50 protein-coding genes, 1 tRNA gene and 2 pseudogenes (2 of these 53 running past the window's edge) are annotated in these 56,984 nt (G+C 61.0%); 31 read left to right on the top strand and 22 right to left on the bottom strand.

Going from position 1 to position 56,984, the window contains the following annotated elements:
- Together NKI22_RS15680 and NKI22_RS15675 are read left to right on the top strand one after the other, a co-directional pair.
- Positions 1-1,427: the 3' portion of an ABC transporter ATP-binding protein gene (locus tag NKI22_RS15680; protein WP_352705418.1), read on the top strand. It extends 442 nt beyond the left edge of the window; the window shows 1,427 of its 1,869 coding nt (coding positions 443-1,869); the start codon falls outside the window, past its left edge; it ends in the stop codon at positions 1,425-1,427.
- Positions 1,427-3,322, top strand: a complete 1,896-nt coding sequence (locus NKI22_RS15675) for an ABC transporter ATP-binding protein (protein ID WP_352937923.1) — start codon at positions 1,427-1,429, stop codon at positions 3,320-3,322. Before NKI22_RS15680 ends, NKI22_RS15675 begins: the two co-directional genes overlap by 1 nt.
- A gap of 600 nt (positions 3,323-3,922) precedes the next feature.
- On the opposite strand, the gene NKI22_RS15670 is transcribed toward NKI22_RS15675, so the two are convergent.
- The 3 genes from NKI22_RS15670 to nifA all read right to left on the bottom strand — a co-directional run bounded on the left by NKI22_RS15670 (position 3,923) and on the right by nifA (position 8,202).
- Complete coding sequence (locus NKI22_RS15670) at positions 3,923-4,963, bottom strand: LLM class flavin-dependent oxidoreductase (RefSeq protein ID WP_352937921.1); 1,041 nt, start codon at positions 4,961-4,963, stop codon at positions 3,923-3,925.
- Positions 4,964-5,054: 91 nt separating this feature from the next.
- Positions 5,055-6,194 carry a histidinol-phosphate transaminase gene (gene hisC / locus NKI22_RS15665; RefSeq protein WP_352705412.1) on the bottom strand — a complete coding sequence of 380 codons (1,140 nt, stop codon included), beginning with the start codon at positions 6,192-6,194 and terminating at the stop codon, positions 5,055-5,057.
- Between the two features lie 235 nt (positions 6,195-6,429).
- A complete protein-coding gene (gene nifA, locus NKI22_RS15660; RefSeq protein WP_352811380.1) occupies positions 6,430-8,202 on the bottom strand; it encodes a nif-specific transcriptional activator NifA in 1,773 nt (590 codons plus the stop codon).
- 964 nt (positions 8,203-9,166) lie between these two features.
- Between nifA and NKI22_RS15655 the strand changes: the two genes are divergently transcribed.
- Together NKI22_RS15655 and NKI22_RS15650 are read left to right on the top strand one after the other, a co-directional pair.
- On the top strand, positions 9,167-10,495 hold the full coding sequence (locus NKI22_RS15655; protein ID WP_352715594.1) for a dicarboxylate/amino acid:cation symporter: 1,329 nt from the start codon (positions 9,167-9,169) through the stop codon (positions 10,493-10,495).
- 302 nt (positions 10,496-10,797) lie between these two features.
- Complete coding sequence (locus NKI22_RS15650) at positions 10,798-11,829, top strand: LacI family DNA-binding transcriptional regulator (protein WP_352937915.1); 1,032 nt, start codon at positions 10,798-10,800, stop codon at positions 11,827-11,829.
- A gap of 582 nt (positions 11,830-12,411) precedes the next feature.
- Here NKI22_RS15650 and NKI22_RS15645 read toward each other — a convergent pair.
- On the bottom strand, positions 12,412-13,341 hold the full coding sequence (locus NKI22_RS15645) for a LysR family transcriptional regulator (RefSeq protein WP_352958564.1): 930 nt from the start codon (positions 13,339-13,341) through the stop codon (positions 12,412-12,414).
- 269 nt (positions 13,342-13,610) lie between these two features.
- Here NKI22_RS15645 and NKI22_RS15640 point away from each other — a divergent pair, with 269 nt between their 5' ends.
- The 13 genes and pseudogenes from NKI22_RS15640 (at position 13,611) to NKI22_RS15580 (ending at position 27,227) form a co-directional block, all read left to right on the top strand.
- Positions 13,611-14,204, top strand: coding sequence for a NodA family N-acyltransferase (locus tag NKI22_RS15640; protein ID WP_023719307.1), 594 nt, complete (start codon positions 13,611-13,613; stop codon positions 14,202-14,204).
- A complete protein-coding gene (nodB, locus tag NKI22_RS15635) occupies positions 14,201-14,860 on the top strand; it encodes a chitooligosaccharide deacetylase NodB (protein ID WP_352457035.1) in 660 nt (219 codons plus the stop codon). The genes NKI22_RS15640 and nodB overlap by 4 nt, the downstream gene beginning before the upstream one ends.
- Positions 14,861-14,874: 14 nt before the next feature.
- Complete coding sequence (gene nodC, locus NKI22_RS15630; RefSeq protein ID WP_352494955.1) at positions 14,875-16,200, top strand: chitooligosaccharide synthase NodC; 1,326 nt, start codon at positions 14,875-14,877, stop codon at positions 16,198-16,200.
- A gap of 80 nt (positions 16,201-16,280) precedes the next feature.
- The gene (gene nodS / locus NKI22_RS15625; RefSeq protein WP_031194123.1) at positions 16,281-16,877 is read left to right on the top strand and encodes a nodulation methyltransferase NodS; all 597 of its coding nucleotides are present in this window, start codon (positions 16,281-16,283) and stop codon (positions 16,875-16,877) included.
- Between the two features lie 35 nt (positions 16,878-16,912).
- Positions 16,913-17,158 (top strand): annotated as a pseudogene (locus tag NKI22_RS15620) (carbamoyltransferase N-terminal domain-containing protein); the annotation flags it as partial.
- A 43-nt stretch (positions 17,159-17,201) separates the two neighbouring features.
- On the top strand, positions 17,202-18,113 hold the full coding sequence (gene nodI / locus NKI22_RS15615; RefSeq protein ID WP_023719311.1) for a nodulation factor ABC transporter ATP-binding protein NodI: 912 nt from the start codon (positions 17,202-17,204) through the stop codon (positions 18,111-18,113).
- A gap of 3 nt (positions 18,114-18,116) precedes the next feature.
- Positions 18,117-18,905, top strand: coding sequence for an ABC transporter permease (locus NKI22_RS15610; protein WP_352494954.1), 789 nt, complete (start codon positions 18,117-18,119; stop codon positions 18,903-18,905).
- 67 nt (positions 18,906-18,972) lie between these two features.
- The gene (locus tag NKI22_RS15605; RefSeq protein WP_352684127.1) at positions 18,973-19,935 is read left to right on the top strand and encodes a LysR family transcriptional regulator; all 963 of its coding nucleotides are present in this window, start codon (positions 18,973-18,975) and stop codon (positions 19,933-19,935) included.
- 8 nt (positions 19,936-19,943) lie between these two features.
- Positions 19,944-20,206 (top strand): annotated as a pseudogene (locus NKI22_RS15600) (hypothetical protein); the annotation flags it as partial.
- A gap of 891 nt (positions 20,207-21,097) precedes the next feature.
- Positions 21,098-21,889 (top strand): calcium-binding protein, encoded by a 792-nt coding sequence (locus tag NKI22_RS15595; protein WP_352483785.1) that lies wholly within the window; start codon positions 21,098-21,100, stop codon positions 21,887-21,889.
- 386 nt (positions 21,890-22,275) lie between these two features.
- Positions 22,276-24,048, top strand: coding sequence for a type I secretion system permease/ATPase (locus NKI22_RS15590; RefSeq protein WP_352822034.1), 1,773 nt, complete (start codon positions 22,276-22,278; stop codon positions 24,046-24,048).
- Positions 24,026-25,339 (top strand): HlyD family type I secretion periplasmic adaptor subunit, encoded by a 1,314-nt coding sequence (locus NKI22_RS15585; RefSeq protein WP_023719317.1) that lies wholly within the window; start codon positions 24,026-24,028, stop codon positions 25,337-25,339. Before NKI22_RS15590 ends, NKI22_RS15585 begins: the two co-directional genes overlap by 23 nt.
- 670 nt (positions 25,340-26,009) lie before the next feature.
- A complete protein-coding gene (locus NKI22_RS15580; protein WP_245278594.1) occupies positions 26,010-27,227 on the top strand; it encodes a tyrosine-type recombinase/integrase in 1,218 nt (405 codons plus the stop codon).
- Between the two features lie 21 nt (positions 27,228-27,248).
- Here NKI22_RS15580 and NKI22_RS15575 read toward each other — a convergent pair.
- Positions 27,249-27,324, bottom strand: a tRNA-Ile gene (locus NKI22_RS15575).
- A 171-nt stretch (positions 27,325-27,495) separates the two neighbouring features.
- On the opposite strand from NKI22_RS15575, the gene NKI22_RS15570 reads away from it, so the two are divergent.
- Positions 27,496-28,206 (top strand): SIMPL domain-containing protein, encoded by a 711-nt coding sequence (locus NKI22_RS15570; protein WP_023719319.1) that lies wholly within the window; start codon positions 27,496-27,498, stop codon positions 28,204-28,206.
- Between the two features lie 135 nt (positions 28,207-28,341).
- Here NKI22_RS15570 and NKI22_RS15565 read toward each other — a convergent pair whose 3' ends face one another.
- Both NKI22_RS15565 and NKI22_RS15560 read right to left on the bottom strand, forming a co-directional pair.
- The gene (locus NKI22_RS15565; RefSeq protein ID WP_023719320.1) at positions 28,342-28,701 is read right to left on the bottom strand and encodes a hypothetical protein; all 360 of its coding nucleotides are present in this window, start codon (positions 28,699-28,701) and stop codon (positions 28,342-28,344) included.
- Between the two features lie 247 nt (positions 28,702-28,948).
- The gene (locus tag NKI22_RS15560; protein ID WP_023719321.1) at positions 28,949-29,395 is read right to left on the bottom strand and encodes a YcgN family cysteine cluster protein; all 447 of its coding nucleotides are present in this window, start codon (positions 29,393-29,395) and stop codon (positions 28,949-28,951) included.
- A 224-nt stretch (positions 29,396-29,619) separates the two neighbouring features.
- Here NKI22_RS15560 and NKI22_RS31460 point away from each other — a divergent pair, with 224 nt between their 5' ends.
- Entirely contained in the window at positions 29,620-31,818 is a 2,199-nt protein-coding gene (locus NKI22_RS31460) for an OmpA family protein (RefSeq protein WP_502895938.1), read from the top strand.
- Positions 31,819-32,055: 237 nt separating this feature from the next.
- The gene (locus NKI22_RS15545) at positions 32,056-32,571 is read left to right on the top strand and encodes a TIGR00645 family protein (RefSeq protein WP_023719323.1); all 516 of its coding nucleotides are present in this window, start codon (positions 32,056-32,058) and stop codon (positions 32,569-32,571) included.
- A 54-nt stretch (positions 32,572-32,625) separates the two neighbouring features.
- On the opposite strand, the gene NKI22_RS15540 is transcribed toward NKI22_RS15545, so the two are convergent.
- The gene (locus NKI22_RS15540; protein WP_352494950.1) at positions 32,626-33,492 is read right to left on the bottom strand and encodes an SDR family oxidoreductase; all 867 of its coding nucleotides are present in this window, start codon (positions 33,490-33,492) and stop codon (positions 32,626-32,628) included.
- Positions 33,493-33,690: 198 nt separating this feature from the next.
- On the opposite strand from NKI22_RS15540, the gene NKI22_RS15535 reads away from it, so the two are divergent.
- Positions 33,691-33,957, top strand: coding sequence for a type II toxin-antitoxin system VapB family antitoxin (locus tag NKI22_RS15535; RefSeq protein ID WP_023719325.1), 267 nt, complete (start codon positions 33,691-33,693; stop codon positions 33,955-33,957).
- On the top strand, positions 33,954-34,343 hold the full coding sequence (locus NKI22_RS15530) for a type II toxin-antitoxin system VapC family toxin (RefSeq protein WP_023719326.1): 390 nt from the start codon (positions 33,954-33,956) through the stop codon (positions 34,341-34,343). Before NKI22_RS15535 ends, NKI22_RS15530 begins: the two co-directional genes overlap by 4 nt.
- Positions 34,344-34,350: 7 nt before the next feature.
- Here the strand turns inward: NKI22_RS15530 and NKI22_RS15525 are convergent, their stop codons facing one another.
- Both NKI22_RS15525 and NKI22_RS15520 read right to left on the bottom strand, forming a co-directional pair.
- On the bottom strand, positions 34,351-34,983 hold the full coding sequence (locus NKI22_RS15525) for a helix-turn-helix transcriptional regulator (RefSeq protein ID WP_352483191.1): 633 nt from the start codon (positions 34,981-34,983) through the stop codon (positions 34,351-34,353).
- Positions 34,984-34,990: 7 nt separating this feature from the next.
- Positions 34,991-35,863, bottom strand: coding sequence for a S1C family serine protease (locus NKI22_RS15520; protein ID WP_023719328.1), 873 nt, complete (start codon positions 35,861-35,863; stop codon positions 34,991-34,993).
- Positions 35,864-36,038: 175 nt separating this feature from the next.
- On the opposite strand from NKI22_RS15520, the gene NKI22_RS15515 reads away from it, so the two are divergent.
- Positions 36,039-36,989 (top strand): S1C family serine protease, encoded by a 951-nt coding sequence (locus NKI22_RS15515; protein ID WP_352639932.1) that lies wholly within the window; start codon positions 36,039-36,041, stop codon positions 36,987-36,989.
- Here NKI22_RS15515 and NKI22_RS15510 read toward each other — a convergent pair.
- On the bottom strand, positions 36,958-37,410 hold the full coding sequence (locus NKI22_RS15510; RefSeq protein ID WP_352639933.1) for a VOC family protein: 453 nt from the start codon (positions 37,408-37,410) through the stop codon (positions 36,958-36,960). The genes NKI22_RS15515 and NKI22_RS15510 overlap by 32 nt on opposite strands.
- 66 nt (positions 37,411-37,476) lie before the next feature.
- Between NKI22_RS15510 and NKI22_RS15505 the strand changes: the two genes are divergently transcribed.
- Complete coding sequence (locus NKI22_RS15505) at positions 37,477-38,076, top strand: TetR/AcrR family transcriptional regulator (RefSeq protein WP_023719331.1); 600 nt, start codon at positions 37,477-37,479, stop codon at positions 38,074-38,076.
- Here the strand turns inward: NKI22_RS15505 and NKI22_RS15500 are convergent.
- Positions 38,036-38,992 carry a LysR family transcriptional regulator gene (locus tag NKI22_RS15500; protein ID WP_352639934.1) on the bottom strand — a complete coding sequence of 319 codons (957 nt, stop codon included), beginning with the start codon at positions 38,990-38,992 and terminating at the stop codon, positions 38,036-38,038. The genes NKI22_RS15505 and NKI22_RS15500 overlap by 41 nt on opposite strands.
- A gap of 109 nt (positions 38,993-39,101) precedes the next feature.
- Here NKI22_RS15500 and NKI22_RS15495 point away from each other — a divergent pair, with 109 nt between their 5' ends.
- From NKI22_RS15495 to NKI22_RS15485, 3 genes are read left to right on the top strand one after another with little or no spacing between them, the layout of a single operon-like run.
- Positions 39,102-39,746 (top strand): FMN-dependent NADH-azoreductase, encoded by a 645-nt coding sequence (locus NKI22_RS15495; RefSeq protein WP_352815516.1) that lies wholly within the window; start codon positions 39,102-39,104, stop codon positions 39,744-39,746.
- A 48-nt stretch (positions 39,747-39,794) separates the two neighbouring features.
- Positions 39,795-41,258, top strand: coding sequence for a 3' terminal RNA ribose 2'-O-methyltransferase Hen1 (locus NKI22_RS15490; RefSeq protein ID WP_352639935.1), 1,464 nt, complete (start codon positions 39,795-39,797; stop codon positions 41,256-41,258).
- A complete protein-coding gene (locus tag NKI22_RS15485) occupies positions 41,255-43,831 on the top strand; it encodes a polynucleotide kinase-phosphatase (protein ID WP_352937877.1) in 2,577 nt (858 codons plus the stop codon). The genes NKI22_RS15490 and NKI22_RS15485 overlap by 4 nt, the downstream gene beginning before the upstream one ends.
- An 8-nt stretch (positions 43,832-43,839) precedes the next feature.
- Here the strand turns inward: NKI22_RS15485 and NKI22_RS15480 are convergent, their stop codons facing one another.
- Both NKI22_RS15480 and NKI22_RS15475 read right to left on the bottom strand, forming a co-directional pair.
- Positions 43,840-44,130: an HlyU family transcriptional regulator gene (locus NKI22_RS15480; RefSeq protein WP_023719334.1), complete on the bottom strand. Its 291-nt coding sequence runs from the start codon at positions 44,128-44,130 to the stop codon at positions 43,840-43,842.
- A 112-nt stretch (positions 44,131-44,242) separates the two neighbouring features.
- Positions 44,243-44,926 (bottom strand): PadR family transcriptional regulator, encoded by a 684-nt coding sequence (locus tag NKI22_RS15475; protein WP_352491496.1) that lies wholly within the window; start codon positions 44,924-44,926, stop codon positions 44,243-44,245.
- Between the two features lie 270 nt (positions 44,927-45,196).
- On the opposite strand from NKI22_RS15475, the gene NKI22_RS15470 reads away from it, so the two are divergent.
- A complete protein-coding gene (locus NKI22_RS15470; protein ID WP_352815512.1) occupies positions 45,197-45,454 on the top strand; it encodes a DUF2798 domain-containing protein in 258 nt (85 codons plus the stop codon).
- A gap of 62 nt (positions 45,455-45,516) precedes the next feature.
- Here NKI22_RS15470 and NKI22_RS15465 read toward each other — a convergent pair whose 3' ends face one another.
- The 6 genes from NKI22_RS15465 to NKI22_RS15440 all read right to left on the bottom strand — a co-directional run bounded on the left by NKI22_RS15465 (position 45,517) and on the right by NKI22_RS15440 (position 52,141).
- On the bottom strand, positions 45,517-45,897 hold the full coding sequence (locus tag NKI22_RS15465) for a thiol-disulfide oxidoreductase DCC family protein (protein WP_352494943.1): 381 nt from the start codon (positions 45,895-45,897) through the stop codon (positions 45,517-45,519).
- A gap of 210 nt (positions 45,898-46,107) precedes the next feature.
- Positions 46,108-46,401 carry a GYD domain-containing protein gene (locus NKI22_RS15460; protein ID WP_292658752.1) on the bottom strand — a complete coding sequence of 98 codons (294 nt, stop codon included), beginning with the start codon at positions 46,399-46,401 and terminating at the stop codon, positions 46,108-46,110.
- A gap of 234 nt (positions 46,402-46,635) precedes the next feature.
- Positions 46,636-47,211, bottom strand: a complete 576-nt coding sequence (locus NKI22_RS15455) for a hypothetical protein (protein WP_352815511.1) — start codon at positions 47,209-47,211, stop codon at positions 46,636-46,638.
- 10 nt (positions 47,212-47,221) lie between these two features.
- On the bottom strand, positions 47,222-49,243 hold the full coding sequence (rpoD, locus tag NKI22_RS15450; protein WP_023719339.1) for an RNA polymerase sigma factor RpoD: 2,022 nt from the start codon (positions 49,241-49,243) through the stop codon (positions 47,222-47,224).
- Positions 49,244-49,616: 373 nt separating this feature from the next.
- On the bottom strand, positions 49,617-51,593 hold the full coding sequence (dnaG, locus tag NKI22_RS15445) for a DNA primase (RefSeq protein WP_352850680.1): 1,977 nt from the start codon (positions 51,591-51,593) through the stop codon (positions 49,617-49,619).
- A 158-nt stretch (positions 51,594-51,751) separates the two neighbouring features.
- Entirely contained in the window at positions 51,752-52,141 is a 390-nt protein-coding gene (locus NKI22_RS15440; protein ID WP_352639937.1) for an RcnB family protein, read from the bottom strand.
- A gap of 377 nt (positions 52,142-52,518) precedes the next feature.
- On the opposite strand from NKI22_RS15440, the gene NKI22_RS15435 reads away from it, so the two are divergent.
- The 3 genes from NKI22_RS15435 (at position 52,519) to NKI22_RS15425 (ending at position 55,826) form a co-directional block, all read left to right on the top strand.
- On the top strand, positions 52,519-54,183 hold the full coding sequence (locus tag NKI22_RS15435; protein ID WP_023719342.1) for a Na/Pi cotransporter family protein: 1,665 nt from the start codon (positions 52,519-52,521) through the stop codon (positions 54,181-54,183).
- A gap of 123 nt (positions 54,184-54,306) precedes the next feature.
- A complete protein-coding gene (locus NKI22_RS15430; protein ID WP_023678301.1) occupies positions 54,307-54,516 on the top strand; it encodes a DUF2061 domain-containing protein in 210 nt (69 codons plus the stop codon).
- 128 nt (positions 54,517-54,644) lie between these two features.
- Complete coding sequence (locus tag NKI22_RS15425) at positions 54,645-55,826, top strand: MFS transporter (protein ID WP_352639938.1); 1,182 nt, start codon at positions 54,645-54,647, stop codon at positions 55,824-55,826.
- Positions 55,827-55,828: 2 nt separating this feature from the next.
- On the opposite strand, the gene NKI22_RS15420 is transcribed toward NKI22_RS15425, so the two are convergent.
- Positions 55,829-56,386, bottom strand: coding sequence for a GNAT family N-acetyltransferase (locus NKI22_RS15420; RefSeq protein ID WP_352639939.1), 558 nt, complete (start codon positions 56,384-56,386; stop codon positions 55,829-55,831).
- A 206-nt stretch (positions 56,387-56,592) separates the two neighbouring features.
- Positions 56,593-56,984, bottom strand: the final stretch of a protein-coding gene (locus tag NKI22_RS15415) for an arginase family protein (RefSeq protein WP_352715555.1). It continues 691 nt past the right edge of the window; the window shows 392 of its 1,083 coding nt (coding positions 692-1,083); the start codon falls outside the window, past its right edge; it ends in the stop codon at positions 56,593-56,595.

The raw sequence follows: 56,984 nt of genomic DNA, 5'->3' as shown, positions 1-56,984 counted from the left end.
GCGATCTGATCACCATCGGAATGCTCGATCTCCAAGGCGTGCGGATGTATTTTTCCACCGCGCTCGTTCGCGTGGTCCTGCTCACCATGCTGATCGGGATCGGCGCCTACATGATGATCTCGACCGATCCCATGCTCGGCCTGGTCGCGCTGAGCTTCGTGCCTTTTGTCGCCTGGCGCTCATCGACCACACAGCTTAGGCTGCGCGCCACCTGGCTCGACCTGCATGAGCGGCTTTCGGTACTAAGCCGCGTGATGGAGGAAAATCTCGCAGGCATCCGCGTGGTCCGCGCTTTTGCGGCTCAAGCCTATGAGATGCTGAAGTTCGACGGCGCTTCCAAGAACGCGCTCGACCTCGCCAACGACCGCGTCGACATTTACGTGCCCAGCACGTCGGCGATGACCTTGTCCTTCTTTTTCGCAATGGGATTGGTGCTCTGGATCGGTGGCAGCAAGCTCGTCGCTGGCGAGATCAGCGTCGGAACGGTGGCGACCTTCCTGACCTTCATGACAATCCTGCAAATGCCAGTCCGCCAGATCGGCCTCATGGTCAATGCCTTTGCCCGCGCTTCTAGCTGCGGTTCGCGGCTTTTCGGTCTCCTCGATCAGGAGATCACAATCAGGGATGCTCTCGAGGCCAGACCGCTTGAGATAAGCGACGGCACTCTGCGCTTCCACAATGTCTCGTTTGCGTACCCCAGCGCCGAAAACCGCGCCATTCTGAAGAACCTCAGCTTTGAGGCCTGTAGAGGCGAGACGATCGCGATCGTCGGTCCGCCGGGTTCCGGCAAATCGACGATGGCTCATCTGGTCCCCCGCTTTTACGACGTGACCGGTGGCGCCATCACGCTGGACGGCCAGGACATACGCAATGTCACCCTCGCGACGCTTCGCAAGGCGGTCGCCGTCGTACAGCAGGATGCATTCCTATTCACCACCACGATCGAGAACAACATCGCTTATGGCGATCCCTGGGCGAAGAGAGAGCGAATAGAACGCGCTGGCGAATTCGCCCAGCTCCACAACTACGTACTCGGGCTCCCAGCAGGCTACGAGACGGTCGTGGGCGAACGCGGCGTCTCTCTCTCTGGCGGCCAGCGCCAGCGTCTCACGATTGCTCGCACCATGATGCTGCGCCCCTCCGTCGTCGTTTTCGACGACTCAACGGCCGCGATCGATGCCGGCACCGAGCAGCGCATCCGCGCGGCGATGCGGCGCTTCGCCAAGGATCGGGTGACGATCATCATCGCGCACCGGCTGAGTGCGCTTATGCACGCCGACCAGATCCTTTTTGTCGATAAGGGCGAAATAGTAGAACGCGGGACGCATCAAGAGCTTTTGGCGAAGCGGGGACGCTACAGGGCCCTTTACGATCTCCAGACGCGCCCGGGTGATGACATCATGACCCAGTATGGGGGTGCCCGCTGATGGCCCAGGGCCGCGCCGGCGAACTCGAAGCCGAACGTGACGACGGCAGACGCCCTCCGCGCGCGGTTGTCGGCTCGCACCGTATCGAGGAGGAGATGTTCGGCCGGGCTTTCGACAAGAGCATCCTCCGGCGCATCTGGGCCTTCGTCCGTCCCTATCGTGCCAGGGTAGTCATCACGATTGCCGCAATGCTGATCTTCACCGGGACGCAGCTTCTCGTCCCGTTGATCATCCGCTCCGCGATCGACCAGGGCATGAACCCGGCAAGGACCGATCGCTCAGCCCAGCTTGCGGCCGTCGGCGCGTTCGTTTTGGCGATTTTGGTCAATTTCACCGCCGGCTACATACAGGAGACGGTGGTTGGGAAAGTGGCCGAAACTGTCCTGTTCGACATCCGCCGCGCCATGTTCGGCCATCTGCAGAAGGTTTCGCTCTCCTTCATGGACAAGACCGAGGTCGGACGCCTGATGTCGCGCCTGCAAGGCGACGTCAACTCCATACAGGAATTCCTCGAAACCTCGGTATATTCCGTAGGCGATGTTGCGCTTCTCTTCGGCATCGTTTTCGTAATGCTGTGGCTCGACTTCCGCCTCGGCCTCCTGACGCTCTCGGGCCTGCCGGTCCTGGTGATCGTCCGCATTGTCTGGCTGCCGCGTGCCCGCGACGCCTTCATGGCTGCACACGAGACTAATTCCGTGGTCAACGGCGCGCTGGCCGAAGCCATTCACGGCGTGCGCACCGTCCAGTCCATGGACCGCCAGCAGGTGAATTCCATTCTTTTTGACGACAAGGCCCATGCCAACCTCAGGACCCACCTGATCGCTGCCAAATATGCACTGGTCATGGTGCCTATCGTCGATGGCCTCACCGGCCTCGCCATGGCCGCCGTTATTGTGGTCGGCGGCTCGATGGTCATGAATGGCCGCATAGATGTGGGCATATTGGTTGCCTTCCTATTTTACATCCAGCGCTTCTTTGACCCGATCCGCTCACTCTCCCTGCAATATTCGGTCATGCAGCGCGCCATGGCCTCAGGCAAGCGCCTGACCGATGTGCTCGACGTCAAGATCGATGTTCAGGACAAACCCAATGCCGAGGTGCTTTCGCCCGAAATGGACGGCTCGGTCGAGTTCAGGGACGTCACCTTCGGCTACAATCCGAACCGTTCGGTGCTGAAAAATGTTTCCTTCCGGGTCAATCCCGGCGAGACGGTCGCACTGGTCGGGCCGAGCGGTTCTGGCAAATCGAGTGCGATGGCCCTGGTCCACCGCTTCTATGATGTTCAGCAGGGCCAAGTGCTGGTCGGCGGACATGATGTGCGCGATCTCACCCAGGAATCGCTCGGCCGCCAGGTCGCCATGGTGCTGCAGGAGCCGTTCCTGTTCACCGGGACGGTCTTCGAGAACATTCGATACCACAAGACAGAGGCCACGCGCGACAAGGTGATCGAGGCGGCCAAGGCGGTCGGCGCCCACGACTTCATCATGAGCCTCGCCGACGGGTATGAGACCCAACTTGGCGAACGCGGCGACAACTTATCTCTCGGACAGCGCCAGCTTATCAGTTTCGCCCGCGCCCTCGTCGCCGACGCCAAGATCCTCGTGCTCGACGAAGCTACCGCCAACATCGACAGCTACACGGAAATGCAGATTCAGAAGGCTCTGATAAAGCTGCTTGAAGGGCGCACTGGCCTCGTCATCGCCCACCGTCTTGCCACGATCCGGGGTGCCGACCGCATCATCGTGCTTCAGAATGGCCAAGTTGTTGCGACTGGCAACCACGATCAGCTAATAGCCGTGGGGGGCCTGTATTCCAAACTCTACAATCTCAACTACGCCTCCTTCGACGATATTCCCGAACACGATACGACCGTACAAGCCGGCTCCGAGACCTGACGTCTTGGCGGCCTTGTGGTACTGGCATTGACTTCGGGCGTGCCGGCGGACACTCAGGCCGCCGAAGACGAGGAAGCAGGCAGCATTCATGCAAAGCACTCGCGCAGATCGTGAAGACCGGCTGCGAACGATTTCCTTCAGCATCGTTATCCCGACCGCGGTGCACCCCGCGGCATCGGGCGAACTCGCTCCAGGTGGTGTCCCTCGGCGTAGCAAACCCGCTCGCGAGCGCGCCCTCAACAGCGCCGTAGCGAGTGACGGCTTTGCTACCGCCGAGCCGCTGATGAAGCTGGATCTGGGCGCCGCACCGGCGCCGCCCCGGGCGAGAAGAACCTCTGCGGCGGGCTATGTGCAACGACTAGCGCGAGCGCGACGAGCAGACGCGTGCCGGCACCGTGACGCGCTCGGCCATCATCTCCTTAGGATCGTGCAGGCTCACACGGAGCCTAGACGCCAGCCAACGCACAAACACGGCAATCTGTGCTGCCGCTCGTGCGTCAGTTTGGCCTCCGTCCCGATCTTGCCGTCTCCACCACGTGCACGCTCGAGCACGTGGATGCCAGGGAGCGCTGCTATTTTTACCTTCCGAAAATTGCCTGGTCAGCCAACTCGAGCCATGATTTCGGATTGAATGGTCGTCGCGGTGTATAGGGAAGCGTCTAGCGGCAGATTCCCAAATGCCAGTTGACAAAGAAGGTAGTTGGCACCTGCCTCTTCCAACTGACCAAGCAGAGCTTCTCGCACAGACGCTGCTGATCCTACCACGCACAATTCACTCTCGACTGCCGCATCGAAGGTCAGCGGCAGGTTTGGTGGAGTGGGGATAGCGTTAAGCTCGTAAAGGAATTGGAAGCTCTTGAGCCATCGTTCGTAAGCAGGTGCCGCGAGCGAATAGGCATGTGTGTCACAACGCCCAACCACGACCATGCGGAGCAATCCAATAAATGGCGCTCGATCGCCGGTGTCAGTGTTGTCCTCTCGATAGGCGCGGAACGCATCAGTAGTTTTGCGAACAGAAGAGGAAGGTCCTACACACGCGATATTTGCTCCATTCGCAGCGGCCCAGGCTGCGGACTCGGGTCGATTGGCGGCGACCCATGTCGGCGGATGTGGACGCTGATGAGGTCTTAGCGTCAAAGGAACGTCATTGAGCTCAAAATGGCGGCCTTGATAGCACAGCGTGCCAACCTTCATGGCATTAACAAGTATTTCAACAAGAATTTCGCTGGCTTCCGCATAGCGGCCCGGCACCGCGTCCGCACCAATCCCGAAGTAACCCAATTCGATCGGGAGAGCACCGCGCCCTATGCCCAGTTCGAGCCTGCCACCGCTCAACTGGTCCAGCATACAGATCTCTTCGAACGCACGCAGCGGATGATAAAGCGCAAGCAGCATCACCAAGGGTCCGAGACGCAGGCGCCGGGTGCGCTGGGCGACGCTCGATAAGAACAGATTCGGCGATGGACCTCTCCCATGGGGGGTACAGTGGTGCTCTGCGAGATGATAGGCATAGAACCCTAGCTGATCGCACGCCTCTGCTAATATCAGGCGATCTTCGTACTGCCGGGCGATATCGCGGCCGTCCTCGTCCAGATGATCGAAGATGCCGAAGGCTAGGTTTGAAGGAAAGACGTTTGTCACTCGATATTGTCCCCGATTTTAAGGCAGGCTGTTCTCTTGCTGGGATGACCAAGCAAGTCGAAAGATAGCAGTGTGTGATCTCGGATTAGCGTCAGCGTACCGAACACGCAGAGCCTGACGCTCCCCTGCCCGTAGTGCTTGGTATGTTTAAGCTTCCAACTATATCGCGAGCGGCAGCAAGAAATGCATCCAATTGCTCTTTTGTGCCGATGCTGACGCGGATGCAATGTTCCAAACCATTGTCCGGAAAGTAGGCAACGAGTATCTTTTGCCTTTCCAAGGCTGCTTGCCACCATGAGCCGTCCTGTCCCGCTGGCACACGGGCTAGCAAGAAATTTGCGTGGGAGGGCGTTACGGAAAATCCAAGTTGCGACAGTGCGGCTGTCACTCGCTGTCGTTCATGTCTGATGTGCTTGTGGTTCTCTGCGTAGGCGCCGCGATGCGCAAGCACGCTGATACCAACCGCATGCCCGATCACGTTCATGTTGAAGACGTTCTGGATGTTGCGCAGCCTGCCAATAATCTCAGGGTGACCGAGACCGAAACCGACGCGAATGCCGGCGGCGGCATAGCTCTTCGAAAATGTTCTCAAGATCAGAAGGTTCGAATAACGGTTGATGAGGCGCAGCCCGTGATCGGGTGCAAAGTCGACGTAGGCCTCATCAAGGACGACCAGGCGATCCGATTGTGACACGAGGCGTTCGATATTGCTTATCGAGAGGAATGTTCCGGTCGGATTGTTTGGATTGGCCACTAGAATGAACTTGGCGTCTTTTGCCGGACCGGAGAGCAATTGCTCCATTGGCAGCGAATGAGTTTGACATCCGATCTCGAGAAACTCAGCACCATGCAACATGGCAAGTTTGCGGTTGAACGAAAACCCTGGCGATATCATCGCCACCTTGTCGCCAGGGGCGAGGAAAGCTCTGTAGATGAGTCCGAGCAGTTCAGACGACCCGTTGCCTGCGATGACCTGATCCGTGGATACGCCATAGGTATTGGACGCTGCTTCCCTCAAGCTGATGTTATCGTCGTCCGGATACAGATACTGGCGATTGAGGGCCGCCACTGCACTTTGCATTATGATTGGCGGCAACGGAAACGGGTTCTCATTCGTATTCAGCTTGACAAAACTTCTGTCCGGCGCTGGTCCGTTGGACGGCAGAGCATCTAACTGTCGCGTCCCTTGCGGAAGAGACGAAAGCACAGCTTGCAGTTTTGCATCGGACATATTTTATCTCCGTTTCAGTCGCACAGGTTCATCCGTATGAGCTCGCAACGAGAGCAACATGGCGGACGGATTGACGATGGCAGCGTCGCCTTTCACAAGATGGTCGCAACGCCGGCTGCCACGGGAATTCGGCCAGGCTGTCCTCGGTCGGATCGACTTGACGCGGACGCGGACCTGCATCCCTGCGCGGGCCAAGCCGCTAAGCGGTCTCAGCTAATCCGCCTGAATCATGCTTTCACAGACGCTTGACCTCGATGCCGTATTTCCTCAGCACGTAGCCAATCTGGCGCGGGGTCAGTCCAAGCAGGCGCGCCGCCTTTGCCTGCACCCAGCCACATCTTTCCATGGCAGCAATGACGCGCTCGGCGTCGGTGGTCCTCGCGCCCAATGAGTGGGTTGCTCCGGCAGGCGGGACTGTGGTGGCGGCCGAACGAGCGGCCGCATCCGGAGGCGTGGCCGGATTCACTGCCTCTGGCAGGATTGGCGCTGGTTGCAGCGCGGCCTTGCCCGATCTGCTCTTCCGCAGCGCCTCGGCAAAGCACTGGTCGTGGGAGCACGCAAAGTCGTTTCTCCCGATTGATAGTCCCTCCGCCAGGATCGCTGTCCGGTGCACGCAATTTTCAAGCTCGCGAATGTTGCCGGGAAATTCACATTTCATCAGTACTTCAATCGCACGCGGATCGAAGGTCAGCGTACGGCCGTTCTCATCGTTGAAATTCTTGAGAAACTCAGCTGCGAGGAGCGGAATATCGCTGCGCCTTTGGCGTAACGCCGGCACCAGCAAGGGAACCACGTTGATGCGATAATATAGGTCGGCGCGGAACTCATTCCTTGCAACCGCCTCTTCAAGGTTCCTGTTCGTGGCGGCAATCACGCGAACGTCGACCTTGATGGTCTGGTTGCTGCCGACGCGCTCAAACTCCTGCTCCTGCAGGACGCGCAGTAGCTTTGCCTGGAAGGAGGCCGAGATCTCGCCGATCTCATCCAGAAACAACGTCCCCTTGTCGGCGAGCTCAAAGCGGCCCTTGCGGGAATTGAACGCGCTTGTGAAGGCACCCTTCTCATGACCGAACAATTCGGATTCCAGGACTGTCTCTGGCAGCGCTGCACAATTGAGTTTGATGAAGGGCCGCTTGGCGCGCGGCGACAACTCGTGAATTGCCTTGGCGACCAGCTCCTTCCCGGTACCGGATTCGCCTCGCAACAGAACCGTGGTCTTTGCCTTAGCTACCACTGCGATCTTCTCGAGCAGCGCGCTTAGCGCCGGACTATCGCCAATCATTCCCTTGACGTGAACCTTCTTGCGCTGCGGTGCAGGGTGCTTGACATCAGAGAATTGCGTTTGCAGCCGATCTTCCACCTCCGTCGGTCGTTCGCGGTCGCCCGCGGAGAAGCGGTGCAACTTGACTGTCTGTCCCACCATGTTGGCTATCATGGTGAGCAGCCGGACATCATAATCGAGCCGATACGTTGACCTGCTGTCCAAGGCGCGGTCGATAGTCAGCGTGCCTACGGCGTTCCCATCAATACGAATGGGAACGCCGATGAAGGACACGGTGTCGGAGGCCCCAAGCACCTCTACGTCAGCGGCAGTGAAGGCCGAATGCACCGCTATGTTCTCGGCGACGAGCGGCGTGTCCGTCGTCACAATCAGATCGATTGCCTTGCGCGGCAGGCGCATCCGGGAGCGCTCATCGCTGTTCTCGTCGCAGCCGGTGACTACGGTGATGTCCAGTACGCCCTCAGCGTCGAAGAGAGCGATGATGCCGTGCCGCATCTGCACAAACGAGGGCAGGAGATCGACGACCTTGGCCAACGTGACTTCGAGCCGGGCGGGGTCGGTGAGTACTTTCGATATTTCGAAGATGCCGGTAAGCGCGTGCTCATGCGATGGCACAAAAGGGACCGCGGTGTTCATCTCGGACTTTGGGTAAGCCCTTTTCGCATCCGGAAGCGAAATGCGGCACTCGCTGGCATTTTGTTCTGATTTGGGAATGTTGTGGTGCATATGATCCTCGATCTCGCGCCATGAAATGCATGCCGGCGGCATGTGCGCCCGCGACGTCGCGGGCAAGCGCGAAAATGCTCTGACGTGAACTCGTGCCACCGCCGTGTGGTCGAGTGCAAAGCGGGTCGACCCCTGACGCATCGCTTGGCTCTCCCTCCACGAAGCTTGGCCACGTTCTCGGCTTGCACGGGGGCAACCACACGTTGATTTTCAAAAGACTGGAGCGAGGCGGGATAGTCAATCCAGCTTTCTTTCATTCGTGAAAGGAAACCTCGCGGCCTATGATAGAATTCATCAGTTCTAATTTTTGTCGGCGATGTTGAACGACAGAAATACGGCGCCGGCGATGCGGTGCCCGAGCGGCTGACCGCGCCGAGTATAAATTGCCGGGCCGTGCCATTCACCAGCGCCTGCGAACCAGGGGCGGGAGCGATAATCGCCATTTCCTCGATATTGATGACGCAGATAAGGCGGCGGCGTCGCGTGTGAAGGCGCGAAGCTGGCGGTCGAGCGCGGCTTTCTCGGCGGTGCTCGGAACTTCTGAACCGCATCGTCGCGGTCAGCACCAGCGGCGTCAATCCCTACGTCTCGACGTCGCTTTCAAGCTGTCGCTGCAGCGGGAGCGCGGCAAAGAACACGGCAATTCTCCGCTCTGGTGCCAGCGATGCGGCCCTTCCCAAAGTCGGCAAACCGAGGAGCCCACCACGATGTGCAGCAAAACCGCAAGCCAGGGAGATCGACCGGCAATCTGCCGGAGAACATCAAGCGCGTGCTGGACGGCGGCCTTGTCATTCCCGTCTTGTGCCACCGCATCCGATCATTGGCGAGCCCAACGTCAGTTCAGGTCATGCGGATCCATTTGGCATGGGTATTGCGGCGGCGTTGGTGCAGCGTTCGACCGGAGCGCCGCGATAGGGAGAAGCCCGGGAGAAGTCACGCCACCTCGATCAGGGAGAGAGAAACAGTGTCAGCTGCACAAGTCCGCGGCGCGAGTCCCGCGCCCCGCAAACCCTTCTATGCCAAGCTTTACGCGCAGGTGCTTGCCGCCATCGCCCTCGGCGTCGCAATTGGCTATTTCTATCCGGGGACCGGCGAGAGCCTGAAGCCGCTGGGTGATGCCTTCATCAAGCTGGTCAAGATGATCATCGCGCCTGTCATCTTCCTGACAATTGCGACCGGCATTGCCGGCATGAACGATCTTCACAAGGTCGGCCGGGTCGCCGGCAAGGCAATGGTCTATTTCCTCACCTTCTCGACGCTCGCGCTGATCGTCGGCCTCATCGTCGCCAATGTCGTCCAGCCTGGCACCGGCCTCAACATCGATCCGACCTCGCTCGATGTCCAGGCCGTGAATACCTATGCCGCAAAGGCCCACGAGCAGTCGGTCACCGGCTTCCTGATGAACATCATCCCGCCAACGATTGTCGGTGCCTTCGCGGAAGGCGACATCCTGCAGGTCCTGTTCTTCTCGGTTCTGTTCGGCATGGCGCTGGCAACGGCCGGAGAGACGGGCAAGCCTGTCGTCTCCTTCCTTCAGGCGCTCATCGCGCCTGTCTTCAAGCTCGTTGGCATTCTGATGAAGGCCGCGCCGATCGGCGCTTTCGGCGCAATGGCCTTCACGATCGGCAAATATGGCATCGGTTCGGTCGTGAACCTCGCGATGCTGGTCGCGACGTTCTATTTCACCGCCTTTCTTTTCGTGTTCGGGATTCTCGGCGCGGTCTGCCGCTACAACGGCTTTTCGATCTTTTCTCTCATTCGCTACATCAAGGAAGAGCTGCTGCTTGTGCTCGCAACGTCCTCCTCGGAGGCCGCGCTCCCCTCGCTCATGCAGAAGATGGAGAAGGCGGGCGCCAGGCGTTCGGTTGTGGGTCTCGTCATCCCGGCCGGATATTCGTTCAATCTGGACGGCACGAATATCTACATGACCCTGGCGGCCCTCTTCATCGCGCAGGCGACGAACACGGACCTGTCAATCGGCGATCAGGTGCTGCTGCTGCTCGTTGCGATGCTTTCCTCCAAGGGCGCTGCAGGTGTCACAGGTGCGGGCTTCATCACCCTGGCTGCTACGCTCGCCGTAGTTCCGAGTGTTCCCGTTGCTGGGATGGCACTGATACTCGGCATCGACCGCTTCATGTCCGAATGTCGGGCGTTGACTAATTGCGTTGGTAACGCAGTGGCATCCCTCGTCGTCGCCCGCTGGGAAGGAGAATTGGACCAAGCGCAGATGAAAGCCGCCTTCTGCGGTAATCAGCTTGCCGAGGCATCAAACCGGCTATCCTCCGCCGAGTAAGGTCGACGCATCGCGACCGGTTTCGGCAAGCTGGTCACATGACCTGAACGATCGACTCGCAGGCTCTAAACGGCGCCTCACGAACCATGTATCAGAAGCGCTAAATGTGTGAGTGCAAATCATCGCCGCCCTAAGCGAATGAACCTTCCGTTATACCCGGCCGGTCTACGTCTGGAGTAGTCCAATACGCTGTCGATCATTCAGTATGCGGGCGTCTTCACTTTGCCCACCCGAAACCATTGTCGAATCGCGCTAGGTGACAGAGAGCCAGCCTGCGTCAAAAACCAATCAGAATAGGACCCATGACCAAGCGCCCCACAATTGCCGATCTCGCCCGCGAATCCCGAGTCAGCGTAGCAACGGTCGATCGGGTTCTGAACGCCCGCCATCCGGTGCGCGAGGAGACCGCGCGGCGGGTCCACGACGCCGCCCACGCGATCGGCTATCATGCTGCCGGGCTCATCAAGCAGCGCTTGCGGCGAGACCTACCGTGCTACCGTCTGGGCTTCATCTTGAGAAAACCGGCCCAGCATTTCTACCAAGACTTTGCGCGCGAGGTCGAAGCGTCGGTCAATTTGGCCCAGTCCTTCCACGGCATTCCGCTCATCCAATTCGCCCCGTCACATATGCCGAGCGACCTAATCGCACCGCTCAAGGATTTGGGCGCACGCTGCCATGCGATCGCGATGGTGGCACCGGACCACCCAAAAATTACGACAGCGGTTGAGGACCTCAAGGCCAAAGGCATTCCGGTTTTCTCGCTGCTTTCCGACTTCGCCGCCGGCGTGCGACAGGGCTATATCGGCCTCAACAACCGCAAGGTGGGGCGCACGGCCGCTTGGATGGTGTCCAAGGTCGCAAAACGGCCCGGCAAGGTGGCGGTGTTTGTCGGTAGCCATCGTTTCCAGGGGCACGAGCTCCGTGACGTCGGCTTTCGCTCCTATTGCCGTGAGAACGCGCCGACGTTCGAGGTGCTCGATCCGCTTGTGAACCTGGAGAAACGGCAGGTCACCTACGAGGCAACGCTTGATCTCATGCAGCGGGAACCCGAGCTCGTCGGCTTCTATGTCGCCGGGGGCGGCATGGAGGGCGCCATCTCCGCGGTCCGGGAAGAGGGTAAAAGTCGCGATCTCGTCGCGATCGTGAATGAAATCACGCCGGAATCTCGGGCGGCACTCGCTGATAACATCATCACGATGGCGGTCGCCACGCCAATGCGCCGGCTTTCCCAGGAGCTGATAACGCTGATGACGCGGGCTATCGAGACCGGCACTGCTGAAACACCAGGACAGACATTTCTGCCGTTCGACATTCATCTGCCGGAAAATATATGAAACTGATGGCTTCTATCGTAAGCGGGGAAGTTTCCTTTCATAAATGAGAGAAAGTTGATTGATGATCCCATCCACGCGGGGTAGCCGCACCCCCACAGGCCTCAGCCGCGGCCCAGGATGAAGCGCCAATTGGGTGAACGGATCGGCCACGCGTTCAGGCGGAAGCGCGAGGTAAATTGCCTACATCCGCAGCGTCAATCGCGACCGGCTTCATTGCCAACATCTCGACGTTGTCGGTGCAGGGCGGTGTCGTCAAGGATGCCTCACGCCAGTAGCCGAGCGAGGCCGGCACAGTCCATTGGGATTGACCTCGTCGACCGGCATCTCCTCGCCTGGCCGCGCGTGAAAAGCCCCGGTAAGGCCGGCAAAGTTGGCATTTGAGTGGGGCTAGACATCTTCTGGGACTTCGCACGCGAAATCGGAGGCGGCAGTCAACTCAGCACCAACCCGGGCATGTGTTCTGCTCGTTCCTGGCCCTCGTACTCAGCAAGGAACTGCGCCGCTCTGCCGAGCCAAAGGCCTGACGCCCGAATGGCAACCGCTCCTACGCGATCGCGACCGCCTCCAGGAAGCCCGAGACGCTCAATAGCTTTCAAGCAAAGGCGCCAGGCGAGATGCCTCCTGCAACATCATTTCCCGCATCCACAGGCTTGCCGGATCAGTATTGTGAAGCGCGGGCCATTGGACGGCCTCCGTGAATGCGGGATGAGGAAGTGGCGGCGGAAGTCCGACAATCCGCAGGGGTGTTGTTTTTGCGAAATGCTGCGCCAGCCGTAAGGGCATGGTCCCGATGCGGTTGGTGCCTGATAGGACGGGCGCGATCAGGCTAAAGCCCTGTACGACGACCTCGATACGTCTCTCGAAACCGTGCTCGAGCAAATACCACTCCTCCATGGTGGGCTGCCGGGTGTGCCTGAATTTGAGCACGACATGCCCCATCGACAAGTATCGCTCGAATGTAAGTGGCTCTGACAGCTGCTTGTTCGTGCCGCAGCCTACGCATACGAGCATATCTTCGAACAGGGCTGCGCGAGGATGTTTCGACATGAACACTTCCGGCATAATCAGAAAATCAACGTCGCCGCGCCGGAGAAGCTCCTCGGGGTCGTCGCAAATAGGCAGACATTCGAAGCGGACGGCGGGAGCTTCCCGCGCAGTACGCTCTACGATCCTCTTAAAAAGCACGAGCGTGAGGTAATCGGAAAGCATGATTCGGAAGAGACGATCCGATTGGACTGGGTTAAAGGCGTCGGAGGAAATAATCGATAGCTGGATGTGCAGCAATGCGTCCCGGACTGCTGGGGCAAGCCCCTCCGCGCGCGGTGTCAAAATGAGCTCGCGGCCGTTCATCGTAAATAGCTCATTGCTGAAGTAGGCGCGTAACCGAGCGACGGCGGCGCTCATGGCCGGCTGGCTCAGGTTAATACTGTTGGCCGCGGCAGTGACTTTACGCTCCCTGATCAGAGCGTCCAGCACAACGAGGAGATTCAGATCCAGCCCCTTAAACCGCATATCCTGATCTATCCAGCGTGTGGATGGGCATCATCTAAACAATCAATTTTACGAATTTACGAACCATGCATTAGAGGAACGTAAATGACCGACGTCAAGCTCAAATCGACGGCGCCGCCACACGGGCGGGAACATCGAGAGAGCTCATTGGCGAGCCCCCACCGGCTGGCTCACCGTCGCTAACGACAACGGTTGAGTGCAGCCAACAACGCCGCCGCTTTGGCCGGGTAATGCGGCCCGCAAGAAACTATTTTGAAGAGAGGTCCTGAATGCGCCCTCAGGTGCAGTGGAAATTGTGCTGGGAAAACGAGTTGCAGCTCTCGGACCACGTCGAGCTCGCCCAGTTCTTTCGTAATACCTACGGGCCGACTGGGGCGTCCAACGCAGAACCGTTCGAAGGTAGTCGAAGCTGGGCCGGAGCCAGGCCTGAACTCCGCGCAATCGCCTATGATTCGAGCGGTGTAGCGGCTCACATGGGCATACTGCGCCGTTTCATCAAGGTTGACGCGGTCGATCTGTTGGTGGCTGAGCTGGGCCTGTACGGGGTACGTCCGGATCTTGAGGGTCTCGGAATCGCCCATTCAATCCATATCATGCTTCCAATACTGCAGGAGCTTGGCGTTCCATTCGCTTTCGGAACCGTCCGGGACGCGCTGCGGAATCATGTTGAGAGGTTCGGGCGGCGATACAGCCCTTTGGCCGTTTTGTCGGGAATTCGCGTGCGCTCCACCCGACCAGAGGCGCGCCTCGACCTGCCGCCCACACGCATCGATGACGCACTCACCATTGTTCTGGCAGTTGGACGGCCGATCAGCGAATGGCCCACGGGCACGATGATCGATCGGAACGGACCAGAGCTATGAGCCGTCCCGATTGCTTGTACGAAGTGCGCCGTGAGTGCTCTGACGGCACCGGCCGTCGCAGCGTTTATCTGACGTTTGACGACGGTCCCAATCCACTTTTCACACCGGAGATTCTGGATGTGTTGGCAGAGCAGCGGGTGCCGGCGACTTTCTTCGTCATCGGCGCCTACGCCTTAGAGCACCCGGATCTAATCCAACGAATGTTTGCAGAAGGGCACGAGCTAGGCAACCACACGATGACTCATCCGGATCTGTACAAATGCGGCTTCGGCGAAGTGCAACGTGAGATCTTTGAAGCGAACGGCGCCATCATGAGGGCGTGCCCTCAGGCCTCGGTGCGCTATATTCGCGCGCCCTACGGGGCCTGGAGCGAAGAAGTCTTCACAGCGTCACAGATCGCCGGGCTGACGGCCCTCCATTGGTCCGTCGACCCTCGAGATTGGTCTCGCCCTGGGGTCGACGCGATTATCGATACCGTGCTCGCCTCTGTCCGGCCGGGCGCAATCGTACTCTTGCACGACGGATGCCCTCCCGGCGAGTTGAGCCAGGGCGCTCACGCCGGTCTGCGCGACCAGACGGTCACGGCGCTGTCCCGGCTGATTCCAGCACTTCATGAGCGCGGATTTGTAATCCGCTCACTTCCTCAACATCACTGAACAAACGAGATCCCATGACTCTTCTTGGTACAACCAGCACTGTGGCCATTTCGCTTTATGCACTGCTCTCGACTGCTTATAAGAGCATGCAGGGGATTTATGCTCTGCCGACAAACGACTCATCGGCGTTGGAGGATCTCGTCGGCTCCGATCAACTGCCCAGCGTGGATGTCATCGTCCCCTGCTTCAACGAGGATCCGCGCACGCTTTCAGAGTGCCTGGCGTCCATTGCAGACCAAGAATACGCCGGAAGACTTCGGGTCTATGTGGTTGATGACGGTTCTGGAAATCGCGAAGCCGTAGGAACTGTCCACGAAACCTACGCGCGCGACCCTAGGTTCGACATCATTTTGCTTCCCGAGAATGTTGGAAAGCGCAAGGCGCAGATCGCCGCGATACGCCGCTCATCCGGGGATTTGGTGCTTAACGTTGATTCAGACACGATACTCGCGCCCGACGTCATCACCAAGCTTGTACCGAAGATGCGAGATCCAGCGGTCGGCGCAGTCATGGGTCAGTTGATTGCCAGTAACCGGAGCGAGAGCTGGCTGACAAGGCTGATAGACATGGAGTACTGGCTGGCTTGCAACGAGGAGCGCGCGGCACAGGCTCGCTTCGGTGCCGTTATGTGCTGTTGCGGCCCATGTGCCATGTACCGCCGGTCTGCGCTCCTTTTGTTACTGGACCAGTACGAGTCGCAATTTTTTCGGGGCAAGCCAAGCGACTTCGGGGAGGATCGCCATCTCACTATCCTCATGCTGAAAGCAGGCTTTCGAACCGAGTACGTTCCGGGCGCCATCGCGGCCACAGTCGTTCCGAACAGACTCGGACCGTATCTGCGCCAACAACTCCGTTGGGCACGAAGCACATTCCGGGACACGCTGCTTGGGCTGCGCTTGCTGCCCGGCCTCAATAGCTATCTCACGTTGGACGTGGTCGGACAGAATCTCGGGCCGCTACTCCTCGCCCTATCGGTACTAACGGGCCTCGCACATTTCGCACTGACAGGCACTGTGCCTTGGTGGACAGGACTGATGATTGTGTCCATGACCATGCTCCGATGCAGCGTGGTAGCATTTCGTGCTCGACAGTTTCGATTTCTGGGCTTTTCCCTGCACACGTTCATCAACATCTTTCTCTTACTTCCCTTGAAGGCCTACGCGCTGTGTACATTGAGCAATAGCGATTGGCTGTCGCGAAGCTCTGCTGTCCCTACATCGAACACTGGGGGAAAACAGGCCCCCACCCAAACTCCGATCACTGGATCAAGCAGGGCAGAATTCTCACCGCATGCGGCTCCGCTTCGCAGGCTCAATCTTGCGCGGATTCTTCGGGATTAGCGCTGTCGAGCAACATCTGCGGCGACGAGTGATCGCTAATTACCTAGGTGGACGAGAGGTGGACGAGTTTGACCCAGAACATGAATCATCAGTTGCTCGATCGGGAATTGGCCGCAGACGATCCGTGGCGCCTCGACGGCAATCCGTTCGAGCGGGAGCGCCACACGCAAATGCTCCAGCTGGCGCTTGCCCAAGGCTCCATTACAAATGCCCTCGAAGTCGGGTGCGCTGCCGGCGCATTCACGGAAAAATTAGCTCCCAACTGCCAAGGGCTCACCGTCATCGATGTCGTGGCGCAAGCGATTGCTCGAGCACGTCAACGGATAAAGGAGCCGTCGCGCATCAACTGGATAGTCTCCGATGTTCAACAGTTTTCGACCGACGAGTTGTTTGACCTGATCGTTGTGGCGGAGGTCCTATACTACCTCGAAGACATAGCCGAGATGCGCGCGGCCGTCAAAAACCTGGTGCGGGTGCTTGCGCCAGGCGGGCATCTGATCTTCGGATCGGCAAGGGATGCTAATTGCCGTCGCTGGGGTCACGCCGCTGGTGCTGAGCCGGTCATCGCCATGCTGAACGAAACGTTGATCGAGGTAGAGCGTCTTGAGTGTCGGGGCGAGTCGGTCAACGAAGACTGCTTGCTCGTCCGTTTCCGGAACCCGCTTTCCGCTTCCTGATCAATCGAATCTATCGCCGTTAACGTGGAGACACTATGCGCATCTGTGGTACCAAGCTGACCCATGATGGGGCGATCGCCCTTGTCGAGGATGGACGGCTCGTCTTCTGCGTTGAGCAGGAAAAGCGGCACAACAATCCGCGTTATCAAACCATCGATAATCTCGACGCAATTGTCGCCGCTTTGGCGGAACAGGGGCTAAATCCTTGTGATGTCGATCAGTTCGTTATCGACGGCTGGGATGGCGAAGACGAGTCACAGTTTCAGGTCCGGCAGGCAACCAAGCAACCGCCAGTCTTGGCGTCCCTCTCGGTAAAATGAACCCATGTCCATGGTAGCGATCGATCTTACTGACGTAAGCAAAACTTATGACAAGCTCGTTGTCGACAGACTGTCGTTCCGCGTTGCGGCGGGGGAATGCTTCGGGCTCCTGGGACCGAACGGTGCGGGCAAAAGCACGATTGCGCGTATGGTCCTCGGCATGACATCGCCTGATGCGGGGAAGATTACTGTGCTCGGCGCTCCAGTGCCGGCGCGCGCGCGTTTGGCACGTATGCGCATCGGCGTGGTCCCGCAGTTCGACAATCTTGATACCGCGTTCACTGTACGCGAGAACCTGTTGGTGTTCGGGCGCTACTTCCGGATGAGCAGACGCCAGATCGAAGCGGTCATACCATCGCTGCTTGAGTTCGCCCGCCTCGAGAACAAAGCGGATGCGCGCGTCGCCGAACTGTCCGGCGGCATGAAGCGGCGCCTGACGCTCGCGCGTGCGCTGATCAATGACCCGCACTTGCTGGTGATGGACGAGCCGACCACCGGCCTCGATCCGCAGGCCCGCCACCTGATCTGGGAACGGCTGCGATCGCTGCTGGCGCGGGGCAAGACTATTCTTTTGACTACCCATTTCATGGAAGAGGCCGAGCGGCTGTGCGATCGGCTGTGCGTTATGGAGGAGGGGCGCAAGATCGCCGAAGGCCGCCCGTCCGCACTCATTGACGAGCAGATCGGCTGTGACGTGGTCGAGGTCTACGGCGGCAATCCGCATGAACTGGGTGCGCTGATCCGGCCGTACGCACAGCGCATCGAGGTGAGCGGTGAGACGCTTTTTTGCTATGCACCCGATCCGGAGCAGGTGCTGGTGCAGCTACGCGGGCGCGCGGGTCTGCGCCTTCTGCAGCGTCCCCCCAATCTCGAGGATGTGTTCTTGCGGCTAACCGGGCGCGAGATGGAGGACTGAACAATGGGCGAACGTTATGCGGCGGCCATGCCCGCCAATGCGTGGAATTGGGTCGCGGTTTGGCGCCGCAACTATCTTGGATGGAAGAAAATCGGGCTTGCATCGGTTCTCGGCAACCTCGCCGATCCGATGATCTATCTGTTCGGTCTCGGCTTTGGCATCGGAACAATGATAGGTCCTATTGAGGGCACGTCGTACATTGCGTTTCTCGCGGCTGGCATGGTTGCCACAAGCGCGATGGCATCGGCGACTGCTGAAACGGTTTACGGGAGTTTCGGCCGCATGGACAACCAGCGCACCTGGGAAGGAATGTTATGCACTCAGCTGACGCTTGGCGATATCTTACTCGGCGAATTGGCGTGGGCAGCCACCAAGGCCCTGATGGCGGGCACAGCAATCACTGTTGTTGCCACCACGCTCGGCTACACATCGTGGCCATCCATCCTCTGCTTGCTGCCAGTCATCGCTCTCAGTGGCCTCGCCTTCGCGAGTCTAGCGATGGTCGTCACGGCGCTTGCGCCCAGTTATGAATATTTCATATTTTATAATACGCTTGTTATAACACCCATGCTGTTCCTTTGCGGCGCGATGTTTCCGGTCAACCAATTGCCCGGCACTTTTCAGGACGTCGCCTCCTTGTTGCCGCTCGCACATGCAATTGACCTCATTCGTCCGGCGATGCTTGGCCGTCCGGCCGGCAGCATGGGCCTGCATATCGGCGCGCTTTGCATATACACGGTTTTGCCGTTCTTCCTATCGGTTGCTCTATTTCGTCGTCGGCTGATGCGTTGACGCTACTCACCATTCGTAAAATTGATTCTTTGGGCGATACCCATCCACGCGTCGGATAGGTCAATACATGCGTTTTAAGGGACTCGATCTAAATCTCCTGGTTGTGCTGGACGCTTTGATCAGGGAGCGTAAAGTCACCGCCGCGGCCCGCAGTATTAACCTGAGTCAGCCGGCCATGAGCGCCGCCGTCGGTCGGTTACGCGCCTATTTCAGCGATGAGCTATTTACGATGAACGGCCGCGAACTCATTTTGACACCGCGCGCGGAGGGGCTCGCCACAGCAGTCCGGGACGCATTGCTGCACATCCAGCTGTCGATTATTTCCTGGGACGCCTTTAACCCGGCCCGATCGGATCGTCGCTTCCGCATCATCCTTTCCGATTACCTCACGCTCGTATTTTTTAAGAAGATCGTAAAGCGTGCTGCGCGGGAAGCTCCCGCCGTCCGCTTCGAATGTCTGCTTATTTCCGACGACCCCGAGGAGCTTCTCCGGCGCGGCGACGTTGATTTTCTGATTATGCCCGAAGTGTTCATGTCGAAACATCCTCGCGCAGCCCTGTTCGAAGATATGCTCGTATGCGTAGGCTGCGGCACGAACAAGCAGCTGTCAGAGCCACTTACATTCGACCGATACTTGTCGATGGGGCAGGTTGTGCTTAAATTCGGGGACACCCGGCAGCCCTCCATCGAGGAATGGTATTTGCTCGAGAACGGTTTCGAGAGACGTATCGAGGTCGTCGTACAGGGCTTTAGCATGATCCCGCCCCTTCTATCAGGCACCAACCGCATTGGGACAATGCCCTTACGGCTGGCGCAGCATTTCGCAAAATTAACACCCCTGCGGATTGTCGAACTTCCGCCGCCACTTCCTGCCGCATTCACGGAGGCCGTCCAATGGCCTGCGCTTCACAATAATGATCCGGCAAGCCTATGGATGCGGGAAATGATGTTGCAGGAGGCATCTCGTATGATTACCCCGCCTAAGAGCACCGGACGTCTCAGTTGTCGGCCGACGACCCCTCCGTTATGAGAGGAGGCATGGATGGCGATTGGGATTGGGCGATTCCTGCATTGTCGAGAACGATGCAGGGAGAGCAGATCCTTCAGCCTGAAGAGGTGGCAGCGATGCTGCCGCTGCATGAGCTTGGCTGGGGAACCGACGGGCGAACGAATTCGGGTGCGCTCGCAACACGGTGCCTCGGTATCTAAGCGAGGGCGGGACTGTTCCGTTTCGCAAGCCTGTGCGGCCGACCGCGTTTGACGGACTGGACGATTGGCTGCGGGAGCGCTTCTTCCCCCATGGCTCGGGCTGGATGACGATCTCGACCCGCTCCAGATGCGCCGGGAACGCCTTGCGCGGTCGCGCAGCACGTCGCGGCTCGCCTGTCGGTCTTGCGGCCTCGAGCTCGGACTCAATCGCGCCGAGCCCGGTCTGGATTTCGAAGGCGAAGGCCTGCTAGGCACGTTCGAGCTTCTCGGAGCTGCGACCGAAGCGGCGCGCTCCAGCTGCTTGACGATCCCATGAAGGTCGGCGATCCTCACCTGGGCACGCTCGTTGAGTGTCGCCATCCGGACGATCTCGGCCTTGAGTGTTTCGCTCCGGAGTTGTTGCGGTTCGGCCTTCTCCGCCGCCATGGCGACGAACATCGCCTTGAGCGTATCGATTTCGTGGGGACGGGCCGAAGCGCTTCTCATCATGACGCCGACAGAAGCTTATTGTGCACGGCCTGAAGCCCGCCTTTTGCGCCTGAGTCACTTCGCCACCGCCTTCCGGCCGGACGCCGTCGCCGTTCGGCTCGAACGCGTGTCCAGTCCATGCCTTCGACGAGCGCCATCAGTTTCGGCGCGGCAAGCCGATCACGCCGTTCTCCGCCAGCGGAACTTGTCCTCGTCCAGCGCTCACGGTGCGGGTATGCCGGCGTCGAGCAAACAGAGAGAAGTTTGGGGCCCAACCAGGACGGCCCCGTTACGAAGTTCGTCCTAGTCCCGGTTTGAGTGTCGAATCTTCATCGATTGCTTGGGCGACCAGCGTCCCCGCCGCCAGCGAGCCCGCAACTGCTCAGCAGAAGGGCGAAGTGAACGTGAATGCATCCATTTCGTAAATGTGTGTCTATCCAAGCAATCGATTTCTCTAATTATCCGATGAGCAATATGAACGCGTCAGGCAGGGTGCATCATTAGGAGTATTTTCGATGGCAAAGATTATCGAGGGTGGCCCGGGTGCCGAAACACTCATCGGCACCGAGCTTGACGATTGGATGGAGGGTTTCCAGGGCGGTGACTGGATTGACGGTCGCGGCGGCAACGACGAGATCTCGGGTGGCCCGGACAGTGACCGACTCATCGGCGGCAAGGGTAACGACCGCATCTTCGGCGGAGATGGCTGGGACGATCTCTCCGGCGACAACGGCCGCTTCAACCCGCGCGTCTCCGGTGAGGACAATGACAGGCTCAGCGGCGGTCCCGGCCAGGATGTCCTCTACGTGGGTGACGGCCAGGACACGTTGACCGGGGGCACCGACAGTGACACGTTCGTGTTCCAGTTCCACAATCCGGTGCCTGGGGTTGTCGGGTCGAAGTCGGACATTACCACTATCACCGATTTCAACCCGGCGGAGGACAAGTTCGCCTTCGATGCGGTGGGCCTCTACAATGACGGTTTTGGCGCGAACTTCGTCAACAACGCCAGCATACAGTCCGGCTACCCGGTGAGCAGCTTCTACAGTGGTGCGGCCTCAGGTGCGAACGGCGAACACGTCGTGGTAATCACTGGCGAATCTTTCAACTCTGCTTCTGAAGCCGCGAGTGCGATCTCCGGCGAGCACGCCGGCGACATCATTGTCTACCAAAGCAGCTACACCGACAGAGTCGCAACTCTGGCCTATGTCACCGCCGACAACAACGCGCATGAATTCGTCCACCTGGGCGGTGTGGTCACCGTGGCCGACCTAGGCCTGACCGCGTCGGACTTCACCTTCGTTTGATCCAGAAAACCCATACGGAACAGCGCCCCGCCCCCCGGGGGCGGGCGCTTCCGTTTCCGCTACTTGCGATGGGCCGGGGCGCCCGGGAGCAGTCGCAGCGTGTACAGCTTGACGAAGCCCTGCACGTCGCGCTGGTCGTACACCGGAATCTCCCTGAACGCGTGGAGGCGGAAGCCTGTTCGGGCCCTTGCGGCCGGCCACGATGACGTTGCCCTTCCAAACCTTCAGCCGGACGGTGTTGTTGTTGACCCGCTCCATTAGATGCCAAGCCAAACATATTCGGCGGGAGCACTGATCCTGAATCAGCGAGTCGGTTGCCGCTCGGGGAGCAATATAGGGAGCTGGGTCGCCAGATCCTCACGGAGACCTACGTGAGTAACCATTCCTTGAAGGATTCAGCTTTGAGACCTTTCCCTCTGACTTCCGCTATTTGGGGAATTCTGTTGATCAGCGGCGTGGTCAACGTGCTTGCGCTGATCTCGCCGCTGTTCATGCTTCAGGTCTACGACCGCGTTCTGGCAAGTGGCAGCGTATCGACGCTAGTGGGGCTCGTCGTGCTTGCTGCAGGGCTTTATGCGTTCCAATGCCTGCTCGACGTTTTGCGCGCCCGCGTGCTGCTGCGGATTGGCGAGCGTTTCGATGAACAGTTTTCCGGACGCGTTCACGATGCGATCGTTCGCCTTCCGCTTTTAACGCGCATGCCGGGCGACGGCTTGCAGCCGCTTCGCGACCTCGACAATATTCGCGGATTCTTAGGTGGAAACGGTCCGACAGCGTTCTTCGATCTGCCATGGATGCTGCTTTATCTTGCCATTTGCTTCCTCCTTCATTTCTGGATCGGCATGACGGCACTTATCGGGGCGATCGGTCTCACATCTCTGACACTTCTTACCAACACTCTCTCGCAACGGCCGATACGCGATACCATTGACCACAACATGGTACGCAATGGTCTACTGGAAGCAGCGCGCCGCAATGCCGAGGTCGTGCAAGCTCTCGGTCTCGCAAAGCGGATCGCTGCCCGATGGCACAAGGCCAATGCCGAGTATCTGGCCGCCAACCGGAAAGCTGGGGACGTGGCAGGTGGGCTGGGTGGCATTGCAAAGTCGTTGCGCGTGCTGCTGCAATCGGCCATTCTTGCCGTCGGCGCGTACCTTGTCATCAGGCAGGAGGCTACGGCCGGGGTCATGATTGCCAGTTCGATCATGATGGGGCGTGCGCTGGCTCCGGTCGATCTGGCCATTTCAAGCTGGAAACCCTTCCTCATGGCGCGCCAGGGTTGGGCGCGGCTGGAGGACCTCCTGGGAAAGGTTCCTGAAACCGCTCCTGTTATGCCAATGCCTGCACCTGAACGCGAACTCCGCGTCGAAGGCGTGACAATCGTTCCGCCCGGCGAAAGGAAGCCGACCGTGACCGGCCTTGCGTTTGCCGTTCAGGCGGGAAGCGCACTCGGGATCATCGGTGCATCGGGTTCGGGCAAGTCGACACTCTCGCGCGCCATCGTCGGCGCATGGACGCCGGTCGCCGGAAAGGTTCGCATCGACAGCGCAAGCCTCGATCAATGGGACCCGGAAGCGCTAGGCCGTCATATCGGCTATTTGCCGCAAGGTGTTGAACTGTTCGACGGCACCATTGCCGAAAACATCGCTCGTTTTGAAGATAATCCTGACCCTGAGGCTATTGTCACCGCGGCGAAAGCAGCGGGCACGCACGAACTGATCCTCCGATTTGAGCACGGCTACGAAACTCCGATTGGTGAGGCCGGATCGGCACTTTCCGCCGGGCAGCGCCAGCGTATCGGTCTTGCCCGTGCTCTTTATCGAGACCCTTTCCTTGTTGTGCTGGATGAACCCAATGCCAATCTCGATGCGGAAGGTGAGGCTGCGGTCGTCAAGGCGATCGCCTCCGTGCGCGGGCGCAAGGGCATTGCGGTTGTCGTCGCCCATCGGCCGAGCGCCATCCGCGCCGTGGATTTTGTGTTGGTCATGGAAGGTGGACGGCAGCGAGCATTCGGTGCGCGTGATGAAGCGCTTTCCAAAGTCTTGAAGAGGGCAGCGATGGCACCAGGCGCTGGCGTCAAGGCCATCGAGTCTACACAGGATAACGTGGGAGAGCGCGCTGACATGGAGGATCCCGGTGGCCGGCATTCATCAGAATAATGACGTTTCCAGCTCCATTCGCCGGCACCTGGTGGCGGGCCTTCTGGCGAGCGTGATCTTTGTTGGAGGAGCCGGAGCCTGGGCGGCCTTCACGAATCTCTCCGGTGCGGTTGTCGCGTCCGGACACTTTGTCGTCGATTCCTATGTGAAGAAGGTGCAGCACCCGACCGGCGGGGTGGTGGGAGAAATCCTGGTGAGCGAAGGTGATAAAGTAAAAGCCGGCGACATCCTCATGCGGCTCGACGCCACCCAGACGCGCGCCACTCTCGCTGTAGTCACCAAGCGGCTCGATGAGCTGGCCGCCAACCTGGCACGACTCGAAGCTGAGCGTGACGATCTGGCGGAGATCGCCTTCCCGGACTGGCTGCTCGCCCGCAGAGATGTTCCGGACGTAGCTTCGGCAGTACATGGCGAGACGCGGCTGTTCGAATTCCGCAGACAATCCCGCGACGGAAGGCAGGCGCAGCTAGCGGAACGCATCACTCAATATGAGCACGAGATCGAGGGGCTCAAGGCGCAGGAAATCGCTTCTGAGAAAAGCACCGAGATTCTCCAAAAGGAAATTGCTGCCCTGAGTGGGCTGCGCGACCAAGGCATTGTCTCGGACCAACGCTTAAACAGCCTGAAGACGCAGGTTGCCACTTTCGGCGGCGAACGCGGTGAGAAGATTGCACATCAGGCACAGACGGCAGCCCGCATAGCCGAAACGCGCCTCCAGATCCTGCAGATCGATCCGGATTTCAAGACGGAAGTCGGCCAGGAGCTCAGAGAGGTTCAGGCGCAGGTTGGGGAGTATGTTGAGCGCAAGATGGCGGCTGAACAGGAACTGCGACGGATCGATATTGTCGCGCCGCAGTCAGGCGCCATTCAACAACTCGCAGTTCATACGGTCGGAGGAGTGATCACGCCCGCCGATCCGATTATGCTAATCGTGCCGGAAGGCGACGATCTTGCGCTTGAAGCACGAATCACCCCGAAGGACATCGACCAAATCCAGCTTGGTCACAAGGCCGTGCTGCGGATGTCAGCCTTCAATCTGAGGACCACGCCGGTATTGAACGGATATGTCAGCCGGATCGCAGCCGATCTGGCGACGGACGAAAAAAACGGCGTTTCGTATTACCTGGTGCGTCTGTCGGTTCCGCATGCGGAACTGACGAAGCTCAAGGACCTGACGCTCGTGCCCGGCATGCCGGCCGAAGCGATGATCCAGACGGGCGAGCGTACGGCGCTTTCTTATTTTGTGAAGCCGCTGTCGGACCAAATCAGTCGCGCATTCCATGAGGAATGAAAGTAATCCACAGAAATATTTTGTTTGTATTCTTGTTGGTTGTTACGCATGCATGAGAGTCATAACCGTCTGAAAACACAGCCATGCTTTCCTCAGTTGGATTCCGCCTCTGACTCAGATTCGTGGTTCCGCGGTCATTTTGCCCTTCCAAGTCGCCGACCATTCAGTTCTTGGCCTCGAGCGCATTAAGATACCCATCATCGTACACAAAGGCTGGAAAAGAGTCCGGTGTCTTGAGCGATCCTAGGTCTGGAGACCTAGGGTGAGCCTGCAAGCACAGGGCCAGGACATGATTGAGCGTCTGCAATATTCGGACAGGTACATAGGAAGACAGGCAGGCGTCAAAAACGCGCTTTCAACGCGCTAAACCGATGCTACGCACCCCGAGCGTCTTGCCGCCCTCGCTCCCGCCGGTAGGAATCAATCGCGAGCAGGCTGCGACGTTCATCGGCGTAAGCTCAACGACCTTTGATGAAATGGTCCAGGACGGCCGGATGCCGCAGCCACGAATGCCGAGCAAGGGGCGCATTGTTTGGGACGTCGAGGAACTTGTATTGGCCTTTCGAAAGCTCCCTCACCGCCAAATCGGAGGAGCACCAAAGCTTGACGAAGATTCGCCGCCACTAGACAATCCTTGGGATCGAAAACCACGAACATGACGGATGAGCCCGTGAAAATCGATCTTAAGGGCGTAGTGAAGGACACTGATCGCCACGGCAATGATCGGTACTATTTTCGCGCACCGGGTCGGAAGAAGGTCCGGCTCCGTGAACCAACCGGCAGCGACGAGTTCCTCGAGGAACTGCGCTGCGCACGCGCCGAGGTCTCTTATGTTCGGCCCGGCACTCTTCCCGAGATTTGCCGGCGCCTCCCCAAGCCTTCCGAGCCAGCGAAGAAAGGCACGTTAGTGTGGCTTTGCCAGGAGTATTACCGTCGGGGCGGCACGGAAATCACCCAAGACACTATGGCGCGCCGACGAGCAATTCTGGAGCGCGTATGCGAATTACCTCATCCCCTCGAAGGTGACCCGGATCCTCAGTATCCCACCAAGGGATCTCTGCCATTCGCCGGTATGAAACGGTCTCATGTTAAGGAGATCAGGGACACCAGGCTCGACGCCCTGGGCGCGGCAAACAATATCGTAAAAGCCATCAGCGCGATGTTTGAGTGGGCAAAGGACACAGAGATTCCGGGCGTCGACTCCAATCCCGCCCGCGGCATCAGACGGCTAAAGAGCGGCGACGGCTGGCACCCATGGGACGTGTCGGAGATCGTTCAATATGAGAAGCGGCATCCGCTGGGTACCGCAGCCAGACGTGCGCTCTCGATCTTCATGTTTACTGGCCTGCGGTTGTCCGACGTCGCGATCTTCGGTCGACAGCACATCACGCTCGTCTACAACGAGGAGACCGAGCAGTGGGAGAAGTGGATCAGAATTAAGCCTGGGAAGACCAGTCGTAACAAGGATGCGGTGTTGGTGGAGCTCCCGCTTCTGCCCGAACTAGAGGCGGAACTTGAGCACACGCCTTCCGACCAGATGACCTTCCTGGTCAATGAGTATGGTCGCCCGTTCTCGGAGAACGGTCTGGGCAACAAGATGCGCCAGTGGTGTGATCAAGCTGAGCTGCCGCACTGCAGTGCTCATGGAATTCGCAAGGCCGGCGCGACGATCGCCGCTGAGAACGGCGCGACGCACGAGCAGCTGAAGGCGATATATGGGTGGACTACGTACCAGCAGCCCGACCACTACATCAAGAAAGCGCGTCGCCGGAAGGTAGCGAGAGCGGCGAAATACCTGCTGGTTATCGATCGAAAAGAGAACAAAATTGTCCCACTTTCTGAGGGGGTTGAAAGAGGTGGGACAAAAATGGCCAAAAAATCCAATTAAATCAACGGCCACAAAAGCCAATGGTGGGCCCGGAGGGACTCGAACCCCCAACCAAGCGGTTATGAGCCGCCGGCTCTAACCATTGAGCTACAGGCCCCACGGCATTGGATTAGTGTTTTTCCCTGAACCGCACAAGGCTTTCAGAGCGGCTTTCCGAGGGGGCTGGCCGAGACCGCCCAAATCAGCCCATATTGATAACCTATTGCACGTCCCCCATTGGAGCCGCTCGACACTCGGCAGTCTTGGGATCGCAGATCGAGGAGATTTCATGACCAGACGTATTTTGCCACTGGCGATTGCCGCCGCAATCGCATTTCCGGCGATCGCCGGCGCCGCCGATTCGCCGCCGCCGCCGCGCATCGTCGTCACCGGCGAAGGCGAGGCGGCGATAGCACCCGATCTGGCTCTGCTGACGCTCAGCGTCATGCGCGAGGCCAAGACGGCGCGTGCCGCGCTCGATGCCAATAACGACGCCATGGCCGCGGTGATCGCGGCAATGAAATCGTCCGGCATCAAGGAGCGCGACCTGCAGACCGCGGGCATCCAGATCAACCCGCGCTATAACTACACCAACAAGCCCGACGGCAGCCAGGAGGCCGAACTTGTCGCCTATCAGGTGACCAACACGCTTTCGGTGCGCATCCGCGACATCGACAAGACCGGCGACATTCTCGACAAGGCGGTGTCGCTCGGCGTCAACCAGGGCGGCGGCATCTCCTTCTCCAACGACGATCCGGCGGCAGCCGTCACTGAAGCGCGCAAGAAGGCCGTCGCCAATGCCATGGCCAAGGCCAAGACGCTGGCCGAAGCGGCCGGCGTCGGCATCGGCCGGGTTCTGGAAATCACCGACCAGAATTTCGCACCGCCGCCGATGCCAATCAACGCCAAGGCTTTCGATGCGGCCGGCGCATCGGTCCCCGTGCAGGCCGGCGAGAATTCCTATACCGCGCAGGTGACGGTGACTTTCGAACTGAAGTGATCGTCGATCGCAGCGCATAAAAAACCCCGGAGGACCGATCCTCCGGGGTTTTCGAGCCGCACCTTTCCGTCCTGGCGGAAAGAGGCTCCGCTACTTTACCGGCTGAAAGACGCCGGCCGCAAAGCTTCGACGGGCTTAGCGATAGATAATCGGACAACCGCGCTCGTTGGCGAATACGATCACCACGCGGTCGCCGTACTGGCGGCCAGCGACCTTGACCGTGCGGCGGTTGATGTCGACGATGCGGGCGCGGCGCAGGCCCATACGTTCGGCCTTGTCGAGGGCACGCTCGGGCGAACAGGAGCGGCGCCAGTTGCGCTCACGGCGGTGTTCGCGATAGTAACCATCATCTTCGTCGCCGGTATAGACGCCGACGCGCGGATCTTGGTTGTTGCCGAAGCCGAGATAGATACTGTCTGCATGGGCTGGGATGGCAGCAAGCGTGCCAAGGCCGACAAGAGCCGAAAGAGCCGCCGTCTTGATGGTGTTGAACATTGTCTTCTCTCCTTGTTTGAGGGTTTCCACCCGTTTTCGTCGAACCGATGGGAGGAGAATGCACCCGCCTGTCTGAATTTTTTGCGAACCGGCCGTTCATCTCCGGTTCATGCGGCAGAACCGGGATAGTCTCTCGCTTCCGGAACCGGTGCTATGGACGGCGGTCCTACATAGGGTGGACCGGCATGGGCGGATAGGCAACGTCCGTTTTGCTGTCGGTTCTGGGTCCTAGATTCCGGAGTAAATCCTAAGGCTCGTCTGCAAGCATATGGTCGAAATAATCCTCCGGCTCGGCAAGCTCCGTCTCGCTGGCGCTGACCCGGCCGCGCATCGAGATGCCGGCCTCGTGCACAGTCTCGTCGCTTCCCGACACCAGCCTGTGCCACCAATAGAGATCGCGGCCCTCGGCAACCAACCGGTAAGCGCAGGTCTTGGGCAGCCAGCTGATGGTGCGCACATTCTGCGGCGTCAGCCCGACGCAATCCGGAACACGCGCCAGCCGGTTGGTATAATCGGAGCAGCGGCAGCTTCCAGCGTCGAACAGCCGGCAGCCGACGCTGGTCCAGTAGATATCTCCGGTGTCCTCGTCTTCGAGTTTGGACAGGCAGCATTTGCCACAGCCGTCGCAGAGCGATTCCCACTCGGCCGGGGTCATCGCCTCCAGCGTCTTGGTTTTCCAGAACGGCTTTTCCATCGTCGGCATGTGGACCTCGGAGGCGTCAAGGTCAAGCGCAGCAACCCATGCACCCTCGTCCGAACAATACGCCGGGACCATACGCCAAGACCATACGAATGACATGAAGTCGCCTTCAAAACGCCGGTCAATCGCCCTGTGCCACCGCTAAGACCTACAAACAGGAACCAAACATGGTTGCTGAAAGTTTGGGCAGGGATGGGACGCCACAAGGAGTGTTTATGATGAAACGCCAACCACGGATTCTGGCAGGCACGGCGCTTGGCCTGTTGATGGCGTCCGCGCCGTTAGGCGCGTTCCCGCTGCAAGGCAGCGCCGCATTCGGCCCCGCTCGGAACAGCGCAGTGCTTATCCCGGCGCAGTCGAATTGCGCCGAAGGCGAGTCGGCCGAAGCCTGTGCCCAAGGCGGGCAGGCGGAGCCGGAACAGAAGCCCGGCAAGAGGCGCGAACGGCAGGAGCGAACCGAAGCACCCGCCGAACAATCGGGCGAGTCCGAGCAAAAGCCGCGCCGGAACAAGCGCGAGCAGCAACAGACCGAATCCGCGCCCGCCGAACAACTCGCGCCCTCGGGCGGAGAGGAGCAGGGCAATCAACGCAGGAAAAAGAGGCAGCAACAGCAGATCGAAGCCGAACAGCCGGCCGAGCAGGCTGCACCCGTGAATGACGATCAGCAGATCAAGCCGCGCAGGAAGAAGCGCGACCAGCAACAGCGGGAAGCCGCACCTGCTGAACAGCCGGCCGAGCAAGCTGCGCCCGCGAGCGACGATCAGCAGCAGCTCAAGCCGCGCAGGAAGAAGCGCGACCAGCAACAGCAGGAAGCCGCACCTGCTGAACAGCCGGCCGAGCAGGCTGCGCCCGCGAACGACGTTCAGCAGCAGCTCAAGCAGCGCAGGAAGAAGCGCGACCAGCAACAGCAGGAAGCCGCACCTGCTGAACAGCCGGCCGAGCAGGTTGCCCCTGCAAACGACAACGAGCAGGGCAATCCGCGCAAGAGGAAGAATAAGCAGGACCAGCAGGCGGCGCCGGCTCTCCCACAGGCCGAGCCACTTCCAACCGACAAGCAAGCCGCTCCTGCTCAAGCCGAACAGCCCCAGGACCAGACGAAGAAACGCGGCAAGAAGCCCGTTGGGGAAGAGCCGGTGACAGGCGAACAGCAGCCCGCAACCGGTGAGCAACCCGCCACCGGCGAACAGGCAGCACCCGCCGAGGGTGGGCCCCCTGCTTCGGGCGAAGCCGCGGCCAACCCGAACGAGGCGCCCATACTGGACAGTCAGAAGGATGTCAGGCGCAGGCACGGCAAGGACCAAGGCGGCCAAAACGCGGGTCGCCAAAATGGCGGCAAAACGGGTGGTCAGGAAGGCAACCAGCCCGTCGAGGAGAACGGCAACCAGGCGGAAGTCTCGAAACCGGCTCCGGTCGACCAGGGGCCGCCCCCGACCGACGACCGGGCAGCGCAGCAGGAGATCAAACCTGAAAAGATCGCTCCCGTGACCGAGGAAAAAGGCAAGCGCGTCGAGCGCTCAGCCGATTTCGAGGATGTTCGTCGTCGGCGGCGCCCGCAAGGCACCAATGTCCTCAGGGAATTCGGCGACCGCGTCATCCTCCAGTTCAACAACCAGACGTTCGTCGAAAGCAGCGACGCCCCGCGTATGCACCGCGGCGCCAGGAATGTCTATTATGAGGACCTGTCGGGCGATCGCACCCGGGAAATCGTGGAGCGTGACAACGGTTTCCGGATCGTCACCATCCGCAACCGCTACGGCGACGTGATCCAGCGTTCACGCATCGCGCCTGACGGACGCGAATATGTGCTGAGCTATGTCGACGAGCGGAACTATGACGATGATGCAGACTGGCGCGACCCGGGCGACGACCTGCCGCCGATGCGCCTTACCATCCCGCAAGAGGAATACATTCTGGATTCCGAAGAGGTCGAGGATCCGGACGACTACTACACCTTCCTCGAACGACCGCCGGTGGAGAAGGTCCAGCGCCTCTATTCGATCGACGAGGTCAAACGCTCGGCCCGCGTGCGCGACATTGCCCGCCGCATCGACCTCGATACGCTCAACTTCGAATTCGGTTCGGCTTCGATTTCCGACACCGAGGTCCAGAAGCTGGAGGGTGTTGCCAACGCCATGGACAAGCTGCTGAAGAAAAACCCGGCCGAGACCTTCCTGATCGAAGGCCACACGGATGCAGTCGGCAAGCCGGAAGCGAACCTTGCATTGTCCGACCGCCGCGCCGAGGCAGTCGCCGAAGCCTTGACCAATGCCTTCGGCATCCCGCCGGAGAACCTGACGACACAGGGCTATGGCGAGGAGTATCTCAAGGTAGACACGTCGGGACCCAACCGTGAGAACCGCCGCGTCGCCATCCGCCGCATCACCTCGCTGGTGGCGCCGGTGGCCAGCGCCCAATAAGCGGAATGTGAACCGCGCGATCCGATCAACCATTGAATCGCGCGGTCACCAATCTTGAAACGCGAGGTCACCAATCCCAAATTTTGGAAAGGGCGTCCCTGCCCCGTCCCGACTCCAGCGGGACACACGAGCCCCGCCGGTTCCCCTCCCCGGCGGGGTTTCGTTTTTTAGAACCTTGCAAACCGCCGCAGCCTGCCCGAAATACGGCACTCCGACAACGGAGCCCGGAATCGCCGCATGAAGCGCCTCGAACTCGCCATCGAATCGATCATTCTCGCCTCGCGCTGGCTGCTGGTCGTCTTCTATCTCGGACTGGGCGCGGCGCTTGCCATCTATGCCGTGTCCTTCGGCAAGAAGCTGTTCGAGTTCGTCTCCGTGGCCTTCACGCTCGACGACACCGATACCATCCTGAAGATCCTCGGCCTCATCGACGCCGCGCTGGTCGCCTCACTGGTGGTGATGGTGATCATCTCGGGCTACGAAAACTTCGTAAGCCGCTTCGATGAAAATGACGGCAAGGTGCATTGGCTGGGCACGATCGATGTCGGCTCGCTGAAGGTCAAGGTCGCCTCGACAATCGTCGCCATCTCCTCGATCCACCTCTTGCAGGTTTTCCTGAACTCGGTCTCCTACACGACCGACCAGCTGATGTGGCTGACCATCATTCATCTGGCCTTCGTTCTGTCGGCACTGATGCTTGCCTATATCGACCGGCTGATGGGTCTTGGCAAAGCCAAGAAAGCCGAAGGCTGAGCACGCGTCTGTGCCGGTCTTTAAGAGATACGCCTGTCAGCTAGATGCTTTCCGTCAGTAAATACCTTTGATTTTGGTATCAGTCCGCTCGAACACCTCGTCCGGCACAAAAAAGTCGCCGGCGAGCGGGCCTGTCGCGCCCGGCGCATAGGCTGAGAAATCGCTGACGCCTTCGGCGCGCAGCACTTCTTCGTCGATGTAGAAATTACCGGTTGCCCCGCGCGACGGCCTGACCAGGATGGCGTGTGCGGCATCGGCCATGATGTCGGGCGAACGGCTCATCGCCGCCACCGTCGCCCCGCCCAGGAGGTTGCGCACCGCCGCCGTGTCGATGGTCGAGATCGGCCAGAGCGAATTGACCGCAATGCCATCCCTGGCGAACTCGGCGCTCATGCCCAGCGTGCACATCGACATGCCGAACTTCGCCATCGTGTAGGCGACATGGTTCTTGAACCACTTGGCCTTCATGTCGAGCGGCGGCGCCAGATTCAAAATGTGAGGATTTTCCGCCAACCTCAAGTGTGGAATGCACATTTTGGAGACGAGAAAAGTACCGCGCGTGTTGATCTGGTGCATCAGGTCGTAGCGTTTCATGTCGGTCTCCAGCGTGCCGGTGAGTTGGATGGCGCTGGCATTGTTGATGCAGATATCGATGCCGCCGAACGTCTCCACGGTTTTGGCGACGGCTTCGGCGACCTGCGCTTCATCGCGGATGTCGCACAGCGCCGGCAGCGCCTTGCCGCCGGCCCGCTCGATCTCTTGCGCCGCTGTGTAGATCGTTCCCGGCAGCTTCGGATGCGGCTCGGCGGTCTTGGCCGCGATCGTCACATTGGCGCCGTCGCGCGCGGCGCGCAGCGCAATCGCCAGCCCGATGCCGCGTGACCCGCCAGAGATGAACAGCGTCTTTCCCTTGAGCGACATCCTCGCCCCTCCCTGTGCTACTCTCTTTTCTACCATCTTTTCTCCTTGCGATCCTTGCCTGCACCGCCGGCGGATACAAGCGCCCTTAACCCGCAGCGGTGGTGTGACGCTACGGAGGGTCGTGGATTTCGCGGGAGCGCGCGTTGAATCTGTCGGGCAAGTTGGTATATATTCTATACGAAAAGGGAGAATATATAAATGGCCTTATCGATCAAGAATATGGCGGTCGAGCAACTGGCACGTGAGCTCGCCCGCCGGCGCCAGGTATCGGTGACGGAGGCCATCCGTCAAAGCCTCGAGCGCGAAGTTGCGCGCGAGCGGCTTGTGCCGCGCGACGAGACCGGTGACCTTTTTCAACGTCTGATGGCGATTGCGGAACGAGCTGCACGAATACCGGAGCGCAAAGACGCGATGAGCGACGATGAAATTCTCGGTTATGACGAACTGGGTATCCCGACGCGATGATCATCGATTCCTCGGCGCTGGTCGCCATTTTACGCACGGAGCCGGGCTACGACCGCTTCGTTTTGGCGATCACCCAGGCTGAAAGACGTTTGCTTCCGGCACCGACACTGCTTGAAACGACAATGGTGCTCGTCGGCCGCTGGCAGGACCAGATTATCGATCGCTTCGAAACTTTTTTGCGCACCGCCTCGATCGAGACGATCCCCTTCACGGCCGACCACGCCGCGGTCGCTCGTCAGGCGTTCCTGCGCTATGGCAAGGGCCGGCATCCGGCCGCCCTCAACTTCGGCGACTGCATTGCCTATGCTGCGGCACGTATCGAAGCCATGCCGTTGCTGTTCAAGGGTGACGATTTCCGGCTGACCGACATCGAACCGGCTGTTTGATCCACGGCTAGACCAGCACCAGGCCCTGCCGCATGGCGATGGCGATCGCATCGGTGCGGTTGGCGGCACCGAGCTTCGTCAGGATCGCTGCGACGTGGAATTTCGCCGTATGCACGGAGATGTTCAGCCGCCGCGCGATGACCTTGTTGGGCGCGCCTTCGGCGAGCAGTGCCAGCACCTCGCTTTCGCGCGGCGAAAGCGTCGGCCGGACGATTTGCTCGTTACTCGGTTCCTCGTCGAACCGGTCGCTGTCATGAAAGGTAAAATCGTGCCCGTCTGACAGAGCGTGGCTGTCACGCGAAATCCGGTAGCCAGCCGCCGCCAGCCGCGCCGCAGCGGCGATCAGCACGTCGTCCGCTGCCACCGGCAGCACGGCAAACACTGTATCGGCCGGCCGCTCCCCGGCCGCTCGCGACGATAGCAGCACCCGAGGCATAGCGGCGTCGACGAGCCCGCCTTGCACCCCATGATCATCGACGATGGCGACATCCGCCGCCCAACGCCCGTCGACTTCGCCCGCCAGAAAAGGCTGCAGGTCATCGGTCGCAGCGAGAGCCGCGGACAGACTTCGCGCGCGCTCGACGTCACCGAGCACGATCAGCACCGTCAGCCGTCTGCCAGCGACCTCACCGCTTACCATCTATCCCTCAGCTCAGTGGTTTTTCACCGATGGTCAGTGAGACCTCACGGTTCTCGCCGCCGCGCACCACGCCGAGTGTCACCAAGGCACCGGCGCTGTCCGGCCCGAGCTTGCGGATCAGCTCGCGCGGGCCATGCACCGTCTCTGCGTTCCACGATACGATGATGTCGCCGAGACTGAGACCGGCGGCTTTCGCCGGGCCGCTATCGTCAAGGCTCATCACCATGGCGCCCTGTGTATCACCATTGCGGACCGGATGCAGGCCGGCACCAAGATAGCCCCTCGCCACATGACCCTTCTCGCGCAGCGTCGTGACTGCCCGCTCGATCGTTTCGTAAGGCATGACCAGCGCCCGCCGGCGTGGCCCGAACAGCAGCATGCCGATCAGTCCGCCCTTGGCGTCGAGCACAGGGCCGCCCTCGAAACGGCCGCCGGCATTGACGGCAAGGTTGATGCGCCGGTCGATCGTGCCGCCGCGCATTGAACGCCAGGCCGGGCCGACCTCGCCGACCGTGCCGAAGGTAGCGAGCGAGGTGCCGTCGCTATTGCCCGCGACGATCGCCAGATTGCCCGGCCGCACTGCATCCGCCTTCACCAGGGACGGCACGCTTGGTGCGCCGGTGGGTTTCAAAACGGCCGTGCCGGTGGACGGGTCGCGGCCGACCAGCTCGGCCTTGACGGTTTCGCCCGAAGGAAACGTCAGCTCGATCTCCTCGCCGGCCTCGACCGCCTCCTCGGCAGTGACGAAATAGCCGTCCTGCCAGTGGAAAGCGGTAGACGTGCGGTGGTGGTGCGTCGCGAAGCTGGCCGTCGCTGGAGCCGCGGCTGCGGCGATGTCGGCAATGGCGTCGGAAAATGTGCTCAGATTGAAATCGCTCATGATTTGTCTCCTGGGTTCCTCGTGACCCAGATATCGCCCGGCAGGGCGTTGGCGGATACTCGCCTGACGGCTAGTTGGGCGTTTGACTGGCCATCTGGTCAGGTCGCGGCCGGTCCGGCCGCTCCGCACATATAGGCATTGTTCATCTTGTTCCAAAAGCTACGGAGCCCCGCAGATGGCCCTGCCCGCCCAGCAATTGCAATATGACGATGCCCTTCTCGATGCCTATTCGGCGACGGTCGCCGATGCCGTCGACCGCATCGGGCCCGCCGTCTGCCGCATCGAGCGTGTCGGTGGCCCGGGCGGCCATGGCTCAGGCTTCGTCATCACGCCGGACGGGCTGGTCGTCACCAACTTCCACGTCGTCGGCGATGCGCGCAGTGTGCGCGTGTCGATGCCGGACGGCGCCTCCAGGGAAGGCCGCGTGCTCGGCCGCGACCCCGACACCGACATTGCGCTGGTGCGCGCCGACGGCAACTTTGCCGACGTTGCGCCGCTTGGCGATTCCAAGCGTTTGAGGCGCGGCCAGATTGCAATTGCCATCGGCAACCCGCTCGGCTTCGAATGGACCGTCACCACCGGCGTCGTCTCGGCGCTCGGCCGCTCGATGCGTGCCTCCACCGGCCGGCTGATCGACGACGTCATCCAGACTGACGCCGCGCTCAACCCCGGCAATTCCGGCGGACCGCTGGTGTCCTCGGCCGGCGAGGTGATCGGCGTCAACACCGCGATGATCCACGGAGCGCAAGGCATCGCGTTCGCGGTTGCCTCCAACACCGCCAATTTCGTCATCTCGGAGATCATCCGCTTCGGCCGCGTGCGCCGCGCCTTCATCGGCGTTTCCGCCGACACCACCAACCTGCCGCGCCGCGCAGCACTCTTGTCGCAAGTGTCGAGCAGCACGGCGGTGCGCCTGCGCAGCGTCGAGAAGAACAGCCCGGCGGACAAGGCCGGCCTCAGGGAAGGCGACATTATTGCCGCCATCGACGGCCGCCCGGTCACCGGCGTCGACGATCTTGTGCGCATGCTCGACGCCGAGCGCATCGGCCGCGAGACACTGTGCACGGTGGTGCGCCGCTCCGGCATTGCCCAGGTCACGGTGATGCCGTTGGCGAGGGCAAGCTAGCTCGCTGCAGCACCTGCGCATATTGCGCCAGGAATTCCGGGCTCGGCGGGATCGGCCTGATCACGTCGATCAGCACGCCGTTGGGATCCTTGGTGATGAAATGGCGCTGGCCGAAGGGTTCGTCGCGCAGCGTTAGCAGGATCGGCAGGCCGGCGGCGGTGATCCGCTCATAGACGGCATCCGGGTCCCTGACCTCGAAATTGATCAGCACGCCAGACGCGCGGCCCCGCCCCTCCTCCGGGATCGTCTCATGATCGCCCTGGACGATGCCGAGGTTGACGCGGCGATCTTCGGCTGAGCGCAGATGGATGTACCAGTCGGCCTCGAACAGCGGCTTGAAGCCGAAATGCGCGACATAAAAGGCTGCAGTGCCGGCAACATCGCCCGTCATCAGCACCGGATAATAGCTCGTCGTCCTCATCTTTCCTTCTCCCGGCGAACAACATACAATCTGCATGTAAATGTAACTAACATACAGGCTGAATGTATGCAACAGCGATCCGCTCGCCGCTCCAACCGTGATCGCACCGAAGCGACACGCGCCGAGCTCATCGCCGCGGCGCGAAAACTGTTCACCGAAAAATCCTATGCCGAGACCAGCACACCCGAGATCGTCGCCGCTGCCGGCGTAACGCGCGGCGCGCTTTATCATCACTTTGCAGACAAGCAGGCGCTGTTTGCCGCTGTGGTCGAACAGGAGGCGCAAGCCGTGGCGGAAGAGATCGAACGCGCGTCGCCGCCTTCGCTATTTGCCCGCGATGCGCTGATTGCCGGCTCGGATGCCTATCTGGCTGCCATGCGCGCCCCCGGCCGAACTCGGCTCTTGCTGCTTGATGGCCCCGCCGTGCTCGGCCGCGCCGCCATGGATGCGATCGACAATCGCCATGGCAACCGTTCGCTGCGTGAGGGCCTTGTTGCCGCGATGCGCTCGCACTCTATGACGAGATTGCCTGTGGAAGCACTGACCGCTTTGCTCGCCGCTGCCTTCGACCGCGCAGCGCTCGCCATTGAAGCTGGAGCATCGATCGAAGACTATCGCGCCGTTCTCATCGCGCTGATCGACGGTCTGTCTCCGGCTCCTCCTTAGGCACCTCACCCGGCTCGAATTCGTTGAAACAACCAAGCTGGCGCTTGAACTGATCGATCAGCCAGGCGGCCGCCGGTTTCGGGCTGCGATCGGCGCGGTGCATGGCATAAAGCGGCGAGCGGACTTCGCTGTAAGGCTCGAGATCGAGTTCGACGAGCCGGCCGTTCGCCAGATCATCGGCAATCAGCCATCGCGGCAGCCCGCCCCAGCCCAGCCCCTCGCGCATCAGCACGTGCTTGGTGCGCACATCCGTCAGCCGCCAAGTGCGGTAGGCGAAGACGCCATAGTCGCGCCCGCGCGTACGCTCGGACTGGTCCGAGACGACCAGTTGGATGTGTTCGCGGACATCCTCCAGCGCCACTGGTCTGGGCAGCAGCGCCAGCGGGTGATCAGGCGCTGCGGCCGGCACCAGGGAGAAGAAACCGATGCGCAGCAGATTCACGTCCGCCTCGCCCAGAAGCCCTCCGATGCCGAGATCGGCCTGTCCGCCGACAACATGATCGAGGATAAGGCCAAGCGAGCCGATATGCAGACGCAGTGTCACGGCCGGAAACTGCACCTCGAATGCCTTTAGCACCCGAACCAGCACCGGCGACGGTAGCGTCACGTCGACCGACAGCGCAACTTCCGCCTCCAATCCCTGCCGATATCCGTCGATACGCGAGCGGATGCGTTGCAGCACGCCGACCATGCGCCGCGCATCTTCCAGCGTCGCCTTGCCGACATCGGTCAGTTGCGGCTCACGCGTGCCCTCACGCTCAAACAGCTTCAGCCCAAGCTGCGCTTCGAGGTTGGCAATGGCGTAGCTGATGACCGACTGCGCGCGGTTGAGCTTACGGCCGGCAGCCGAGAAGGAACCGGTGTCGGCCACCGCAACCAGGATCTGCAGTTGGTCAAGCGTCGGGTTGGGCTGCATCTTTCAATCCACAATTTAGATGGATCATATACAAAATATACCAGTTTTTCAAATGGGTCTGCGCACACATATTTGCCGGGAGATTTTAATCCAACCCTGGAGAGTCACCATGTCCATCCTTCTTGTCACATCCAGCCCACGCGGCGCCGCCTCGCACTCGACCCGCGTCGCCAACGAACTCGCCGACAAACTGCTTGCCGCCGATCCTTCGGCCAAGCTTGTCGCCCGCGACCTCGTCGCCAACCCGCTGCCGCATATCGACCCCGACTATTCGACCGGCATCTATACGCCGGCCGAAGCGCGCACCCGGCGCCAGGCTGAGGTCGTCGGCGTTTCCGATACTGTACTGGACGAGCTGTTTGCGGCCGACACCGTCATTCTCGCCACCGGCTTCATCAACTTCAACATCTCGTCGACGCTGAAATCCTGGGTCGACCACGTCGCCCGCTCCGGCAAAACCTTTGCTTATAGCGATGCTGGCCCGAAAGGCCTCGTCACCGGCAAGAAGGTCTATATCGTGCTGGCTTCGGGCGGTATCTATTCCGAAGGTGCAGCCGTGCAGTTCGATCACGCCATTCCCTACCTGCGCAGCGTGCTCGGCTTTCTCGGCATGACCGATGTCGAGGTCATCCGCATCGAAGGAGTCGGCATGGGCGCCGATGCGGTAGCAGCAGCGCTGGCCAAGGCCTCGACCAAGGTCGACGCCATTGTGGCCGCGACCGGAAGCGCCGAGCGCGTCGCCGCCGCGGCGTAAAGCCAGCATCGTTTGAATTGAACAAGGGCAGGCGCTCGGTGCCTGCCCTTGCTGTCGTTGGCGACAACCTATTGTGGTGGGCCAACAACTGCCATTGGTTATTCCGCTTGTCTGCGCTATCGGTCGCGGATGTTCCTGTCCGTTGCCACAACGCACCGTCCGGCCACCGATCTCGGTTTCCTGCTGCACAAGCATCCCGATCGTTTGCACGAGACCGACCTCTCCTTTGGCAAAGGGTGGCTATTCTATCCCGAAGCGACCGAAGAGCGTTGCGAGGCAGCACTCCTGCTCGATGTCGACCCGATAGGGCTAGTGCGCGGCAAGGGGCGGGCGGAAGGCTTGCTGGACCAATATGTGAACGACCGGCCTTACGCGGCATCGTCTTTCCTGTCCGTGGCGCTAAACAAAATGCTGCGGACGGCGATGACCGGAATGTCAAAGGAGCGCCAGGAACTGGCTAGCGGCGAACTGCCGCTGGAGGCAGTCGTGACTCCACTGCCGATGCGCGGCGGTGAGGCTCTGGTTCGAAGCCTGTTCGAACCCTTGGGCTGGACAGTCGATCTGACGCCAATCGAGGGAATCGGGTCTGGTGCAGGCGAGTCCCGGTACGGCCATCTGAAGCTGACCGGCACGGGCCGGCTCAGCGCCTTGTTGAACCACCTCTACGTACTGATCCCGGTGATGGACGATGCCAAGCATTATTGGGTCGGCGAAGCAGAGGTCGACAAGCTGCTGTCCAAGGGAGAGGGCTGGCTGGAAAAACATCCCGCCAAGGACCTGATAGTTCGCCGATACTTGCGCAACCGCGGTGCCTTGGCCCGCATCGCTCTGGAACGACTGGTTCCTGAAACGGCCAGGGAGACTTTGCCGCCCGAACTGCGTGTCACACCTGAGGAAGCGCTGGAGACGCCGATCCGGCTCAACGATCTGCGCATGGAAGCTGTTGTCCGAGCCATCCAGGCAACGGGTGCAACCACGGTTGCGGACCTGGGATGCGGCGAAGGCAAGCTACTTTATCGGCTCGTGCGCGAGCGATGGGTCCATAAGCTGTTCGGGTTGGATCCAGCGGCACGCGAACTGGAATGGGCTGCAAAGCGTCTCAAGCTGAACGAGTTTGGCGGGCCGCCGGAGGGCCGGGTTACGCTGCTGCACGGATCTCTGACATACCGGGACGGCCGCTGGGCGGCAGCCGACGTCGCCGTGCTGGTCGAGGTCATCGAGCATCTCGACGAGGACAGGCTGCCCCTGGTCGAACGCATCGTTTTCGGCGAGACGGCGCCTAAATCCGTCATCGTGACCACTCCGAACGCGGACTACAACGCTCTGTTTCCCAGATTGGCCCCTGGCGCATTTCGCCATCCCGATCACCGTTTCGAATGGAGCCGGGCTCAGTTCGAAACCTGGGCGGCCAAAATCGGTGAGATCTATGGCTATGCAGCCACCTTCAGCGGTATCGGAGCCCAGGATTCTACCCTCGGCGCGCCCACGCAGATGGCGGTGTTCACCCGATGAGAGAACTGGACAAGACCGATCTCGCCATTCCTGACTTTGCCCTCGTCGTGCTGATCGGCTCGACCGGATCGGGCAAGTCGACTTTCGCGGCCAGGCATTTTCTGCCGACCGAGATCATCTCCTCGGATCAGTGCCGGGCGCTGGTCTCCGACGATGAGACTGACCAGGACGTCTCTGCAGATGCCTTCGATCTGGTGCGCGAAATAGCCGGCAAGCGGCTTAAACACCGCAGGCTGGCCGTCATCGACGCCACCAACGTGCGAGCCGCCGACCGCAAGGCCTGGATTGAGCTGGCGCGCAAGTGGCACGCTTTGCCCGTCGCCGTGGTCCTCGATCCAGGCGTCGAGGTGTGCGTCGCACGCAATGCGGTGCGAGCCGACCGGCCGGTCGGCGCCGGGGTCGCCCAGCGCATGACAACCGAGATCCGCAAGGGTCTTGGCGGCCTGCAACGCGAGGGCTTCCGCCAGGTCTGGACGCTTACCAGCGAGGCCAGCATCGACGCGGCCGAGGTGTCGCGGCAGCCGCTATGGACCGACAAGCGCGACGACCACGGCCCGTTCGATATCATTGGCGACATCCACGGCTGTTCGGATGAACTTCAGATGCTGCTCGCTCGACTGGGCTACAGCGTCGCCTGGTCTGAACATCAGGGCGACCGAACGGCCACTGTGATCCCGCCGCAGGGCCGCAAGATCGTCTTTGTCGGCGACCTCGTCGATCGCGGCCCCAACTCGCCCGACGTACTGCGCATCGCCATGAGCATGGTCGCGGCCGGGACCGCCTATTGTGTCCAGGGCAACCATGAACGCAAACTCGGCCGCTGGCTGGAAGGTCGCAAGGTCACGGTCGCCCACGGCCTCGAGCAGACGATAGACCAGTTGAACACGCAGGACCGCGGCCTGCGAGAGGCGCTGCCGGCCTTTCTCGACGGCCTGCGCAGCCACGTCTGGCTGGACGGCGGACACCTCGCCGTCGCCCACGCCGGTCTCAAGGAGGAAATGATCGGACGCGGCTCCGGCGCCGTGCGCGAGTTCGCTCTGTACGGCGAGACCACAGGCGAGACTGACGAGTTCGGGCTGCCCGTCCGCGCGGACTGGGCCGCAGCCTACCGTGGCAAGACAGCCGTAATTTATGGACATACGCCAACGCTGTCGGCCGAGTGGGTCAACAACACCCTGTGTATCGACACTGGATGCGTGTTCGGCGGCAAGCTGACGGCCTTACGCTGGCCGGAACGCGAACTGGTAGAGGTGCCGGCAATCCAGACATGGTCGGAGCCGATACGTCCGCTGGGCGGGTCCTGTCTGGGCAAATCGGCACAGGCCGACGCCGACGGCGTGCTCGATTACCAGGATGTCTCCGGTCGCCGCTGGATCGAGACCGGGCTGAGGGGCCGGATTGTGGTGGCCGAGGAGAACGCCTCGGCGGCACTGGAAGTGATGAGCCGCTTCGCGCTGTCGCCGCAATGGCTGATCTATCTGCCGCCGACCATGTCGCCGTCCGAGACCAGCAGCCAACACGGCTGGCTGGAACGTCCGGAAGATGCCTTCGCTTATTTCCGCGAACGCGACGTCGCCCAGGTCGTGTGCGAGGAAAAGCACATGGGTTCGCGGGCAGTGATCGCGCTCTGCCGGAACGCGCAGGCGGCACGCAGCCGCTTCGGGGTCCCTGGCGACGAAACCGGCGCAATCTGGACCCGCACCGGACGCTCCTTTTTCAATGACAGTGCCATGACGGAGGACCTGCTCGCCCGTCTTCGCACCGAGGTCGACGCGGCGGATCTGTGGAAGGAATTGAACAGCGACTGGCTGCTGCTGGACGCCGAGATAATGCCTTGGTCCGCCAAGGCCGGCAGTCTGATCGAAAGCCAGTATGCGCCTGTGGCGATATCCTCTGCCGCCGGTTTCAAGGCCAGCAACGAGGCGCTGGCCCGTGCGATGGCGCGCGGCGTCGATGCAGCCGGCCTGAACGCACGCCTTGAAGACCGGGCCGTCCGCGCAGCCAAATACGCCACCGCCTGGGCGCCCTACGTATGGCCAGTTTCGGGCGTCGAGGACCTTAAGGCCGCGCCTTTCCACCTGCTGGCCAGCGAGGGACGTGTTTGGTTTGACCAGGACCATGTCTGGCACATGTCGCTCGCGGACCGTCTGGCTGCCCGTGGCGGCGTGGTCACGCCGACTCGATGGCGTATGGTTGACCTCGCCGACGGCAGCGCGTGTGCCGAGGCCGTCGCCTGGTGGGAAGCACTGACCGGCTCAGGCGGCGAAGGCATGGTGGTCAAACCACGCGACTTCGTCAGCCGTGGCGAGAAGGGGCTCATCCAGCCGGCGCTGAAGGTCCGCGGCCCGGAATATTTGCGCATCATCTATGGTCCCGAATATGATGCACCCGACAATCTCATCCGCCTGCGAGAACGCGGCCTGGCCGGCAAGCGCAGCCTGGCGTTCCGGGAGTTCGCGCTTGGCCACGAAGCGCTAACGCGATTTGTCGCCAAGCAGCCGCTACGCCGGGTTCACGAGTGTGTCTTCGCCGTGCTGGCGTTGGAAAGCGAGCCAATCGACCCAAGGCTGTAGTAGCCGATCTATCCGAAGATCTTTTCGCCCTGCTCGTCGACCAGCTGGATGCCCTTTTTGATCGAGATGTCGACGGCATCATCAAGCCCGGCAAAGCGGTCGGCGCGGATGAATTTGTGCTCCTTCATCACGCCGTCGATCTCTTTCGAAACCACGCCGCAGGTCTGGTACTGGCCCTCCGCCTTGTAGGGCGTGGCGCTGATCAAAAATCCCTTGTGCTCGATCTGCTTTACAGGCGCCGCTGTCTTTGGCTCGGCGGCTTCGTTGCCTCCGCCGAAAAGACGCTTCAGAAAAGACATGGGGTATCCTCCAACGGCAATCATCCTGCACCACATAGCGCGACGCAGGATGATTTTCAGTACCGGTCCTTGGCTGGACCGGCAAGGGCCGCCTGCGGCTTGCCGTTAGAGGTCAGTCGCGCGTCAGTGCTTCCAGGGCTTCCGCGGCAGCTTCCAATATGCTGATTGCCTCGGCCTGCTTTGCTTCAGGCGCATCGACGATCTCGCCGAGCGCGGCGCGTAGCCGGTGGCGCACGGCGCGAAACTCGTCGCGCTTTTCCGAGCGGCCGCGGCCGCGCCGGCCACCGTCGCCGTCATCGTTCCAGCCGAACCAGTCGCGCGCCTTGGCCATCTTGCGGCCGAAGCGCTCGAGATGTTCGAGCACGTGGTCGATCATCTCGCGATTTTCGTTGAGGTGCGCCTGCCCAGCCTCGGTGATTGAAAACACCTTCTTGTTGCCTTCCGCCGCAGAAACGGCGTAGCCGGCCTCCTCCAGGAAGGTCAGCGTCGGATAGACCACGCCGGGGCTCGGGCTGTAGACGCCGCTGGTGCGCTCCTCCAGCGCCTTGATGATGTCGTAGCCGTGCCGCGGCGCCTCGGCCAGCAGTGACAGCGTGATCAGCTTGAGATCGCCGTCGGCCAGCATGCGGCCGGCGCGGAACATGTCGCCCGGCCCGCCGCGTCCGCCGCCTCTCATGCCATGCCCGAACGGGCCAAAGCCGCCGCCACGTCCGCCGAACTTGCCGGCCATATGCATGAAGACGCGCTCGGCGCGTTCGCCGAAACGATGATGGCTGAAATGATTGTCTTTGTGCATTGTCTGCTCCTTGAGTTATGTCTTACGATATATCTCAACTAAGTGCCCGCCACGGCCGAGTCAAGATATATCTTACGATGTATCTGAAAATGGCACCAGCAGGATTGAGTTCGCCAGCGAGGGCAGCTAGACGGTGCATGAGGGCCGAAGGCCGCTCCGTAAGCGTCTGACGTGAAGCAACGCATCCACCCCGGTCGTTCCGGGCAGTTACGCCGACAATACCGGCGAATGGGTGCAAGGCGACGAACCGGATGCTTCAGGGAAATCCAAATGACCATGAAAACCCCGCGCAGCAGGCTGCCTGTGCGCTATGCCGCCGTGCTCGACCCGCTGGTGCTGTCGTTGTTGACGACGTTCATCGTGTCGTTCATCTCGACACTGAAAAGCCTTGGCTTCCAGCCCGATCTGCCGGCCACCTGGCTGACGGCTTGGGGCCTGTCCTGGATGGTGGCCTTTCCGACGCTGCTGCTGTTGCTGCCGGCGGTGCGCCGCATCGTTGGCTGGCTTTGCGAGCCCGTGGCTCGATAGCAGGCTGCGCCAAGGGCCCGAAGCAACTTACGGGTCTTTCAGTGCGAAGTGAACGGACACTATCACCAACGGCCTTTGCGGCGGTTCCAGGCATAGAGCAGATCGGCGAAGCGATCATAGGCATAGCGCGTCAACGGCAGCGTGGCGGGATTGCCGAACAGCGTCGCCAACCAGCCCTCGCCCGGCGTTATCAGCCAAGCCGCAACGGCAACATCGGCGCCGACCAGCAATTTGCCACCGGCGTCGGTCGCATGCAGCCGGCGCCGGATATCCTCCAGCCCGATGCCGTAGCGGGCCAGCGCCGTCGGTTCGGCATTGATGTCGCGAAATTCGATCCGCCCGGCCTTGACCGCCTCGATCAGCCGCCGCTTCTGCCGGCTGATGCCGGCATCGCAGACCGGACAGCGCGTATTGTACCAGACTGTCAGCAGAGGCTTGGCCATGTTTCGAAACGGCACCAGAGGACACGCACGGATTATCCGAGAAATGCCGTTGCGCCGCAACGTGACACGATACCGGCGGAACGGCCGGCTTCGCTGATCCAGGTCGCCCAAAGGGTACGCAGCGGTTTTACGATAACGACATGCATAAAAAGAAGAGCTTAAAGCGCGTCGCAAGGGCCGTTCAGCGCGACGCGCTTCAGGCGCCGCGGCTCAGCCGAGCGAGGTGATGATCTCGCGATAGGCATCCTCGGGGAAAGCCTTGAGTGTCCGCGTCCTGACGTTTCCGCCCGTCGCCAGCATCAGCGAGAAACGAGCCAGGACAGCATCGTCGGGCGCTTCGAGCACGGCCACCATGTCGCAATCCCCCATAGTGAGATAAAATGCCTTGAAGGACCCGCCCATGTCTCCCAGCAGCTTCTTGGCGGCATCGAGCCGCTTCGGCGATTCGCGCACATTTTTGGCGCCTTGCTCGGTCCAGTTGATCAGCACGATGTAAGTTGTCATGGCACACCTCCCTCCGGTGCCACGGAGCACGGCGTCCAACCGCCGGGGCGGGCATCCGGGTTTGTCGCCCAGAGAATGCGTCCGTTGCGGAATTATCCTCCCACACCCGGTGCACCGCAAGAACAAACGGCCGGACGATAAAATAAAAAAGGCGCCGGATGGCGCCCTCTGACTCGTTCAGTCATTCTTGAGTGTCAGCTCCTAAGACGGTTCCGAGCATGCTCGAGCACGACGTCAGCTATCGACCGTCCTGATCAAGCCCTGCTCTGACAGATCGATTTTGTCCTTCAGAATGTATCTGTGGCCAAGGCCAACAGAATTTTCCGGAAGTCCCAGATAGGCGGCGAGTTCCTCATGGAGGTCGAGCGGAGCCATGTACTCTTTCGCTCCATCTATTCCCAATATCTGAAGCAAATCGTCAGGCGCGGCCTGCTTGCCGATCATAGCCAGCAAGGCGGGAGCGTCTTCCAGCCGAGGACGCATGTCCGCATCGTCAGGGTCACTCATCTCCATACCCGGACAGGAATTGTAGCGCGATTGGAGAACACCGTGCTTTGCCGCCCAGAGGTTTAGCTGTTCCTCATCATAGACGGTAATCGCGATGCCGACGCAGGTCAGATCGAGGGTCAGGCTCTGAAGCAAGGATTCAATCCAGCGCGGGTCGAGCTGGTCTGTGTAACGGTCGGAGAAAGTGGTCCAACCATTCTGTTCGGTTGTGACGAAGGCGTCGATGGTCTTCGTCCTCAGCCAGTTGACCAACGCTTCTTGCGTTGGCCCCTTTATGCTGACGGTTCCGTAGGTCGCGCCCACCTAAAAATCCTCAGCTGTCGAGGAAGCTTCTGAGCTTGCGCGACCGGCTCGGGTGCTTGAGCTTGCGCAGCGCCTTGGCTTCGATCTGGCGGATGCGCTCGCGGGTGACCGAGAATTGCTGGCCGACCTCTTCAAGCGTGTGGTCGGTGTTCATGCCGATGCCGAAGCGCATTCTGAGCACGCGCTCTTCGCGCGGCGTCAGTGAGGCCAGCACGCGCGTCGTCGTCTCGCGCAGATTGGCCTGGATCGCTGCGTCGATCGGCAGGATCGCCATCTTGTCCTCGATGAAGTCGCCCAGATGCGAATCCTCCTCGTCGCCGACCGGCGTTTCGAGCGAGATCGGCTCCTTGGCGATCTTCAGCACCTTGCGCACTTTTTCCAGCGGCATTGCGAGCTTTTCCGCCAGTTCTTCCGGCGTCGGCTCACGGCCGATCTCATGCAGCATCTGACGCGAGGTGCGTACGATCTTGTTGATCGTTTCGATCATGTGCACCGGAATGCGGATGGTGCGCGCCTGGTCGGCGATCGAACGGGTGATCGCCTGCCGGATCCACCATGTCGCGTAGGTCGAGAACTTGTAGCCGCGGCGGTATTCGAATTTGTCGACCGCCTTCATCAGGCCGATATTGCCTTCCTGGATCAGGTCGAGGAACTGCAGGCCGCGATTGGTATATTTCTTGGCGATGGAGATGACGAGGCGCAGATTGGCCTCGACCATTTCCTTCTTGGCGATCGCGGCTTCGCGCTCGCCCTTCTGCACCTGGTTGACGATCTTGCGAAATTCCTGGATCGAAATCGCCGTCTCGGTGGCGAGGTTCTGGATCTCGGCGCGCAGGTCGCGGATGGCGTCCTTCTCGTTCTTGGTGAATTCCTTCCAGCCGCGCGAGGTCAGATTGCCGATCGAGCGCGTCCAGTTGGGATCGAGCTCCGAGCCCTGATATTCCTTGAGGAATTCCTCGCGGCGCACGCCATAGCTTTCGGCCAGCCTGAGCAGCTTGCCTTCGTTCTGCACCAGGCGCTTGTTGATGTCGTAGAGCTGCTCGACCAGTGCCTCGATGCGCGCCGTGTTCAAGGACAGCGACTTCACCGCCTTGATCAGCTGGTCCTTCAATTCCTTCAGCCGGCGGTCCTGGCTGGGCGACAGCGTGCCCGCGGCAGCCAGCCGGTTCTCGACCTGCTGGTCCTGCAGCTTGCGCAGTTTCTTGTAGGTGTCGGCAATGACGTCGAGCGTCTCCATCACCTGCGGGCGCAGTTCCGCTTCCATCGCCGCCAGCGACAGGCTCGCCTCGTCATCGTCTTCCTCGTCGTCGTCCACCAGGCCACGCGTGTCGCCGCCGACATTGGTAATGTCGTCCTCGTCCTCGCGCGAACGGCGCGGCTTTTCCTCGGTCTTGGCTTCCTCGATACGCTCGACCACCGGCGCCTGCTTGGCCTCCGGCCCGGCATAGGTCGCCTCGAGGTCGATGATCTCGCGCAGCAGGATCTTCGATTCGTTGAGCTCGTCACGCCAGATGATGATGGCCTGGAAAGTCAGCGGGCTTTCGCACAGGCCCGCGATCATCGTCTCGCGGCCGGCCTCGATGCGTTTGGCGATCGCGATTTCGCCCTCGCGCGACAGAAGCTCGACTGAGCCCATCTCGCGCAGATACATGCGGACCGGATCGTCGGTGCGGTCGGTCGGCTCTTTCTTGGTCGTGGTGGCGGCGACGGCGGTGCCGGTCTGCTCGGCCAGCTCGTTGGCGTCTTCCTCGGCGTCAGCGGCGGTGTCGGCGGCTTCGGGCTCCTCGCCCTGCTCGTCGTCCTCGACCACGTTGATGCCCATGTCGGAAAGCATGGCCATCGTGTCCTCGATCTGCTCGGAGGTCACTTCCTCCGAGGGCAGCACCGAATTCAGCTCGTCCATGGTGACATAGCCGCGCTTCTTGGCGGCCTTGATCATCTTCTTGACAGCATCGTCGGAAAGGTCGAGCAGAGGGCCATCGGTCGCGGCCTCGCGTTCGGTCTCGACTTCTTCCTTTTCTTTTGTCGCCATAGTCTTTATTTTCTCCAAGCGGCTGAGTATCAAAACCGCGTAAGCTGCCGGTCCGGTCAAATTGGATGCGCTCTTTCCAGAACGCGCTTTACCGGGCCAGTAACTGCATCTCTCGTTAAGCCCAGATTAACCCTGATATCTGTGGCAAGCTGACTGCCTGTCCAGTGATCAGTACCTTACATCGCTGCATTCCCGTCGATGCCGGGGCGGGTTAACGTTTCGAATCGACCTGATTCCGCCATTCTGCCGGAAGGTCAAGCGCCTCTCGCATGATTCGCATGAAAAAAGCGAATCAATTACCCGACTTAGAGCGCCGCACGCTTGATTCGACGCGCAAGCACGTCCTTACATTCAGTCTTCTGGGGGCTTCGATCTAAACGCGCCCAGCCCTGCCCGACGATACGCCAAACCCTTCAATCAGCGCTTCCGTTGCCTGCACATCACGAAATTGCGCCTGGATTTCGACCAGGTGCCGGTAATTTTCGTCCGTGGGATCGCTGGCGAGCGCTGCTTCCGCCTGCTTCAGCTCCTTATGTAAGGTGCGCGCGCTGCGCTGCAAGTGGAGAGCTTGGCTGAACGCATCGCGAGCATCGTCGAGTGCTGCCGTTTCCAGCGCCGGCCATTGCCGCGCACGCTTGATCAGCGCCACCGCACGCTGCCAGATCTCGCCGCAGCCGGCCCGCTCGATCGTCGCGATCACCGCGTCGCGGTCATTGGCCATATCATGCGCCATGGCGTCGAGGATCGCCGCATGCAGCCGCTTCAGATCGGAGTTGGCGAGATCGAGGAACTCGACATGGGCGAAATTCTCGTCGATCAGCACGGGATGGTTGACGAGGGCCGCAATGATCGTCGCCTCGCGCACCGACATGCCCTCGCCGCCGCGTTTGACCAGCGCCGAGCGGCCGAGGCTTTCGGTGATCGCGGTGCGCCCACCGGCATTGCCGCCACGTGCAAACTGTCCGCCGGGTGCTGAGACCCTGCCCGGGAAGCGCTCACCGGGCCGTCCGTCCTGACGTCCCTGGCGTCCGCGCTGGGCACCGAAGAAGCTCTGCACGCGCTCGCGCATTTCCTGTTGGTAGTGGTAACGAAGGCTCTCGTCGCGGATGCGGCTGGTCAGTTCGCGTAGCGTCTTTTCGAGCTCCGCCCGCCGTTCAGGCGTGTCGAAGATGCCGCGGGCGGTCTCGCGCATCCACAAGAGGTCGGCCAGCGGCCGTGCCTCGGAAAGCACGGCGCGGAACGCATCCGGCCCGTCACCCTTGACCAGATCGTCGGGATCCTTGCCCTCCGGCAGCAGGGCGAAGCGCACGGAGCGGCCTGCCTGGACCGCCGGCAGCGCCATGTCGGCGGCGCGCCACGCTGCCTTCAACCCGGCCTGGTCGCCGTCGAAGCACAGCACCGGCTCGCCAGCCATGCGCCATAGAAGTTCGAGCTGGTTTTCAGTCAATGCGGTGCCGAGCGGCGCCACCACGTTTTCGAAGCCGGCCTGCGCCAGCGCGATCACATCCATGTAGCCTTCGACGGCAATGACCGTGCCGCCCTTGGCCAGCGCCCCCTTTCCCAGCGCCCCCTTTCCCAGCACTTGGCGTGCACGAGCGAAATTGTAGAGCACGTTGCCCTTGTGGAAGAGCTCCGTATCGGGCGAGTTCATATATTTGGCCAGCGCATCCGGCGCTAGCGCCCGCCCGCCGAAGGCGATGATCTTGCCCCTGGAATCCGGGATCGGGAACATAATGCGGTCGCGGAACCAATCGTAGGAAACCGGGACGTCGTCGCCATGGCGCACCAGCCCGCACGCCTCGATGTCGGCCTTGGGGACGCCCTTGGCGGCAAGATGCTCCTTCAGCGCGTTGCGGCTGTCGGGCGCATAGCCGAGGCGGAAGGACTGCTGCGTCGCCGGTGTCAGTCCCCGGTCGCGCAGATAGGCGCGGGCCTTTGCGCCTTCCGGTCCCTGCAGCCGTTCCTGGAAGAACACCGTCGCCATCTCCATGACATCGGTCAGGCTGGCGCGTTCCTTTTCGCGCCGTTCCTCATCGGCGTCGCGAACCGGCATCGGCACGCCGGCCATGTCGGCGATCTTCTCGACGGCCTCGGGAAAGCTCATCCCGTCGAGTTCGGTCAAGAACTTGAAATGGTCGCCCGAAACCGAGCAGCCGAAACAGTGATAGCGGCCCTTCTTGTCCTCGCAATGGAAGGACGGGCTCTTCTCGCCATGGAACGGACAGCACGCCCAATAATCACCGCGCGGCGCGTTTGTCTTTTTCCTGTCCCACGCGACGCGCTGGCCGATCACCGAAGAAATCGGCACGCGGTCGCGGATCTCGTCGAGGAAAGCAGGCGGAAAGCGCATGAGGGACAGCTCGTTTGGCCTCCATATAATCACACGGGCCAAGCCCGACGACTCCTAATGGCGACCATACCCGGTTTTCACAGGGCCAAAAAGACAAGGCGGCCCGCGGGCCGCCTTCTCGATCTAATCCGGCGCAGCGCCGGTCAGCCGTTCCGCACCTACTGCGCGGCGATGGCGCCGAAGATCAGGCCGGAGAGAACGCTGACCAGCAGATAGTCGTTGCCGACCCGGATCCACTCCTGTCCGGGACCGGGACGGCGCAGGCCATAGTGGCGATAGTCGCGGATCGGCTGGTGACGCTTCCAGCTCGAATATCTCTGGCCGTTGCGCCAATGGCTGCGCTTCACGACGATCTTCTTCGTCACTACGACGCGCTTGTTCACCTCGACCTGCTTGTTCACGTCGACATGCCTGCCGGGCTTTTGCCAGTCGACCTGGCTATAACTCGATTGCGGCGCGTTTGGTGTGTTCAGCGGTGCAGCCTGGCCTTGCAAGGCCGTTGCAGCCAGCATCGAGAAGGCAATGGCAGAAAAAACGATGCGTTTCATAGCGGGTACTCCTTGGTTGTCGATGCCTCTGGAATAGAGCCGGAACGATGAACCGAAACTGAACGCAGAGATTACGTTTTCGTAATGATTTCTTACATTTAGCACGCCTAATTCAGCACTATCTTTAAAGCGATCATTCGGGCTGGCTGCGTGACCGTCCGCAGCCTCGCAGCCAATGCAACCATTTTGCCGACCATCCATTTCCGACACGCCCCGTCGCGTGCCAACAGGCGTCCGAACCGGGCAAAATTTATTATTCGGCTAAAATAAATCGGAGTAATATCAACCTCTGCAATGTCCACGATTCGCGCCCACTTTTGCCCCCTTGACGTCACGGCGCCCGCGTCGCTGGCACCTGTCGCGTTGCGGGGCCTGGCATGAGTGGCTCCGTCGTTTTGCTGCACCTTGCCGGTGCGGTGGCACTGATGCTGTTTGCTACCCGTTTGGTGAAGACCGGCGTCGAGCGCGCCTATGGCGATGTGCTGCGCCACAAACTGCGCGCCACCATGCGCAATCCCTTCATGGCGGTTCTGGCCGGCTGCGGCCTGGCGGTCGCGCTGCAAAGCTCGACCGCCGTTACCTTGCTAGTCGGCTCATTCGCCGGCTCCGGCATTGTCAGCGGCATGTCGGGCCAGCTTGCGGTGCGCGGTGCCGAGATCGGCTCGGCGCTGGTGGTCAAGCTGCTTACCTTCGATCTGTCGCTGCTGGTACCGGTCTGCCTGGTCGCCGGCACCGTCATGTTCATGGCCACCGAGCGGCGCGACTGGCGCCAGTTCGGCCGCATCCTGGTCGGCATCGGCCTGCTGCTTCTGTCGCTGGAGATGATCGGCCAGGCGTCGGAGCCGCTGCGCCAGAGCACGCTGATGCCGCTCATCGTCGATTACTTCTCCGGCGATCCGGTCACCGCCTACCTTCTGGCGGCGTTGGTCACCTGGCTGTTCCATTCCTCGATCGCCGCGGTGCTGCTTATGGTGACGCTCGCCGGCCGCGGTTTCATCCCGCCCGAACTCGGCATCGTGCTGGTGCTCGGCGTCAATCTCGGCTCTTCGATCATCGCGCCGCTTCTAACCCGCAACGCAGAACCCGGCGTTCGCATCGTGCCGATCGGCAATCTCCTGATGCGCGGCATGGGCTCTCTGATCATGCTGATCCTGTTCCTGACGTTCAAGCCGCCAGTCGCCTTCTTGGGCAGCACCGTGCCCGAGCAGATCGTCAATGCCCACATCGTCTTCAATATCCTGATCCTGATCGCCGGCCTGCCGCTGGCGCGCCTGGTCTATCGTGCCTCGGAAAAGATCGTGGCGCTGGGCACCAGGCCCCAGCCCGCCAACGCGCTCGACGTCATCGAGCTTTCGGCGCTCAACGAAAGTGCGCTCGACGTGCCGAGCCAAGCACTCGCCAATGCCACCCGCGAGGTAGTGCGGGTCTGCGAGACGGTCGAGATCATGCTGAAACGGATCATCGAACTCTATGAGAGCGCCGACGCCGACAAGATCAGTGCGCTGGCCGCGCTCGACGACCGTGTCGACAGGAAGCACGCGGCGATCAAGCTCTATCTCGCCAAGGTCACCAAGAACCCGCTGAGCGAGGACGAGGCCCTGCGTTGCCAGGAGCTGATCGGCGCCTGCGTCAAGCTGGAGCAGGTCGGCGACATCATCGTGCGCAACATGCTGGTCCATGTGAAGAAGAAATTCGAGCGCGGACTGGAGTTCACGCCGGAAGGCTGGCGCGAGCTTTGCGCCTTCCACGCCTTGGTGCTTGCCAATGCCAGGCTGGCCTTCAACGTCCTGGTGTCCCGCGATCCGGAGACCGCTCGCCAGTTGGTGCTGGAAAAGGACCGGCTGCGCGACCGCGAGAAGGAAACCAGCCAGAGCCATTTCGTGCGGCTGCGCGACGGCACCGCCAAGAGCGTCGAGACCAGCTCCATCCATCTCGACACCATTCGCGACCTCAAGCAGATCAACTCGCTGCTCGCCTCGATGGCCTATCCCGTGCTTGAGGAACGCGGCCTGCTAACCGGTTCGCGGCTGAAGGCCGGATAGATTGCGTCCACAGGCCGGTAGCTTCAGAAGCTCGCCTATGCTGTGAGCCAATGCGCAAAATTACCTTTGCGCCACCTCCTGTCTGTCGGCTAAAGATCGCCAGATCTACCGGAAGGAAAGTAGATGGACACCCATTCTCGCAGCTTCGCCAAGGCGCTTTCCTGGCGTGTCACCGGTACCATCGACACGATGATCATTTCGCTCGTCGTGACGGGAAGCATCAAGCTCGCTGCGGCCATCGGCCTGACCGAGGTCGTCACCAAGTCGCTGCTCTACTACCTTCATGAGCGGGCGTGGCTGAAAATTCCTTACGGAAGGAAGGCGGCCGCGTAGCTCTTGCCGCCGCGGCCGGCACCTGACCGGTGACAAAGAAAATCTAAAGCGGCGTCGCCAATTTCTGAATTGCCCGGTGCCCTTATCCGTGGTTTGAGGTCACCTTATCCGAGGATCGCCTTCCCGCCATGCTTCCCCTCATTGCCCTGTTCATTGCCGCCTTCGCCTTCGGCACCACCGAATTCGTCATCGCCGGCGTGCTGCCGCAGGTGGCGGATGGCCTTGGCGTCGCGATCCCGACCGCCGGCTATCTCGTTTCCGGCTATGCCGGCGGCATTGCAGTCGGCGGCCCGCTGCTGGCGCTCGCCACCAAAAGGTTCTCCCGCAAGGCCCTGCTGCTTGGACTGACTGCAGCCTTTACCATCGGCCAGGCGGCCTGCGCGCTGGCGCCCGACTTCGCCTCGATGCTGCTGTTGCGGATTGCGGTGGCCGTGGCACACGGCGCCTATTTCGGCGTTGCCATGGTGGTGGCCGTCGGCCTCGTGCGCGAAGACCAGCGCGGCATGGCGGTGGCGCTGATCCTGTCCGGCCTCACCGTATCGAATGTCATCGGCGTTCCGGCCGGCACGGCAATCGGCAACATCTGGGGATGGCGTGCGACATTCTGGGTGATGTGCGCTCTCGGCGTGGTGGCCTTCGCCGCCATCGGCGCCCTGCTGCCGCGCAAGACAGGATCGTCGAGCCCGTCCGTCAGCCTTGGCAGCGAGGTACGCGTGCTCGCACGCCAGCAGGTCTGGACCTCGCTCATCATGATGCTGATGCTGATGATCGGCCAGTTCGGCCTGTTCACCTACATCACGCCGACGCTGCTCGAGCTCACCGGCCTCGACGAGAAATGGATACCTTGGGTGCTCCTGCTCAACGGTGTCGGCGCGACGATCGGCGTCTTCGTCGGCGGGCGCCTCGCCGACTGGAAGCTGATGCCGTCGCTCATCGTCATGCTTTTCCTGCAGGCGGTAGTGCTCGCCTTGATCTACGCCGTCAGTTCTTACCCACTGCCGATGGTGATGGCGATCTTCGTCTGGGGCGGCCTCAACTTCGCCATCGGCACGCCGATCCAGACCCGCATCCTGACCTGGACCGCGGACGCCTCCAATCTCGCCTCGTCGCTCATTCCGTCGGGCTTCAATGTCGGCATCGCGCTCGCCGCATCGCTCGGCGCGGCGGTGCTCAATGCCGGCTATGGCTATCGCAGCCTGCCGGTGGTTGGCGCGATCGCCATGCTGGTCGCGGTCGCGGTTGCGCTTGCCTCGCATGTCTGGGAATGGCGGAGCCGGGCTGCGCCGCCGCTGCCGGCTGCCGCCGAATAGGGCTACAGATCGATCCGGTAACGCAGGCTTTCCGCGCCGCCATAGGAAGCATCCTCGAAGAAACGCCCGACGAGCCCGCCGCCATTGGCCAGAACGACCTTCTGCGAGGGCACATTGTGAGGCTTGCAGGTGATTTCGACGAAGGGCAGGCCAACCGCCCTCGCCTCCTCCAGCATCAGCCGCAGCGCCTCCGTCGCATAGCCGCATCCCTGTTTCCACGGCACCACCGCATAGCCGATGTGGCCGAGCACGTGCGATGGCAGCGCCGCGGTTCCGGGCTGCCAGCGCAAGCCGATCGAGCCTGAGACTTCCCCGTCCCAGATCCAGCGCCGAAATCCAGGCAGCCGCGGCACCGTCGAACCGTCCGGCAAGGCGATCGGCGGTCCCTTACCTTCAGGATCGTCGAGATCGGCAAGGAAAGTCGCTGGATCCTTTTCGATAGCCGCAAGCTGCTCGCGCGTCGCGTCGAGCAGCCGCACATTGTCCGGCGACCAGCCGCGCTCGAGGGCCGCCTTGTAGGACGGCAGGTGTTCAAACGCCGGTTTGACGAGTTCGATCATGAGCGCGAGCTTTTGGCTGTCCGCCCTCAACGGCGGGCGTGCGGCTGTAGCGACGACAAAACTGCCCCGCCATCGACCGCAATTCCCAAGTTTTCCGCATTGCGCCCATGTCGCGCAATGATTGCGACCGGGCGCATAAGGCTGGCCCCGCTTGGATGAAGCAAGCCGGCCAATTGCCGGCGAACGACCGTGAGATGGATCTCGAACTATCCAAGGGCGTCTGCAAGCACCTCATTCAAGCGTGCGAACGCTGCGGACTCGTCTGGCGCATGGGCCGGATTAACTTCTGTGATGGTCAGGCCGCGCCATTGCGGCAGGGCTGTCAGCTGCTTTAGGACAAAGGCGACTTGCTCCAGTTTGAGACCGTCGCAACGGCGCACATTCTCCGCAATCGGAAAATCGATAAAGGAGAGCACATCGACATCGAAGTGGATAAGCACGCAGTCAAAGCGCGCCGCCCATTCGGCCGCGCGCGCCGACGCCGCCTCGATGTCACTCAAAGCTTCCTCACGCGATATGATCTTGATCGCGTCATTTCCGATCACGGCCGCTTCGGGCGGGGTGATGTTCTCGACGCCGAAATAGAGGAGTTGCTGAG

It is taken from the genome of Mesorhizobium sp. M0778 (assembly GCF_040320105.1).
Lineage (GTDB): Bacteria > Pseudomonadota > Alphaproteobacteria > Rhizobiales > Rhizobiaceae > Mesorhizobium.
The sequence above is the reverse complement of the archived record's forward strand: the minus strand, read 5'-3'. Positions and strand labels throughout refer to the sequence as shown.

What these genes read in the sequence shown, in the direction of transcription:
- NKI22_RS15430 (WP_023678301.1), top strand. Translation starts at nt 54,307, where the DNA reads ATGGACACCCATTCTCGCAGCTTCGCCAAGGCGCTTTCCTGGCGTGTC.
- NKI22_RS15540 (WP_352494950.1), bottom strand. Translation starts at nt 33,492, where the DNA reads ATGTCGCTCAAGGGAAAGACGCTGTTCATCTCTGGCGGGTCACGCGGC.
- NKI22_RS15640 (WP_023719307.1), top strand. Translation starts at nt 13,611, where the DNA reads ATGCGCCCTCAGGTGCAGTGGAAATTGTGCTGGGAAAACGAGTTGCAG.
- nodC (WP_352494955.1), top strand. Translation starts at nt 14,875, where the DNA reads ATGACTCTTCTTGGTACAACCAGCACTGTGGCCATTTCGCTTTATGCA.
- NKI22_RS15435 (WP_023719342.1), top strand. Translation starts at nt 52,519, where the DNA reads ATGAGTGGCTCCGTCGTTTTGCTGCACCTTGCCGGTGCGGTGGCACTG.
- NKI22_RS15460 (WP_292658752.1), bottom strand. Translation starts at nt 46,401, where the DNA reads ATGACAACTTACATCGTGCTGATCAACTGGACCGAGCAAGGCGCCAAA.
- NKI22_RS15440 (WP_352639937.1), bottom strand. Translation starts at nt 52,141, where the DNA reads ATGAAACGCATCGTTTTTTCTGCCATTGCCTTCTCGATGCTGGCTGCA.
- NKI22_RS15530 (WP_023719326.1), top strand. Translation starts at nt 33,954, where the DNA reads ATGATCATCGATTCCTCGGCGCTGGTCGCCATTTTACGCACGGAGCCG.
- NKI22_RS15480 (WP_023719334.1), bottom strand. Translation starts at nt 44,130, where the DNA reads ATGTCTTTTCTGAAGCGTCTTTTCGGCGGAGGCAACGAAGCCGCCGAG.
- NKI22_RS15520 (WP_023719328.1), bottom strand. Translation starts at nt 35,863, where the DNA reads ATGAGCGATTTCAATCTGAGCACATTTTCCGACGCCATTGCCGACATC.
- NKI22_RS15535 (WP_023719325.1), top strand. Translation starts at nt 33,691, where the DNA reads ATGGCCTTATCGATCAAGAATATGGCGGTCGAGCAACTGGCACGTGAG.
- NKI22_RS15495 (WP_352815516.1), top strand. Translation starts at nt 39,102, where the DNA reads ATGTCCATCCTTCTTGTCACATCCAGCCCACGCGGCGCCGCCTCGCAC.
- NKI22_RS15505 (WP_023719331.1), top strand. Translation starts at nt 37,477, where the DNA reads ATGCAACAGCGATCCGCTCGCCGCTCCAACCGTGATCGCACCGAAGCG.
- NKI22_RS15475 (WP_352491496.1), bottom strand. Translation starts at nt 44,926, where the DNA reads ATGCACAAAGACAATCATTTCAGCCATCATCGTTTCGGCGAACGCGCC.
- rpoD (WP_023719339.1), bottom strand. Translation starts at nt 49,243, where the DNA reads ATGGCGACAAAAGAAAAGGAAGAAGTCGAGACCGAACGCGAGGCCGCG.
- NKI22_RS15605 (WP_352684127.1), top strand. Translation starts at nt 18,973, where the DNA reads ATGCGTTTTAAGGGACTCGATCTAAATCTCCTGGTTGTGCTGGACGCT.
- NKI22_RS15465 (WP_352494943.1), bottom strand. Translation starts at nt 45,897, where the DNA reads ATGGCCAAGCCTCTGCTGACAGTCTGGTACAATACGCGCTGTCCGGTC.
- NKI22_RS15545 (WP_023719323.1), top strand. Translation starts at nt 32,056, where the DNA reads ATGAAGCGCCTCGAACTCGCCATCGAATCGATCATTCTCGCCTCGCGC.
- NKI22_RS15510 (WP_352639933.1), bottom strand. Translation starts at nt 37,410, where the DNA reads ATGAGGACGACGAGCTATTATCCGGTGCTGATGACGGGCGATGTTGCC.
- NKI22_RS15610 (WP_352494954.1), top strand. Translation starts at nt 18,117, where the DNA reads ATGGGCGAACGTTATGCGGCGGCCATGCCCGCCAATGCGTGGAATTGG.
- hisC (WP_352705412.1), bottom strand. Translation starts at nt 6,194, where the DNA reads ATGTCCGATGCAAAACTGCAAGCTGTGCTTTCGTCTCTTCCGCAAGGG.
- NKI22_RS15650 (WP_352937915.1), top strand. Translation starts at nt 10,798, where the DNA reads ATGACCAAGCGCCCCACAATTGCCGATCTCGCCCGCGAATCCCGAGTC.
- nodB (WP_352457035.1), top strand. Translation starts at nt 14,201, where the DNA reads ATGAGCCGTCCCGATTGCTTGTACGAAGTGCGCCGTGAGTGCTCTGAC.
- NKI22_RS15565 (WP_023719320.1), bottom strand. Translation starts at nt 28,701, where the DNA reads ATGTTCAACACCATCAAGACGGCGGCTCTTTCGGCTCTTGTCGGCCTT.
- nodS (WP_031194123.1), top strand. Translation starts at nt 16,281, where the DNA reads ATGAATCATCAGTTGCTCGATCGGGAATTGGCCGCAGACGATCCGTGG.
- NKI22_RS15470 (WP_352815512.1), top strand. Translation starts at nt 45,197, where the DNA reads ATGACCATGAAAACCCCGCGCAGCAGGCTGCCTGTGCGCTATGCCGCC.
- NKI22_RS15500 (WP_352639934.1), bottom strand. Translation starts at nt 38,992, where the DNA reads ATGCAGCCCAACCCGACGCTTGACCAACTGCAGATCCTGGTTGCGGTG.
- NKI22_RS15525 (WP_352483191.1), bottom strand. Translation starts at nt 34,983, where the DNA reads ATGGTAAGCGGTGAGGTCGCTGGCAGACGGCTGACGGTGCTGATCGTG.
- NKI22_RS15645 (WP_352958564.1), bottom strand. Translation starts at nt 13,341, where the DNA reads ATGCGGTTTAAGGGGCTGGATCTGAATCTCCTCGTTGTGCTGGACGCT.
- NKI22_RS15595 (WP_352483785.1), top strand. Translation starts at nt 21,098, where the DNA reads ATGGCAAAGATTATCGAGGGTGGCCCGGGTGCCGAAACACTCATCGGC.
- NKI22_RS15570 (WP_023719319.1), top strand. Translation starts at nt 27,496, where the DNA reads ATGACCAGACGTATTTTGCCACTGGCGATTGCCGCCGCAATCGCATTT.
- NKI22_RS15420 (WP_352639939.1), bottom strand. Translation starts at nt 56,386, where the DNA reads ATGATCGAACTCGTCAAACCGGCGTTTGAACACCTGCCGTCCTACAAG.
- NKI22_RS15560 (WP_023719321.1), bottom strand. Translation starts at nt 29,395, where the DNA reads ATGGAAAAGCCGTTCTGGAAAACCAAGACGCTGGAGGCGATGACCCCG.
- dnaG (WP_352850680.1), bottom strand. Translation starts at nt 51,593, where the DNA reads ATGCGCTTTCCGCCTGCTTTCCTCGACGAGATCCGCGACCGCGTGCCG.
- NKI22_RS15675 (WP_352937923.1), top strand. Translation starts at nt 1,427, where the DNA reads ATGGCCCAGGGCCGCGCCGGCGAACTCGAAGCCGAACGTGACGACGGC.
- NKI22_RS31460 (WP_502895938.1), top strand. Translation starts at nt 29,620, where the DNA reads ATGAAACGCCAACCACGGATTCTGGCAGGCACGGCGCTTGGCCTGTTG.
- NKI22_RS15515 (WP_352639932.1), top strand. Translation starts at nt 36,039, where the DNA reads ATGGCCCTGCCCGCCCAGCAATTGCAATATGACGATGCCCTTCTCGAT.
- nifA (WP_352811380.1), bottom strand. Translation starts at nt 8,202, where the DNA reads ATGCACCACAACATTCCCAAATCAGAACAAAATGCCAGCGAGTGCCGC.
- nodI (WP_023719311.1), top strand. Translation starts at nt 17,202, where the DNA reads ATGTCCATGGTAGCGATCGATCTTACTGACGTAAGCAAAACTTATGAC.
- NKI22_RS15425 (WP_352639938.1), top strand. Translation starts at nt 54,645, where the DNA reads ATGCTTCCCCTCATTGCCCTGTTCATTGCCGCCTTCGCCTTCGGCACC.
- NKI22_RS15485 (WP_352937877.1), top strand. Translation starts at nt 41,255, where the DNA reads ATGAGAGAACTGGACAAGACCGATCTCGCCATTCCTGACTTTGCCCTC.